This is a genomic window from Actinoplanes sp. 13 (assembly GCF_056134165.1).
Map to the genome: position 1 here is coordinate 1 of NZ_JBVYOQ010000016.1, position 55,393 is coordinate 55,393.

Here is a 55,393-nt window from a genome sequence, read left to right on the forward strand (position 1 = left end):
GGCGCGATACGCACCCCAACTTCACACACTGCAGTGCCCCGCTCAGCCCAACCCCGCGTGTGAACTTCCGGCGCGATACGCACCCCAACTTCACACACTGCAGTGCCCCGCTCAGCCCAACCCCGCGTGTGAACTTCCGGCGCGATACGCACCCCAACTTCACACGCTTGAACTGGTCGGGATCGGCTCGTGTGTGCTTCTAGGCGCGGTTTCGGCGCAGGCGGGCGTAGAGGGCGAGCGCGGCGGCGCACCACAGGACGGTCCAGGCGCTCAGCTGGAGCAGTGTCTCGGGGCCGGGCACGTTGCGCTGGGTCAGCGCCCGTGCGGTCGCCATCACCGGCGGCACAAGCCAGGGCGCGATCGAGCCCTGCATGCCCAGCACGATCGCCAGGACCGAGCCGGTGACCAGCACCGCCACCCCGGGCAGCACACGACGGGTGACCGGGCGGGCCGCGAGCGCACCTAGACCGAGGGCGCCCAGCAGCGCCAGCAGGTGCGCGAACACACCGAGCAGCAGGCCGGAGAGCCCGGGGCCGTGCACGGCTCGAAGCGCAATCGGAACGATCAGTGCCAGCACGCATACACCGGCTCCGAGCAAGCCGGCGGCGAGCAGCCCCGCCGCGCCCTCCCGCACCGGGCCGACGGCCAGCCGGGCGAGACCCCGCTGCACGTCAGGCTCGGTGTCCAGGACCAGCTTGGTGAGCCAGGCCAGCACCGCGAACAGCGCGACGGCCGAATAGCCGTATGCCGCGGCGGCCGGCGAGACACCGCCGCCGTGCAGGACGCCGAGGACCACCAGGAAGGCGACCAGGGGCGCGAGGGCCCGGCCGCTGCGCACGAAACCGCCGATCCGCATCCGGGTGAGGGCGATCATCGGTCCTCCTTCGCGGGTGCGGGCTTCTCGCGTACCCCCAGAACTCGGTGACCTGAGGCACGCAGCCGGACCACCTCCGCTTCGGCCTCGTGCCGCCGCACCGCGACCTCCACGATCACCTCGTCCGCGTCCGCGTCGGCCTCGGCGGAGGCCATGACCGAGCCCGCCGGGCGGGCGGGGGCGACGGAGCCCGCAGGAGCGACGAAGCCCGCGCCGGCAGGACGGGCGAAATTCGGATGGGCGGTGCCGGAAGGAGCGACGTCGGGGTGGGCAGGAGTTTCGACAGTGAGCCGGCCGGCGTCGACGGTCCAGTGCACGGCACCGGGCAGGTTGGTGATCTCGCCGCGGTGGTCACTGACCATGACCACTCCCCCGGCGGTGGTCACCTCGCCGACGATCTCCGGGATCAGGCCGCGGGAGCCGGCGTCGAGACCTTCCCAGGGCTCGTCGAGGACCAGCAGGCCGGGCGGGGCGAGCAGGGCCTGGGCCACGCCGACCTTCTGCGCGGTGCCCTTGGAGAGGTCACCGAGCGGGGTGTCCGCATGCCGGGCCAGGCCGAGACGTTCGAGCCAGTGGTCGGCGCGTGCCGGCGCGAGACCGCGGAGAGCGGCCATCGAGCGCAGGTAGCCGAACGTGGTGAACGGCTGCGCGGCCGGGAAGCGCTCCGGCACCCAGCCGACGACCGGCGGCCGGTCCCGCACCGCGCCCCGGCCCGGGCGGAGGATGCCGGCGGCCACCTGGAGCAGCGTGGACTTGCCGGCGCCGTTCGGGCCGAGAACCACGATCGTCTGCCCGGGCTCGGCGAGGGCATCGACCTCGCGCAGGGTCCAGTCGGCGCGGCGGTCGTACCGGAACCAGATCGCTTCGAAGCGCACGGCCGGTAGCCTGCCATGCGAAAGCCCCCGGGGAAATCTCCCCGGGGGCTTCATCGCTGCTGAAGTTCAGGCCGTCAGGCCTGAGCCTCCGCCTTGAAGTTCTTCACGACGTTCGGGTCGACCTGCACGCCCGGGCCCATCGTGGTGGCGATGGTGACCTTCTTCAGGTACTTGCCCTTGGCGGCGGACGGCTTGGCCCGGAGGACCTCGTCGAGAACCGCGGCGTAGTTGTCGACCAGCTGGTCCGGCGTGAAGGACGCCTTGCCGATGATCATGTGCAGGTTCGAGTGCTTGTCCACCCGGAACGTGATCTTGCCGCCCTTGATCTCGTTGACCGCCTTGGTGACGTCCATGGTCACGGTGCCGGTCTTCGGGTTGGGCATGAGGCCACGCGGGCCGAGGATCCGGGCGATCCGGCCGATCTTGGCCATCTGGTCCGGCGTCGCGATCGCGGCGTCGAAGTCCAGCCAGCCACCCTGGATCCGGGCGACGAGCTCGTCGGTGCCGACCTCGTCGGCGCCGGCCGCGACGGCCTCCTCGGCCTTCGCGCCCTGGGCGAAGACGATGACGCGGGCGGTCTTACCGGTGCCGTGCGGCAGGTTGACGGTGCCGCGGACCATCTGGTCGGCCTTCCGCGGGTCGACGCCGAGACGCATCGCGACCTCGACAGTGGCGTCGAACTTGGTCGGGCTCGTCTCCTTCGCCAGCTTCACGGCCTCGGCGGGCTCGTAGAGCTTGTTGGCGTCGATCTGCTCGGCTGCCTTGCGGTAGCCCTTGCTGCGCTGTGCCATTTCTCATTACTCCCGTGGTTGATGGCGGGGCCGTCGCTGCGGCCCCTCCCACAGATCGCCGGGATGCCGGCGATCAGATCTTGGTGACCTGGTTGAAGTTCAGCTCGACCGGCGTCTCGCGGCCGAAGATGGAGACCAGGACCTTGAGCTTCTGCTGGTCAGCGTTGATCTCGCTGATCGAGGCGGGCAGCGAGGCGAACGCGCCGTCGGTGACCGTGACCGAGTCGCCCACCTCGAAGTCGAGGACCTTGACCTCGGGCTTCGCCTTCTTCTCCTCGGCCTGCACGGCCGGGGCCAGCCACTTCAGCACCTCGTCGAGCGAGAGCGGCGCCGGCCGGTCGACCCGGTCGGTGGCGCCCACGAAGCCGGTCACACCAGGCGTGTTGCGCACGCAGGAGTAGGACTCCGGGGTCAGGTCCATCCGGACCAGGATGTAACCCGGGAAGACCTTGGCCTGCACCTGGTTGCGCTTGCCGTTCTTGACCTCGACCTCTTCGCGGGTCGGCACCTCGACCTGGAAGATGTAGTCCTCCATGTCGAGGCTCGTGATCCGGGTCTCGAGGTTGGTCTTGACCTTGTTCTCGTAACCCGCGTAGGAGTGCACCACGTACCAGTCGCCGGGCGCGTACCGCAACTTCTGACGCAGCTCCTTGACGGGGTCGTAGTCCTCGTCAACCTCCGGCGCCTGGGTCACGGCCGGCTCGCCGACCGTCTCCTCCGACTCGTCGATCTCCGGCGTCGCCTGCTCGTCGGCAGGCTGCGCGGTCTCGTCGTCGTACTCAGGCACGCTCGCTCACTTCCAGAAAAAGTCTCTTCGGTTCGGGGCCGAGGTTATGACTAGCCCAGCGCCCAGAGGATCGCCTTGCCCAGACCGTAGTCCAGGCCGGCCACGATGGACGTCATGATGACCACGAAGACGATCACGACCCCGGTGTAGGTCAGCAGCTCCCGCCGGGTCGGCCAGATGACCTTGCGCAGCTCGCTGATGACCTCGCGGAAGAAGCCCCCGAGCCGACCGACCGGACCGCCGCGCCGCCCCGACTTCTTCTTGGGGCTCTCCTCGTCCGCGGTGCGCTCGGCCACGGCGGTGCCACCGCCGCGGGTCGCCGCGTCCTCGAGGTCGTCGTCCGGAACGTCATCGCCGGCGACGGAGTCGGCGCGCAGCTCGTCGTCGCCCGGGAGGTCATCGCCGGGGCGGTCCTTCTCGGCCACTTCGCCCTACTTCCGTCGTCGGTGCTGTTGAGGTTCCCGTCAGCGCTCGACCGGACGCGGAAGTTGTGCGGACCGCGCACCGGGCGGGCACGTCGAGGAGGATTGCGCAGGGGTGACAGGACTTGAACCTGCAGCCTGCGGTTTTGGAGACCGCTGCTCTGCCAATTGAGCTACACCCCTTCGCGGAGCCTTTGTCCCTTAAGACTCAAGTCCTATAAGACTCAGTGCCCCACGGCGCACCAGTGTACGGGTACGCCCGACATTCTCCCAACCCGGGCCTACCGCTTTCTGATGAGCGCCTGCGCCATGGACAGTACCTTGTCGCCGTTGCACGTGGCAGTGAGGCTCAACCGGGTGTGCCCGTCCTCGGTGATCTCCTTCACCGTGCCGGCGACGACCACCTCGGTGCCCTCGTCGGTGTCCGGCACCGGGACCGGGCGGCTGAACCGCACGCTGAACTCGACGACCGCGTCCGCCGCGCCGGCCCAGGTGGTGACCGCCCGGCCGACCAGCGCCATCGTGAACATGCCGTGCGCGATGACGCCCGGCAGCCCGACACCCGTGGCGGTCCGGTCGCTCCAGTGGATCGGGTTGAAGTCGCCCGAGGCACCCGCGTAACGGATCAGGTCCGCCCGGGTCACCCGGAAGGTCTGCGGCTCCAGGACGTCGCCCATCAGTGCCCCTCTCCGCGCTGCACCAGCTTGGACCAGACCGTCACGACCGGCTCCCCGGTCTCCGTGCGCACCTCGGTCCGGGTGGTGATGAACTCGTGGCCGCCCCGGCTGGTGATCTCGTCGACGCTGTTGACGCAGATCAGGGTGTCGCCGGCGACGACCGGCCGGGAGTACGCGAACCTCTGGTCGCCGTGCACCACCCGGCTGTAGTCGATGCCGAGCCCCGGATCGTTGATCACCTGACGGCTCGCGGCCATCGTGATCGCCACGGGGAAGGTGGGCGGCGCCACCACGTCCGGGTAACCGAGGGCCCGAGCCGCTTCCGGATCGTGGTACTCCGCGTCGGTGGCGCCGATCGCCCGGGCGAACTCCCGGATCTTCTCGCGGCCGACGACGTAGGGCTCGGTGGGCGGCCAGCTGCGGCCGACGAAGGACTGGTCCATGGGCATGTCCACAAACTACTCGGCCGGACATGACACTGCGCCGCCCGGACAGATCCGGACGGCGCAGGTAAGAGGGTGTGCGGTGCGAGCGCTCAGCGGGTCTCGCGGTGCAGGGTGTGCTTCCCGTCGCGCGGGCAGAACTTCTTCAGCTCGATCCGGTCGGGGTCGTTACGCCGGTTCTTCTTGGTGATGTAGTTCCGGTCCTTGCACTCCGTACACGCCAGGGTGATCTTCGGACGGACGTCGGTCGCCTTGGCCACGGCGGGGTGCCTTCCTGCTAACGGGGTTTCACTTGACGACGCACCAGCGTAGACGCTGGAGTCGTCATTCTGCAAAGTGGGTCCCCGGGTGGGGCCCACGGAAAAGTAGCGGTGGCCGGACTTGAACCGGCGACACAACGATTATGAGCCGTTTGCTCTGCCATCTGAGCTACACCGCCGCGCCAGGCTCTAGTCCATCGCCAGGCAGGGCGGGAACGAACCCGGTAGAGCCCCCTTACGGAATCGAACCGTAGACCTTCTCCTTACCATGGAGACGCTCTGCCGACTGAGCTAAGGGGGCTTGCGCTTGCGATCTCTCGCTCGCTGCAGAAGTAAGACTACACGGCCCCCGGGCGGGCGTGAAATCAGTACCCCCATTCACCCGCGACCCCAGGTCAGATAACTGCTCGGAGCCTTCTGACCTCGCCGGTGGGGGTCGACTCCGGCTCGGTCTGCGCGCTCAGCCAGGCCTCCAGCCGCTCGTGCGGCAGCGGGCGGCTGAACAGGTAGCCCTGACCGATCTCGCAGCCCATCTCCTCCAGCAGCTCGAGGGTGAGCTCGCTCTCCACCCCCTCGGCCACCACGGTGAGCCCGAACTCACGAGAGAGCCCGATCACGGCCCGGACGATCGCGTGGTCGCCGGAGTCGGTCGCCATCCCCTGGACGAAGCTGTCGTCGATCTTCACCTCGTGGACCGGCCACTGCCGCAGGTAGGCCAAGGAGGAGGCGCCGGTGCCGAAGTCGTCGACGCTGAGCCGGACGCCGAGGTCCCGCAACCGGTAGAGCGAGGGCAGGACGCGTTCGATGTCGTTGAGCATGCCCGGCTCGGAGATCTCGAAGGTGAGATGCCCCGGCGCGACCCGGTGTTCGGCCAGCAACTCCTCCACCAGGTCCGGGAACCGGGAGTCGAGCAGGGTCCGCGCGGAGAGGTTGACCGCGATCGAGAGCGGCCGGTCCGCGGCTGTCCAGTCCCGGCAACGGCGCAGGCCGGCGGTGAGCACCACCTCGGTGAGCCGGGCGAGCTGGCCGGTGTGCTCGGCCACCGCCACGAAGTCCTCCGGGGCGACCTCGCCGTGCGCCGGGTGCACCCAGCGGGCCAGGCACTCGACGCCCACCACGTGCCGGTCGGCGAGCGTCACCTTGGGCTGGAAGTAGACCTCCAGCTGATCGTTGTCGAGGGCCCGCCGCAGGTCCGCCGCGATGCCCAGGCGGCGCACCGCCCGCGACTCCAGCGCCGGGTGGAACGGCTGGACGCCGTACGGCAGGACCTTGGCGGCGTTGGCGGCCAGCTCGGCCCGCTGGAGCAGCGTATCCGGGTCACTGCCGTGGTCGGGATAGACCGACACACCGACCGCGGTGTCCACGTCCAGGGTGAGCGAGCCGACGGCCATCGGGCCGCGCAGGCGCTCCCGCATCCGGGTGGCGATCTCGATGGTCGCCTCGATGCTCTCGGCGCGCAGCGTGACCACGAACTCGTCGCCGCCGATCCGGCCGACCAGGGCGCCCGAGTCTGCGAAGCCCCGCAGCCGCTGGGCCACCTCGACGAGCAACTTGTCGCCGGCCGCGTGGCCCATCGACTCGTTGACGTTCCGCTGGCCGTCGACGTCGAACAGCATGATCGCCACGACTTCGCTCTCGGCCCGGACCGTGACCGACTCGCCGAGCGCGTCGGTCACCCGCCGGCGGTTGGGCAAGCCGGTGAGCCGGTCGTGGTACGCGTCGTACCGCAGGCGGTCGACCAGGCGGGAGTTCTCCACCGCGACCGCGGCGTGCGCGGCGATGGTCTCCAGCACCTGGACGTCGGCCTCACGGAACGTGCGGTTGTCGCCGAAGCGGTTCGCCACCTCCAGGGTGCCGATCGTCGCCTTGCCGGACCGCAGCGGGATCAGGATCGCGTCCTTGACCTTGACCGACCTCAACTCGGTGCGGAGCGCCTCGGTCTCCGGGAAGAGGGCGCCGACCCCGAGGGTGGCCTGCCGCTCGATCGCCCGCTGACGGACCTCCTCCGGGATGGGCGAGACGTCGAGCAGGCCCCGGTGCTCGACCTGCGCGGTCAGCAGGACCTCGGGATGCCGGCCCTGCGGCGCCAGCCAGAGCGTGGCGAACTCCGACTGCATCAGCGCGCGGACCCGGCCCAGCAGCACGTCGGGCAGACCGCTCGCGGCGCCCTCCTCGCGGATCGCCTGGGTCAGCTCGTAGACGTCGGCCAGGGTGCGGTGCCGGCGGAAGAACTCCGAGTACGACCGGAGGATCAAGAACAGCGCGCCGACCAGGACCAGCAGCAGGAGGGCGGACCATCGGGTCGCTTCGAGAGCTACCAGGAAGACCAGCCCGATGACCGTGTTGATGCCGGTGATGCCGGTCGCCGAGAGCCCGCGCCGCAACGCCTCCTGGCCGGACGACAAGCCCTGCACGAGGCTGATCACGCCCGCGAAGCTGAGCACCTCGACCAGCGCGTTGATCCCGGTGGCGGCGGCCAGCACGGCCCAGACGGCGGGATCCGCCCCCTCGAGCGGGCGGAACGGGATCATCAGAAGCAGCGCCGCGCAGATCCCGGTCGCCGACTTGGAGATGTTGAACCACTGTTTGGTCGGCGACGTGCCCTGCCGGATCTGATCCAGCAGAACGGCGCCGCAGACCACCAGAATGGCCGCCACCGGCGGCAGATAGAAAAGGACCAGGACGAGCGGAACGTCGGTCATCGCGACGCTGAGTGAACTCCGCCGGATGACGATGCTGAAGCCGCTGCGGTAGGCCAGAAGGTAAACGCCGAAGAAAAGCAGGGCGAGAGCCCAGTGCTTATACCAATACGGATCGGCGACCCAGAAGCCCGCGGTGCAGAGGAGAGCGAAAAGGGCCAGCGGATAGGTGATCAACCAAGCCCGTTGCGCGCTGTTACCCTGCCCCGGCGCAGGCTTGGCCATCGCGAACCTTTCCAGTCGAGGCGACTCCGCTCGGCGCGATCAGCGTGGAACGAGAAGTCAGCTCCAGTCGTAGGTCAGCGTGGCGGCGGCTGCGGCGTGGGCGTCGCGTGGAGCCTCGGCGGCACTGGCGCTCCCGGCCCCGATGCCAAAGACCACGGTGAGCGCGACAACCAGGCCCGCGAGACCACTGAGCTTTCTCGCAAACATGTTTGCTCCCTTTGGCGGAAAGTCGGTTCGACGACGGTCTCATGATGGTGCCACACGGGTTGTGCGACAGGGAGTGTTCACCGGCGGGTCGTGGCGACGGTTGGGCAAATCCTGGCCGAACGGCTGAGTAGGCCCTCGGCGTCCGCGCTGAAGGATTGACAGCTTTCTGGGCGATTTAGGCGAAGAAGTGAGTGTCGTTCACGCGCGACCGTCAGGGCGACTTGACGTCAAGGCGACCTGACGTGACGCTGGGAGTCATGGTGACGCCCGACGAGCTGGAAAAAGCGCACACCCTCACCACCGCCACCCAGCGTTACGACGAATTGCGGCTGCGAGACGCGTACGCCACCGTCCATCCGGGGCTCGACGAACCCGCCCTGACCAAGGACGAAGCCCTCGAGATGCTGGCGCTCAGCGAAGTCCTGATACGCAAGGCAGGGTACGGCCGGCAGGCCATGGTGCGGGCGGCACGAGCCTCCGGCGCGTCCTGGACCCTGATCGGAGCCGCGCTGGGCACCACCAAGCAGGCCGCCTGGGAGGCACACCAGCGCTGGCTGGACGACCAGGCGCGGCCGTGAACGATCAGTCCCCGGTCGCCGCGGGACGGTCGGTGTGGCTGTACTGCGACCACGAACCCGCATAAAGCCGGCCGGCACCCAGGCCGGCGTGCTCCAGAGCGATCAAATTGTGGCAGGCGGTCACCCCGGAACCGCAGTAGGAGATGACGTCACCCGTCCCGTCGGCGCCCACCCCGGCGAACCGCTCCCGCAACTGCTCCACCGGCAGGAACCTGCCGTCAGCCGCCACGTTCTCCCGGCACGGCAGGTTCCGGGCGCCCGGAATGTGGCCGGCCCGCGGATCGACCGGCTCGGCGTCACCACGGAACCGTTCGCGATCACGGGCGTCCAGCACCACACCCGAGCCGTCCACCGTCTCCTCCAGGGAGGCGAGCCGGTCGCGCGGCCACGCGCGCGCGGTGAAACGAGCCTGCGGCCGGGCCGGCACCTCGGTGGTCAGCTCGCCGGTCCAGGCAGTCAGACCACCGTCCAGCAGCGCGGCGTCATGCCCGATCGACCGGAGCAGCCAGACCAGCCTGGCGGCCACCACGCCACCCGCGTCGTCGTACGCAATCACGGGGTTGTCGTCGCCGATCCCCGAAGCCCCCAGCGCAGCCGCGAAGATCTCCGGATCCGGCAGCGGATGCCGGCCCTCGGCCGGCGACGCCGGACGGGCCAGCACGGTGTCCAGATCGACGAAAACCGCGCCGGGCAGATGACCGATCTCGTACGCCGCGCGGCCCGACCGGCCGTCCAGGTACCACCGGACGTCAGCCGGCACGACGTCGCCGCCCCGCGCCCGCAGCCAGGCCTCGTCCACCACCGGGTCGATCACGTCCGCCGGCCTTACCGGTAGTTGGTGAACTGCAGCGCGACGCCGAAATCCTCCTGCTTCAGCAGGGCGATCACAGCCTGCAGGTCGTCGCGCTTCTTGCCGGTGACCCGCAGCTGGTCACCCTGGATCTGCGCCTGCACACCCTTCGGGCCCTCGTCGCGGATCTTCTTGCTGATCACCTTCGCCTTGTCGGTCTCGATGCCCTCGACAACCTTGCAATCAATCTTGTACGTCTTGCCGGACTGCCGCGGCTCGCCGGCATCCAGCGCCTTCAGCGAGATGTTCCGCTTCACCAGCTTCTCCTTGAAGACGTCGAGCGCGGCGCTGGCCCGCTCCTCGGTCTCCGAGGTGATCGTGAACGACTCCCCCGACCTGGCGAGCACCGTGCCCGTACCCCGGAAGTCGAACCGGGTCCCGAGCTCCTTCTCCGCCTGATGGAAAGCATTGTCGACCTCCTGCCGGTCGACCTTGCTGACGATGTCGAACGACGGGCTGGCTGCCATGATCAAACTCCTGCGGCTGGGCGTGTGTCGATGTCTCGCGGCGGGACTCGGAAACCCCGCGACATGCCGACCGTACCCGGTTGCGGATACGTCCCGCGGTACGGCTATTCTGATGTCCGCTGCCGCGGGAGACTGCGGTGGTTGCCCAGGCGGGTTGCCCGAGCGGCCAATGGGAGCGGACTGTAAATCCGTCGCGAAAGCTACAGAGGTTCGAATCCTCTACCCGCCACCACAGGCACAAAGAAGCCCCTCACCTGCTGAAACAGCAGAGAGGGGCTTCTTTCGTTGGTCCCACTGGGTCTCACTCGGGACTGCTCGATCTCACTGGTCGTGTCGTATACGTGTCGGCGATCAGGCGGCGTCCTGAGTGGGCCTCTCCGCCATTCCGAGGGCAGCCTCGACCCTCTGGCGGGACGCCTCGTCCTGGCCGTAGATGCACTTCGCGTACACCCGCATGAGGACGTGGACGCTGTGCCCTGCCCACTCGGCGACCTGTGTCGCAGGAACGCCTGCGTTAAGCCAGAGCGACACGGCAGCGTGCCGCAGGTCGTAGGAGCGTTTCGCCAGCGGGGACCGGAGCTGCGCGGGCGTGAGGGCGGCCTCGCGGGCGTCGCGCCACGCCTTGCCGTAGGAGTTGCCCGGGATGGGCTGGCCGAGCGTCGGCACGTAGCGACCGCCGGGGCCGCGCCGGGTGACGAACAGCCTGCCGTCGGGCGCGGGCTTGTACTCGGCGATGTGGTGGTCGAGCAGGCCGCAGAGCGGCGGCGGCGCGGGCACCGGGCGTGTCGCGCTCTTCGCCCGGTGCTTGAGTCCGCGTCGCTCGATCGTGCCGTCTTCGTCGCCCCATCCGTGTCCGACCGCGACGGTCGAGCCGGTGAGATGGAGGACGCCCCACCCGCCCTTGGCCTTGGGCCGCTCGTACTCGTCTTCCCGGAGGTTCAGCACTTCCTCGGGCCGCAGCGCGGCGTAGTACATGCACCCGAAGAAGGCGACCAGCTCAGGCGTGCGATCGCGGACGGCGGCGAGCAGCGCGCGAGCTTGCGCCGGGTTGACTACAGCCTTGCGGTCGACCTCGTCGTCATGCTTCGGGGCGATCCAACTCACCAGCGACAGCGGGTGGACCTCCAGTAGCCGCAGCTCGACCGCGTACTTGAGGGCGCCGGAGAAGATCGCGCGCTTCCGAGCGATGGTGCTCGCAGAAGCCGCGCCGCCGTCTTTCATGCGGAGCGCGATGGTGTCGAGAGCCTTCCTGATCAGGGCAGCGTCGGTCAGGGCGGACAGGTCGACCGTGTTCGTCTCCAGCCACCGGACGGCGGTCGCCAGTTCGGCCGGCGGGTCTCCGGCGTCTCGCCGGGTCTTGTTGAACGACCAGCCGTAGAGGGCGGCGCGGATGGCCTTGTCGCTCGGCACTCCCCTGCTGGTCGACAGCAGCGCCGGGGTGACGGTGGCCAGTGCCTCGGCGATGCCCTTGCGGTGCTTGGCCGAGGCACGCGGCCACTTGACGTCGACGTAGGCGATCGCGTGGTCGTACCACGAACGGGCGTTGCGGGCGCGGGCCATCGGTTCGGGGAGGCCGCACGTCTCGTCGAACGCGACACCTTCCCGTTGAGCGACGACCAGCTTCGACCGGTGGCTGTCGGCCAATGCCCTGGCCTGTGTGCCAAGTACATGGCACATAGCGTCCGAGCCATGGCAGACCGGCAGAAGCTTCCCCGACTGATGGGGCAGCAGGAGATCCGCTCTCGGCTGGGCTACTCGCGCCAGCACACTGCCATGCTGATCAACGCCAAGGGCTTTCCAGACCCGGTATACGAGTTGGGGATGGGCCGAATCTGGCTAGCCGAGGATGTCGAGGAGTGGATCCGCACTCACCGGCCCGAGCTAACCGAGGGTTCCGAAGGCAACGGTCACTGACCTGAACGGTCACGATGTCGTCGCGCCTCCGATGGAATCGGCGTGACGCTGTCTCCGGTGTCCCCGGTGTCCCCGCTGTCCCCCAACTGGTATTGACCCGCGAAAACGAGGGGGACAGCGACTGTGAGGGGGTGTCCCCGACAGCCCGGCAAAGGTCGCTAGGGCTTGCTCAAGATCCGGGCCATTACGGCTGGCCATGTGAGGTCACTCCAGGCCACTCCAGGCCACTCGATCTCTCTCTGAGCTGCCCGCTAGGGTGATCACGACCGGGCCCTCGTACGGTTCCGAGCGGACAGCTTGGGTTCGATCTAAGGCCCGGCCTCGCCCTCGCCGGCCATCTCCACGCGGCGACGGGCCGACTGTTGTTGGCGTCCCCGTCCCCTCGTACCCGCCAACCGGGTTGAGCTGCTGAAACCCCGGAAAAACTTGGCCATCACCGCGCAGGTATTCGAAGCGAGGTGCAACGACGTCCCGCATTCAGGCAGCTGATGTCCCGTCCGCCGCGACGTGGCACCTTCCGGCCCGATTGGCACCTGGCTGGCACCTTTCGAGGTGGGTGTGGCACTTGCCGAGTAACAGCCGGCATGGGGACATGCGGCTTAACGGCGCGGGTTGGCGCTCGCCAGATGGCCCTGGGCACGGCAACTCCGTGATCCGCCGCGGTATAGCCTCCGGAATGATGGAAACGGGCGCAGGGTTCGGGTACAAGATCGAGTGGCTTGCGGTGCGTTCCCAGAGTGCCGAGGCTGTAGCCGGGACGTTGGGCCTCGGTCGACTTTCAAGGGTGCCTTGGCAAGACGCGGTGACCGCCGCCTACGCCGGTCAGTGGATGTTGACACCGCCTATCGATGGGTGGACCCTCGCGGCCTCAAGGAGCATGCCGACTCCAGATGACAGCCGGTTCGGGTCGTGGCTGGCAGCCCTAAGCACGTCACTCGGACAAGTCCAATACTTCGGGACGAACCGCGTCGTGGATTACCACGCGTGGGGCCGGGCGAGCGGCGGCGTCGTCGAGCGGGCATTCGGATACCTCAGCGGCCACGACGAAGCGCTCTTCCAGATCGGTGAGCGCACACCCGAGGAACAGGCGCTGGGCGTCGGTTATATTCCGGACGAAGGATGGCCGGAGTCGGAAGATGACGAGGACACCGACCCCTGGCCGGATGAAGAAACCGTGCTCACACTCGCCGGATTCTGGAGTATCGATCCGCGAAGTCTTGAAGACGTACCCATAGCAGGCTTGCCTTGGATCACGGAGAACCACGCGGACGGGTAGAAGGCTTCATCGTCACCGCTGGAACGCACCTCAGACCGTGCCTCGCTGGCCTGACGCCCAAAGGGCATCTCCGGTACTTTGCCCGGATGCTGCATGCGGTTCCGGCCTTGAGTGTGGCGTTGACGGCAGAGTTCGAAGTGGCGTTCGTGGCCTCCGGGGGAACCGAGGTTCGCGCTTGCTTGGCCGACTCGGTTGGGGTGCGGTTTGAGCAGGTTAGGCCGGTGCGCGGGTTTCCGTCGTACAAGCGGCAGCGCAACTTCCCGGGCCTGTGGTGGTCCTCGACGGTCGGCGGCCACGTCGGCTACGAGTCGTGGCTGGAGCGCGATCACTTGATGCTGCTGGACTTTGACCCAGCCGTGGTCGGGATCGCCTCGCAGCCGTTCTCGCTGTTCTGGGACGACGAGGTCTCCGGCCGGCGGCGTTCGCATGCGCCGGACTACTTCGCGCGGCTGGTCGACGGCCGCGCCATGGTCGTGGACTGCCGCCCGGCCGATCGGATCAAGCCGCGTGACGCCGCGGCGTTCGCCCCACCGGTCGGGCCTGTGAGCTTGTCGGATGGGAGTACCGGCTGGTCGGTGCGCCTGAGCTGGTAGCGGTGCGTAACGTGCGCTGGCTGGCCGGCTATCGGCATCCGCGTTACCGGCTGCCGCGGGTAGTAGCGGCGCGGCGGGAGGCGTTCGCCGAGCCGACGCTGCTGATGGACGGCGCCGCGGCCGTGGGCGATCCCATCGCGGTGCTGCCGGTGCTCTACCGGGTTCGTTCCCGCCCTGCCTGGCGATGGACTAGAGCCTGGCGCGGCGGTGTAGCTCAGATGGCAGTGCGGGCATGACTCACTTCGGATAGATCATCGTGGCGTAGGAAACTTGATGATCTTCTGAACCGGTCATGCTCGTCTTGCCACCGCCAACCGAGGCGCTTCTACCTTGATCCACTCAAGTCGGACACCGTCATGACTTTGCCGGGGCCCTGGTCCCGGCCGCGCGATACATCAGTGCCCGATTCACTCGGTGAACGGAAACTCGACCTCGTCCGACACGGAACAGTCGTCACAAGGCGGTTTCAGCAGTTCATCGAGCGGAATGACCCTTCCCTCCTCCTTGCTTGCCGTCATGCGTTTCGCGGTCGCCTCGTCCACCTCATACACGCGGCCCGTTCGCCGATATTTGACACCGGCATCGTCCGGCAACGTGATGGAGTATCGATACTTCTCCGGTACCACCGTGAGGTCTTTGCTCGGATAGAACTCGCTATGACCGTTCACTCCGTGAATCTCAAGGACCAACCAGAAGGCGTGAGCGGGCGTCGGGTTGCGAAGTTTAGTCACGTTCACCGCCACGGCACGGCTCCCCGCCGGCTCGGCCGACAAGGCGAAAGCCACGTCGTGCGTGGTCACGACGTCCGGACTGCTGATTCCCTGCGAATGCCCGCCGGAGGAGGTGACCGCCGGGGACCTGACAGGTCCGGCCGACGGTGTCGGATCGCCAGCCTGACCTCCCCCTCCTCCTCCGCTGCGGCCCATCGCATAACCCGCGGCGCCACCCGCTGCGACGGCGACGAGAAGCGCCACCGTCCAGACGGCTGCTCGCCGCACCCGCCGGAAGGCCATCACCGCGCCGACGAAGAGACAGGTCAGGGCGAGGCAGACCGCAAACAGAATCAGCCCGTTGTCGATGAATGTGCCCAGGAACTGAGCTATCGCGGAAAGTGCTCCGAGCACGCCCGCCAGCCAGAGGAAGATTTTCTTTTCCCCGGCCGTGGGAGTTCGCCAGGACGAGGCATTCGTGTCCGGGGAATCCTCTGACTGGTCCATGCTTCCTCCCGAGAACTGAACGTCATGGTCTCAGCCGAAAAGCTCATCGAATTCGGTGTAGACCAGCGCTGTCGATCCGCCACTCATCAATAGGGAGGAAGACCCCGTGGCGAGGACGGCACAGATGACCGCCGCCCAGATCTGACAGCCGTGCAGCGTGGGCACGGCCTCGGCTCTCCGGGTTCCTGTCACATGTTGTTCTGACGGACAGCACTTCCTGCCGCCAGTCAAACGAACAATTCAACGGCCGAGGGTCCCGCATCGCCGCCCCTCGGCCGGACGGACGGCCGCTATCCGGCGGTGGGTTCCAGGACCAGGATGCCCAGGCACATCTCGTCGCTGGTGCCCTCGCCCCACACCACGTAGCAGCTAAGCCAGCTTCTTCAGAGCGACCCAGGCCCGCTGCCGGACGGAACCCCGATACGGACTAGCCACGTGCGTGCCATTGGCGTGCCATTAAGCGGTGCCGCTTGAGGACGCTCCAGGCCGCTCGACGTGGCGTCTAGGTCGCCCTAGCACAGCGGACCACGGGATCTTGTACGGTTCCCAAACTGACAGCCCCTGTCCCCGCTGTCCCACGTGTCCCTCCTGTCCCCCTGGTACGCTGAGCAGCGAAAACTAGGGGGACAGCCAGGGACGCCCCCTGTTTCAGCGCTCTGCTGGTCACCCGAATGGCAGCCGCGTGCAGGGGGCCTGTTGTCGCATCCGTGTCGCCGCACCGTCCCTTAGGCCTGTTTCACCTGGTCATAGGCAAGATGATCGACGGACTGTAAATCCCGTCGCGAAAGCTACAGAGGTTCGAATCCTCTACCCGCCACAGGCAGACAGAACGGCCCCGAGGCCAGCGGAAACACGGCTCGGGGCCGTTCTCGTCGCATTCCAGGAACCTCGTCCTGCGTACCGGTGGAAGCGACCCGGGAGAGGGAGTCAGTAAGTAGGTAGAGCGCGGCATGACGGCGGGTTCCGCTTACGCCGTGTGGCATTCGGTTGGCATGGCCGACGCCTCGGCCAGGCATTGGCGGAACCATCGTCCGGGTGGCGCCATCCGAGCAATCGCGAGTCGATGCGGGCACGGCGGGCCACGGTGAGACCGCGCCCAGCCGGTAGGGCTGATCTGCCGCTCTGCATGGACGCCATGCCGCCTGAGGTGTCGTACCGTGAGCGGGGAGGGCATGTCTCTTGGGAGCCGTTGGGGGTGACGTCGTCGATGAGCGCGGGAGTGGTTGACCATGTCGGCCCATGGACCGAGGACGAGTATTTCGCGCTCGGCGAGACGACGGACCGGATCGAGCTGATCGATGGGAGCCTGGTGGTGAGCCCCGCCGTCTGGCGAACGCGCTGGAGGAAGGCGCCGCGCCGGCCGGGCTCTTCGTGTACGAGGCGATCAACGTTCGGTTGCACACCGACCGCATCGTGATTCCCGATCTGGTCGTGGTGGATGTGGACGAGGAGGCCGTCACGGCGGACGCTTCCCGGGTGCTTCTGATCGGTGAGATCGTTTCGCCGAGCAACGCTGCCATGGACCGTGTGCTCAAGATGCAGCTCTATGCTGCCGCCGGCATCGGGTGTTATCTGCTGGCCGAGCACGAAGCGCCGGATTCGCTGACGCTGCGGCTCAACCGCCTCGACGGCCGGCACTACGTCGAGGAAACCGTCGTGAAGACCGGCGGGAGCCTGACCTCCGAGCGTCCGTTCCGGTTCGAACTCGACACGCGGTCTCTCGTTCGTCGCTGATGGGTGCGCCGCCGGCGTGAGCAGGCGTTTCCCTGCGGTGCCGATGCCTTGAACCCGTCGACAGCGGCCGGTTGCATGCTTGGTGTAACCGCGGTTACATTGCCTGCGTGAACGAGGCCGGGTCCTGGGTGATGCTGGTGTATCGGATGCCGCGGGAGCCGTCGGGACCGCGGATCGCGGTGTGGCGCAAGCTTGAGCGGCTCGGGGTCGCCCGGCTCGGTGACGGGGTGGTGGGGCTTCCGGCCGACGCGCGGACGCGGGAGCAGTTCGACTGGATCGCCGACGATGTGCTGGCTGCCGGGGGGACCTGCACCGTGTGGCTGGCGCAGCCGGCGAGTGCCGCGCAGGAGCGGGTGATCGCTGAGGGGATGCGGGCTGCTCGGGCGGCCGAGTATCAGGCGGTCATCGAGGAGGCCGGGTCTGTGGCGCCGGGGGAACGTGCCCGGGTGCTGCGCCGGCTTCGTGGGGAGCTGCGGCGGATCGGGCGGCGGGACTTCTTTCCGCCGCCGGAGCGGGACGCCGCGCGGATCGCGGTCGAGTCACTGGCCGGCGACGGCGGCGACGCGGGCAACGCGGGCGACACGGGCATCCGCGAAACTGTGCCGGGACCGCACGGCATGAGGCCTGGGTTGCGCATCGATGGGGAGACAGCATGAGGTGGGTTACCCGGCCGGGGGTGCATATCGACCGGGCCGCGTGCGCCTGGCTGATCCGGCGGCACGTGGACGCTGAGGCGGAGTTCGTCTTCGCCGGGGATCCGGCGTCGGCGCCGGATGCGACGCCGTTCGACATGCGCGGGGTCGATCTCGGGCATCACGGGGGTGACTGCACGTTCGAGACCATTCTGCGGCGGTACGACCTGGCCGACCCGGTCCTGTGGCGCATCGCCGAGATCGTGCACGAGGCGGACATCGAGGACGAGCGGTACGACGCTCCGGAGGCCCCCGGTCTTGATGTGCTGCTCCGCGGGCTGTCGCTGATCTGCGACGACGACCGGGTGCTGGAGTTGACCGCGCCGCTCTTCGACGGCCTGTACGAGTACCACCGCCGGGCCCTGCTGCTCGATCGGCCGCCGGCATGACCGAGGTGACGCCGCAGCGCGACGTGGTGCCGTTCCGGCAGGCGGTCAAGGCCTGGTTCCTGATCTCGTTGCAGACGTTCGGCGGGCCGGCCGGGCAGATCGCGGTCATGCAACGCCATCTGGTCGACGAGCGGCGGTGGATCGGGCAGCAACGGTTCCTGCACGCGCTCAACTACTGCATGCTGCTGCCCGGCCCGGAGGCGCAGCAGCTGGCGATCTATGTCGGCTGGCTGCTCAACGGCCTGCGCGGAGGCCTGGTCGCCGGAACGCTGTTCGTCCTGCCGGGTGTGGTGGCGCTGCTGGCGCTCTCGGCCGTCTACGTCGGATTCGGTGACACGACCGTGGTGACCGGCCTGTTCGCCGGTCTGGCGCCGGCGGTCGTCGCCGTCGTCGTGCAGGCCGTGTGGCGGGTGGGCAGCCGGGCGCTGACCAATCCGGTCCTGATCGGGTTCGCCGCGGTCGCGTTCGTCGCGCTGGCGGTCTTCGCTGTTCCGTTCCCGATCGTCATCGCCGCGGCGGCGGTGGCGGGCTGGGCGTTGCACCGGTGGCGGCCGGCGCTGATCGAGACCGCCGGCGGGCACGGCGGGGCGAAGGACGGCCCGGCACCCCTGATCTCCGACGACGCTCTGCACCACGACCAGCCGTCGATGCCCCGGGCGGTGAAGATCCTCGTCATCGGTCTGGTGGTGTGGTTCGCGCCGATCGCGATCGTGGTGGCGCTGACCGGCGTCGGCAGTGTCCTCAGCCAGCAGGGTCTGTTCTTCTCCGGGACGGCGGTGGTGACCTTCGGCGGTGCCTACGCCGTGCTGGCCTTCGTCGCGCAGCGAGCCGTCGAGCATTACGGCTGGCTGTCGGCCGGCGACATGGTCCGTGGTCTGGCCCTCGCCGAGTCCACCCCCGGGCCGCTGATCATGGTGGTGCAGTTCGTCGCGTTCCTCGGCGCCTATCACCAGCCGGGCAGCCTGGACCCGTGGGTCGCCGGCCTGGTCGCGTCGCTGCTGACCACCTGGGTCACCTTCGTGCCGTGCTTCCTGTTCATCCTGCTCGGCGCGCCGTACGTCGAGGGGCTGCGCGGCAACCGGGCGCTGTCGGCGGCGTTGACCGGCATCACGGCGTCCGTGGTCGGCGTCATCGCCAACCTGGGTCTCTACTTCGCCGTGCACACCCTCTTCGCCACCCAGCGCACGATCACCACCGGCCCGTTGCATCTCGAGATCCCGGTTCTCGGTTCGGTGCGGCCGGTGCCGATGGCGATCGCGGTGATCGCCGCTGTGCTGATCTTCCGGTTGCGGTGGTCGGTGCTCCGCGTCCTCGGCGTCTGCGCGGCGCTCGGTCTGGCCGCCGCCCTGGCCGGCCTGACCAGCTGACGGACAAGGCATCGGAGGGGCGAGCACCCGGAGAGATACAACCCCGCGGCGCGACCTGCCGTCTACCTACAGACGATCGGACGGGAGCGGGGATGGATGACAGCTCGGACGAGCAATACCTGGCATATGTCAACGGCCGGGTGAAGGCGCTTCGGCGGTTCGCCTATCTGCTGAGCGGCGACGTGCATCAGGCGGACGACCTGGTGCAGGAGACGATCACCAAGCTGTACGCGCGCTGGACGCGGATCGAGCGGGTGGACAACCTGGACGCCTACGTGCACACGATGATCGTCCGGGCGTTCCTGGACGAGAAGCGCCGCGGCTGGTGGCGGGTGGGATTGTTCGCCTCGGCACCGGAACGGCCCGCGCCGGAGAGCACCGGCTTCGAGGACCGCACGGTGGTGCGGGCGGCGCTGCGCAAGGTGCCGCCACGGCAGCAGGCGGTGCTGGTGCTGCGATTCCTCTGCGACAAGTCGGTCGCCGAGGTGGCCGACATCCTCGGCTGTTCCGAAGGCACCGTGAAGAGCCAGACCTCGCACGGGCTCAACGCGCTCCGCCGGCTTCTCGGCGATCGGATTCCCAGTGGTAGCGAAGGGGGCACCCGATGAACGACGAGGAACTCGGCCCGCTGCTGCTGCGGCCGCTGGACACCGAGCCCGAGGGGCCGATCCGGATCGACGTCGCCAAGGCCATGCGGGACGGGCGGCGGGGCCGCCGGTGGCGCATGTGGACGGCAGGTGCCGGTGTGGGTGCGGTGATCGCGGCCGCCACCGCCGGCGGGGTGCTCAGTTTCGCCGACCCGGATCAGAAGGCGTTGCCGACGCTGCCTCCGGACCCGGTGGTGCCGTCCTCATGCGTGGTCTCCACGCTGCCGATGGGCGGCGAGAGGTCGGCCGAGGTCCGCGGCGGTGACCGGACCGGCACCTGGCTGGTGGGCATGGGCGATCCGATGTTCCAGGGACGCAACACCGTCATGGTGTGGCGGGACGGGAAGCTGGTGGCCAACCTCGCGCCGGCCGACAAGCCGCCGGTGATGTGGGACATCAACGGTGCGGGCGTCGCGGTGGGCGGCACCGACGGGTACCCCGCCCTCCCGTACTTCTACCGGGACAAGAAGGTCAGCCGGATGAAGGGCGACGGACTCGCCGTCGCGATCAACGACGCCGGGAACGTGGCCGGGAACCACGAGAAGGGCGGCCGGGCCGTGCCTCAGCGGTGGTCGTCACCGGAAGCCGAGCCGGAGCTGATGACGTTGCCTGAGGACGCGTCCGCCGGGCGGGTCTGGGACATCGCCCCGGACGGCACCGTCCTGCTCTCGCTCGCCACTGCGAGGTCCTATGAGGAGCCGCATCTCTGGCACCCGGACGGCACCGTGGAGCCGATCACCGCGCCGCAGGCCGAGCCCGGTCGGGACCAGAGATTCGAGCCGAGTGGCTTCCATCACGGCTGGGTCTACGGCGTGCTGCACGTCAACTCCGCCTCCCCGCCGGTCAGGTCAGAGGGTGGACCGGTTCTCTATCGGTACGACCCACGCAGCGACGTCTGGCAGATGGTCAGCGACGAGGGACACGGGATGGCGCAGCTCCCCGGCTGGAACGGGGCCGGCGCCGGTCACATGGACCGGCAGGCCCGGATCTTCGTCGGCAAGGAGGTGTTGAACCTGCCGACGAAGCCGCGCAACGACGACGACGGGTTCCTGGTGTCCGTGGTCAGCTCGGACGCGCGGATCGTGGCCGGCAGCAACCTGAGCATGTCGGCGACGGTCGAGCGGGCCGTGCTGCCGACCCTATGGCGATGCCGGTGAGAGGCGCTTCGAGATCTCCTCGTGCATGCCGCCGGGCAGGGCGTCGGCGACCAGCAGGCGGGACAGTCGCGCCGGGTCGTGCATGTAGATCCCGAACGCCTCGTTGATGCTCAGCCCGTGGGCGGGACGGCCGGTCACCCTGATCCGGTCGCCCGCCCGCACCTCGCCCGGCGTCACCACGCGCAGATAGGCGCCGCTGCGGTTGGCCTCGGCGAACCGCTTGATCCAGCGCCGCTCCCCCATCCGGTGCTGGAACGTGGAGCACGGGATCCGGCCGAACGTCGGCTGCAGAACCAGCTCGTCGCCGACGTGCCAGAGCTCGCCGATGACCGCGCCGCCCACGTCGACGCCCTCGGTGGTGAGGTTCTCGCCGAACAGGCCGGGCACCAGGTCGTCGCGGCCCAGCTCGGTGGCCCACCAGGCGTAGTCCTCGGTCGCGTAGGCGTACACCGCCTGGTCGTCGCCACCGTGGTGCGCGACGTCGCCGATGAAGTCGCCGACCAGCCCGCTGTGCAGTCCGGTGGTCTTCGGGCCGGGCGCGCGCACCGCCACCGCGTGGGTGACCGGTCGTTTGCCGATGCCCGTGGACGGCGCCCGCTTGGCCGGGTTGTCCTCGGCCGCGCCGACGTTCAGGGACAGGACGACTCCGTCAGTCATCGAACTCCACCGTTGCTCGGTCTTCGATCGGCCGGTAGCCCAGCCGCTCGTACAGCGCGTTGCTGGTCGGGTTGTCGAGGTCGGTGAAGAGGACCACGTCGGTCGCGCCGTCGTCCAGGGCGGCCCGGGTGACCGCCGTGGTGGCGCCGGCCGCATAGCCGCGCCGCCGCAGCTCGGGCGGGGTGTAAACGGTCTGCACGCGGACCATCCCAGCCTCGGGACGGGATCGGGCCGCCATCGCGACCGGGACTCCGCCGTCCTCCCAGAGGGTTATCCCGCCGGCCCGGAGATGGTCGTCGACCTTGGACCCGAGGTCCGGTGGCTGCTCGCCGATCAGGTCGTGGAAGGCCCGGAACCAGTCGAGCAGCAGGGGGCGGTCATGCACGGTGGCGGGCCGGGCGCGACCGGGCGGCGCGGGCACCGGCGGGACCAGCCGGTCCAGCCGGAAGAGCCGGGTGCGCATCCGGATTCGGGCGGTGCCGCCGGTCCGGTCCCGCCGGCGGCCGGTGAAGCCGTCGACGTCACCGGCGAGCAGGTTGACGGTGGTCACCGACCGGTCGGCGAGAGCCTCGACGGCGGCCGGGACGGCCTCGGATGGCATCGCGGAGAACATCACCGGGTAGGGCGCGCTCTGCACGAGCACCCCGCCGACCTGGCCGGCGGGGGTGGTCCACCAGCCGAAGAACGGGACGTCCGGCCCGTACGCCGCAGATCCTCGCCGCCGTAAGGTGCCGATCACCGTGAGGAAGACGGTGTGCCGGACCGGCTCGGATCGCAGGAATTCCTCCGTGGCCGCCGCGAAGCGCTCCAGGTCGGTGGTCAGCTGCCAGGACGTCGGAACCACCCGATCACAACCCCCAGGCCTTGGCGATCCGGGCCAGGCTGTCGAGGCGGGTGGCCGGGTCGTAGACCGCTCCGGCCAGGATCAGTTCGTCGGCGCCGGTCCGCTCGACCAGTTCGTCCAGGCCGGCGACGACCTCCTCGGCGGTGCCCGCGTATTGGGTGCCGGGCAGCGAGCCGAGCATCGCCCGGTCCAACTCGGACAACTCCACCTGGGCGGCCGTCTCCGGCGAGACGATCGGGCCGAGCCGGCCGGTGCGCAGGCTGAGCGCCATGATGCGGCTGGGCCCGGCGAGGTACTGCGCCTCCTCGGTGGTCTCCGCGGCGATCACCGAGGCGCTGACCATGACGTGCGGCCGCTGATGCGCCGGTGAGGGCTGGAAGCCTTCCCGGTACAGGCGCAGCGCACCGTCCACATCAGAACTCATGGCGAAGTGGTACGCGTAGCAGAACGGCAGGCCCAGGGCCGCCGCGACTTGCGCGCCGTAGGTCGACGAGCCGAGCATCCACACCTCGGGGTACGTCTCCGGCGCCGGGGTGGCCCGCAACGACGACGGGGCGTCGCTGAGCAGGCCGAGCAGGGTCTGCAGGTGCTCCGGGAACTGCTCGACGGTCAGGTACGGCGAGACGCCGCGCAGCGCGGCCGCGGTCGCCTGGTCGGTGCCCGGCGCGCGGCCGATGCCCAGGTCGATCCGCTCCGGATAGAGCGCTTCGAGCAGGGCGAACTGCTCGGCCACCACGAACGGCATGTGGTTCGGCAGCATCACACCGCCGGAGCCGACCCGGATGCGGCGCGTGTTCGCGGCGACGGCCCCGATCAGGACCGGCGGCGAGGTGGACGCGACGGCCGGCATGTTGTGGTGCTCGGCGACCCAGAATCGGGCGTATCCCAGCTCGTCGGCGGCCCGGGCGATCTCGACGGTGCCGCGGAGGGCGTCGGCGCTGCCGTGCCCCTCGCGGACCGTGGCCAGGTCCAGGACGGAGAGCGGTACGCGATTCTGAGCAGTCATAACCAGTTCCCTACGACATCCGGTACAAGTCAGCCCCGCCGTCGCCGATGCCGGATCGGCCGTGTGCGATCGTCACCATCCGGTGGCCCCGTCAGGCTACCTGGGAAGCGGCGGCGAGCCGGTCAGCCCGCGCCATCGACCCGTCCGGGACCGCTGCCACGGCGGCCGCCACCAGCAGCACCGCGGCCGCGAAGGCGAACGACCACGGCAGGCCGCCGGGCTGGTCGACGATCACGCCGGCCAGCGCGCCGCCGGCCGCGCTGCCGCCGACCGAGACGGTGACGATCCAGGTGTACGCCTCGTTCAGCATGCCGGCCGGCGCGATCCGGCCGACCAGGTTGTTCTCCACCGTCAGTGCGGGCGCGATGGTGGCGCCGCCGACGACCAGCGCGACACCGAGATAGAGCGGCTCCGGCATGAAGGCCAGCACCAGGAAGCTCATCGAGACCGCGGCCAGCAGCCAGGCGAACTGCCGGGGCAGGGCCATCGCCGGGCGCCGGGTGCCGAACCAGATGCCGCCGATCGCGCTGCCGACACCCCACACGCCGAGAAGCACCCCGCCGAGGGCCTCACCGCCGCCGTGCTGCGACGCGTACGCCGGGACGATGACCCCGGCCGCGCCGAACGCGACGCCGAGCGCGGCCACACAGACCAGCAGCGGCGGGAAGCCGCCGACCCGCAGCGGGCCCAGCCCCTTGGTGGTGTGCTCGGCGTGATGCGCGCCGCCGCGCCGCATCACCGGCAGCCGGGCGATCCACAGGGTCCCGGCCAGGGTCGCGACGGCGGCGCTGGCCAGGGCCGAGCCGGGCTCGCCGGTCAGCACCAGGAAAGCCGCCACCAGCATCGGGCCGAGCACGAACACCAGCTCGAACAGGGACGTCTCGGCGGCCATCGCAGCCTGGCGTAGATCGTGCCGGCCGCTGCCGACCGAGGTCATGTCGGTCCAGGCACGGCGGATCGCCGCGGACAGCGGAGGATAGGTGGCGCCGGCCACCGCACTGGCGGCGAACATCCAGCCCAGAGCATCCGCGCCACCCCGGCTGGCCAGCAGCAGGGCGCCCAGCGCGAGCGGGTGCAGCACCGCCGTGACGACCAGGATGGGTGCCGCGCCGATCCGGTCGGCCAGGCGCCCGGCGACCGGGCTCAGGGCCGCGCCGGCCAGGGCGTAGACGCCGCCGGCCAGGCCGGCCGCCGCGTATCGCCCGGTGGCCTGCTCGACCAGCAGCAGCAGGGCGAGCGGGGTCATCCCGATGCCGAGCCGGGCGAGGACGCCGATGACGAGGAGAACCCGGCCGCCCGGCAGTTGCCACACGCCAAGGTACTGACGCAACGCGGTCACGGGACGAACCTCCGGCGGTGGTCGGTAACGAGTGAAACGTCTCCCGAGGCTAACGCCGGAGGTCCGTTAACGCGCCTGAAATATGGCGGGGCTCACCGCCGGATCAGGGCCGCCTGCTGGTGCAGGCGCTGGATGCGCTCGGCCATCGGCGGGTGCGTGGAGAACAGTCCGGCGAGACCGCCGCCCCGGAGCGGGTTGGCGATCATCAGGTGCGCGGTGCTCGCCAGCCGGCCCTCGGCGGGCAGCGGCGCGCGCTGCGTACCGTAATGGATTTTCTCCAGGGCACTTGCCAGCGCAAGCGGGTCACGGGTCAGCGCGGCGCCGGAAGCGTCCGCCTCGAACTCCCGGTTGCGGCTGATCGCCAGCTGGATGATCGACGCGGCCAGCGGGCCGAGGACGAGCATGAGCAGCAGCCCGGCAGGGTTGGGGCTGTCCTCGTCGTCCGAGCCGCCGAGGAACGGCAGGAAGAAGGCCAGCTGGGCGAGCATCGTGACCATGCCGGCCAGACCGGCCGCCACGCTGGAGATGAGGATGTCCCGGTTGTAGACGTGGGACAGCTCGTGGCCGATCACACCGCGCAGCTCACGCAGGGTGAGGATGCGGGTGATGCCCACGGTCACCGCGACCGCGGCGTGCTCAGGGTCACGACCCGTCGCGAACGCGTTGGGCTGCATCGCCGGCGAGACGTACAGGCGCGGCATGGGCTGGCCGGCGTCGGCCGCCAGCTCCCGGACCATCTGATAGAGCTCCGGGAACTCCGGCTCGCTGACCGGCCGGGCGCCCATCGCCCGCAGAGCGATCCGGTCGGAGAAGAAGTAGCTGACAGCGTTCGTTCCCAGGGCGAACAACGCTGCGATGATCAGGCCGCCGCTGCCTCCGAGCCAGTAACCCACGGCCAGGATGAGGCCGGTGAGCAGACCCAGCAGGGCGGCCGTCTTGAGGCCGTTGTGGTGGCGGTGCACGATCACTCCCTTTGACTGACGGGGCTTGTGGCCCGCAGTCAAGAGAACGCCGGACACCTATGTGGTCATCCGGGAGCGCGCTGTGAGTTCACTGAACGTAGGCGGCCAGGTGCTTCCCGGTGAGGGTCGACTTCGCCGCCACCAGATCGGCCGGGGTGCCCTCGAAGACGATCCGGCCGCCGTCGTGCCCGGCACCGGGACCGAGGTCGATGATCCAGTCGGCGTGCGCCATCACGGCCTGGTGGTGCTCGACGACGATCACCGACTTGCCGGCGTCGACGAGCCGGTCCAGCAGGGCGAGCAGCTGTTCGACGTCGGCCAGGTGCAGGCCGGTGGTCGGCTCGTCGAGAACGTAGACCCCGCCCTTGTCGGTCATGTGCGTGGCCAGCTTGAGGCGCTGCCGCTCACCGCCGGAAAGCGTGGTCAGCGGCTGGCCGATGCGCAGGTAGCCGAGCCCGACGTCCACGAGGTTCCGCAGGATCTTGTGGGCCGCCGGCAGGGAATCGGCGAAGAACTCCTCAGCCTCGGCCACTGACATGGCCAGCACCTCGCTGATGTCCTTGCCGCCGAAGTGGTAATCCAGCACCGACGCCTCGAACCGCCGGCCCTCGCACACCTCGCACGGGGTGGCGACACCGCCCATCATCGCCAGATCCGTGTAGATCACGCCGTTGCCGTTGCAGTTCGGGCAGGCGCCCTCGGAGTTGGCGCTGAACAGCGCCGGTTTCACACCGTTGGCCTTCGCGAACGCCTTGCGGATCGGCTCGAGCAAACCGGTGTACGTCGCCGGGTTGCTGCGCCGCGAGCCACGGATCGCGGCCTGATCGATCGAGACCACCCCCGCGCCGGCCGGAATGGAACCGTGCACCAGCGAACTCTTGCCCGAGCCGGCCACCCCGGTGACCACGACCAGCACGCCGAGCGGAACCGTCACGTCGACGTTCCGCAGGTTGTTCTCGTTCGCGCCGCGGATCTCCAGCTTGCCGCTGGGGGTGCGGACCGTCTCCTTGATCGAGGCGCGGTCGTCCAGGTGCCGGCCGGTCAGGGTGCCGCTGGACCGCAGACCCTCCAGGGTGCCCTCGTAACAGATCGTGCCGCCCTCGGTGCCGGCGCCGGGACCGAGATCGACCACCCGGTCCGCGATCGCGATGGCCTCCGGCTTGTGCTCCACCACGAGCACCGTGTTCCCCTTGTCGCGCAGACGCTGGAGCAGCTCGTTCATCCGCTGGATGTCGTGCGGGTGCAGGCCGATGGTGGGCTCGTCGAAGACGTACGTCACGTCGGTCAGCGCGGAGCCGAGATGCCGGATCATCTTGGTGCGCTGCGCCTCGCCGCCGGAGAGCGTGCCGGCCGGGCGGTCCAGCGAGAGATAACCCAGGCCGATCTCGACGAACGAGTCCAAGGTGTGACGCAGTTTCGCCAGCAACGGGGCCACCGACGGCTCGTCCAGATCGCGCGCCCAGGCCGCCAGGTCACTGATCTGCATGGCACAGGCGTCGGCGATGCTGATGCCCTTGATCTTGGAGGACCGGGCCGCCTCGGTGAGCCGTGTGCCGTCGCACTCGGGGCACACCGTGAACGTCACCACCCGCTCCACGAACGCGCGGATGTGCGGCTGCATGGCGTCGACGTCCTTGGCGAGCATCGACTTCTGGATCGACGGGATCAGACCGGAATAGGTCAGGTTGATGCCGTCGACCTTGATCTTCGTCGGCTCTTTGTGGAGCAGGTCGTGCAGCTCCTTCTTGGTGAACTTCGCGATCGGCTTGTCCGGGTCGAAATACCCGCAGCCCCGGAAGATCCGGCCGAACCAGCCGTCCATGCTGTAGCCGGGGATGGTGAGCGCGCCCTCGTTCAGCGACTTGCTGTCGTCGTACAACGCCGTCAGATCGAAGTCGTTGACCTTGCCGCGGCCCTCGCACCGCGGGCACATGCCGCCGGTGATGCTGAAGCTGCGCCGCTCCTTCGTCGTGGTGCCACCCTTGTTGAGGGTGACCGCACCGGCGCCGGAGATCGAGGCGACGTTGAACGAGAACGCCTGCGGCGACCCGATGTGCGGCTGCCCGAGCCGGCTGAACAGGATCCGCAGCATGGCGTGGGCATCGGTGGCGGTGCCGACCGTGGAACGCGGGTCCGACCCCATCCGCTCCTGATCGACGATGATCGCGGTGGTCAGGCCCTCCAGCACATCCACGTCGGGCCGCGCCGTCGACGGCATGAAACCCTGCAGGAAGGCGCTGTAGGTCTCGTTGATCAACCGCTGCGACTCGGCGGCGATCGTGCCGAACACCAGCGAGCTCTTGCCCGAGCCGGACACACCGGTGAAGACCGTGAGCTGATGCTTCGGTATCTCGACGCTGACGTCCTTCAGGTTGTTCACCCGGGCGCCGTGCACGCGGATCACGTCCGTCTTGCTCATCAGGCGGTCTCCATCCGGATCACGAGGGCGGCGGCATAAGAGTAGGCCGGTCGGGCCTCCGGAATCAGCCCGTGAACGTTTCCGTCGGCATGCCGACCACGCTAGGCGGGAGGGTCGCCGCCGGCTTCTTGATTCGTGACAACCTCGGGGGGTACGCGCCAGGGGTCGCCAGACGCACCGGCGCGTGCCGTGGCATCCACGCGGCGGGCATGCGGCGCAAGGCCGCAGCGCGACCGCCGGGCTGAAGCTTTCGGTCACCCTCACCCACCGGCTCTGTCTTAGGTGGGTGAGGGCAGCTCGGGGAACCGGGTCTTGGTTCGCGGCTTGGTCGCAGGGCTGTGCTGGGCGTCCGGGCAGCTTCTGGCCCTGGTGAGTTGGCTGGCTGGGGGTCGCCTGCGGCGGGCTTATGCCCCGCTACAACGACCCCGTGAAACCGCCGGCCCCGGGAGCCGGCTGGGTATTCAGGACAGGGCGTCGAAGAGGGCCTGAGGGGCGAAGCCGAGAACCACGGCCACCGCCATGCCGGTGACCAGGGCGGCCGCGACCGGCCAGGGCACCGGGGCCTTCGCCGGGCCGGGCCCGTTGTAGAGCACCGCACCCACCCGGACGTAGTACGCCAGGGCGATCACCGCGTTGATCAGCACGACCCCGGCCAGCCAGGTCCAGTCGGCGTCGACCAGGGCGTCGACCACGGAGACCTTGGCGAACAGGCCCGCCAGCCCCGGCGGCAGGCCGGCCAGCCCGGCGAGGGCGAGCACGAGCGCGGCACCCGGCAGACGGGCGGTACGGCCCGCGCCACGGTAGTCCTCGACCTCGCCGCCGTCGGCGCCCGGCGGCCGCAGCGCCACCACGGCGCCGAACGCCACGAACTCCAGGACGACGAAGAAGGCCGCGTACGCCAGGGCGGCCGTCACGCCGGCCTCGCCGAGCGCCAGCGCGGCCAGGATGTAGCCGGCCTGGGCGACCGACGACCAGGCGAGCAGGCGCACCATCCGGGTCTGGCGGAGCGCCACCAGGTTGCCGACGGTCATCGTCAGCACGGCCAGGACCACGACCACCCCGCGCGCCTCCAGGCGGGAGACCACCGCGGCGAGGGCGAGGACGCCGCCCAGCTTGGAGGCGGTGGAGAGGTACGCGGCCACCGGCACCGGCGCCCCGTCGTAGGTGGCCGGTGCCCAGGCGTGCAACGGCACCGCGGCGACCTTGAAGGCCAGGCCGATCACCAGCAGCGCCACGCCCACCCCGGCCAGCTGCTGGAACGGGCCGGCGCCGGCGGTCAGCAGCTCCAGGTGGATGCCGCCGGTCGCGGCGTAGTTGAGCGCGATCCCGAGCAGCGCGATCGCCGTGGAGATCACGCTGATCAGGAAGAACGTCACGGAGGCCGAAGCCGCGGCGGAAGCGGCGGCGAAGTCAGAAGCGGAGACCGATGTGGAGGGGGAAGCGAGGGCGGCGCTGGTGGCGGTGGCCCTCGTGGTGGTGCCGCTCGTGGCGGTGGCGCTCGTGGAGGTGGGGGTGGCGCTGACGGCGGCGGGAGCCGGTGCGGACCGGCGCAGGCCCACCAGCACGTACAGCGGCAGCGTGAGCGTCTCCAGCCCGACGATCAGAGTGATCAGGTCGCCGGCATAGCCGACCACCACACCACCGGTCATCGAGCAGGCCAGCAGGAAGCAGAACTCACCGGCCGGGGCCACCCCGAGCCGCAGCGCCGGGACCGAGAATGCGAGCACCCCGGCGGTCAGCCCGGCGAAGAGCACCGCGGCGACCGCGGCGGGCCAGGCCGGCAGCCAGGAGCAGGCGCCCTCCGGGGTGCAGAAGGTGCCCGCCGCGTCGCCCACCACCAGGGCGGCGACAGCGGTGGCGACGGTGCCGAGCAGCGTCGCGCCGAGCACCGCCGCGCGCTTGCCCACGAACAGGTCGGCGAGCAGGGCGAGGATCGCGGTGCCGGCGGCGGCGTAGAGCGGGAGCAGCGCGAAGTGGCTGATCTGCTGACTGCTCACGGCGCACCTGCCAGGAGTCCGGTGATCGGTTCGGCCGTGCTCGCCAGCACGAGCGCCGGGAACAGGCCGACGGCGACCGTGAGCACGACGAGCGGCGCCCAGGCGAACCATTCGGTGAGGCTGACGGCCGGGCGCATGGCCCGGACGGCGGGGGTGGCCGGGCCGTGCGTGACCTGCCGGAGCAGGCGCAGGAAGTAGGCCGCGGTGAGGGCTCCGCCGGCCGCCGCCAGCGCGGCGAGGGTCAGCCAGTAGGGCCCGCCGGCCTGGACCGCGGCGACGACCGCGAACGCCTCGCCCCAGAATCCGGCCAGGCCGGGCAGGCCGAGCGACGCGATCGCGGCGAACCCGAACAGGCCGGCCAGCCGGGGCGCGCTCTCCCGCAGGCCGCTGAGCTGGTGGATCGAGCCGGTGCCGGTGCGATCCTTGATCGTCCCGGCCAGGAAGAACAGCAGGCCGGTGATGAGGCCGTGCGCGATGTTGCCGATCAGCGCGGCCTGGATGCCGGTCGCCGTGCCGGTGGCGATGCCGAGCAGCACGAAGCCCATGTGCCCGACGCTGGAGTAGGCGATCAGGCGTTTCAGCTCGCGCTGGCGCAGGCAGATCAGGGCACCGAAGATGATCGCGAGCACCGCGAACAGGCCGAGGACCGGCCCGGCCGCGACGGCGGCGTCCGGCGCGACGCCGAAGCCGACCCGGATCAGGCCGTAGGTGCCCATCTTCAGCAGCACCCCGGCCAGGATCACCGACCCGACCGTGGGCGCCTCGGTGTGCGCGTCCGGCAGCCAGCTGTGCAGCGGCCACAGCGGGGCCTTCACCGCGAAGGCGAGCGCCAGCAGCGTGAAGGCGAGGAACTGGACGTTCCGCGGCAGCGGCGTGGCGCCGGCCAGCTCGACCAGGTTGCCGGTGCCCGCCCGGGCCACGACGGTGACCACGCCGAGCAGCAGCAGGACCGAGCCGGCCAGGGTGTAGAGCACGAACTTGCGGGCCGCCGCACGCCGCTGCGGGCCGCCCCAGCCGGCGATCACCGCGTACATCGGCAGCAGGACGACCTCGAAGAAGACGAAGAACAGGATCAGGTCCAGGGCCAGGAACGTGCCGAGGACACCGACCTCGAGAACCAGCAGCAGCGCGGCCAGGGCGCGGCCGGAGCCGCCGTCCGGGACCTTCTTGACGGTGTACGCGCAGCAGAGCACCGTGAGCAGCCCGGTGAGCACCACCAACGGGTACGAGATGCCGTCCACGCCCAGGTGGAAGTCGAGTCCGAGCGACGGCACCCACTCGACGTGGACGTGCTGCCACGGGACGATCACCGGCGGACCGGAGGAGTACGAGGTCCACCCGTACTCCGACGGAGGGGTCAGCCCCAGCGTCAGCAGGAACGTGAGCGCGGCGAACCCGGTCGCGACGATCCGGGCGAGCCGGTCCCGTCCCCGCGGCATCAGGGCGACCACCGCGGCGCCGAGAGCGGGCGTCACCAGCACCGCCACCAACCAGAAACCGGTCACGCGAGAGCCCCCAACCACGCCACGACGCCCAGCAACAGCGCGCCGGCACAGACCGCGACCGCGGCGACCGGCAGCGCCACCCGGTGCGCCGCCGCGAACAGCCCGCCGAGACTCCGCGTCCCGGCGCCGGCGCCCATCACGGCGGCGTCCACCACGCGCTCGTCGGCGGCGGTCACCAGCCGGGCGAGCGCCCGGGCCGGCACCACGACGAGCCGGTGCTGCACCTCGTCGAGGCGGAACCCGGACGCCAGGAACGGCCCGGCCCGGCCGAGCGCGGCCGCGGGATCCACCCCGGGCACCGCCCGCCAGAGCCACCACGCGGCGCCGGCCCCGGTCGCGAGCAGCAGCATCGGCAGCGCGACGGCCACGCCGAGATGCGGATCGTCGAGTTCCAGGGCGGTGCGGAAACCGGGGGCGAAGGCGGCCAGGCCGAGCAGCGCGGACGGGATCGCCAACAGCACCAGCGGCAGGCCCATGACGGCCGGCGGGTCGTGCGGGGCGGCCGGCCGCCGGAACCGGGCGTCGTCGAAGCCGACCTCCCACGCCGGGCCGTCCGGGCCGTGCGCCCGGGAAGCCCCGAAGAACGCGCGCAGGAGCAGCCGGGCCGAGTACCACGCGGTGATGCCCACCGCGAGCAGCGCGGCCAGCCAGACCAGCCACCCGGCCCAGACCGGCACCGCCTCGCCGCCCTCGGTGGCGTGCGCGGCCGCGGTCAACACGTTCTCCTTCGACCAGAAACCGGCGAGCGGCGGCACGCCGGCCAGCGCACCGAGACCGACCACGAACGACCAGAAGGTCAGCGGCATGTGCTCGCGCAGGCCACCCATCCGGGACAGCAGGTTGGTGCCGACCGCGTGGATCACCGCGCCGGCCGCCAGGAACAGCAGCGCCTTGAAGGCGGCGTGGGTGAGCAGGTGGAACAGCGCGGCGGCGGGCGAGCCGACCGCGAGCGCGCCCACCATGTAGCCGATCTGGGAGACCGTCGACCAGGCGAGCACGCGTTTCAGGTCGTCCTGTGCGGTGGCGGAGAGCGCCCCGAGCAGGATGGTGATCGAGGCCAGCACCGCGAGGACGGCGAGTGCCGCCGGCGACTGCTGGAACAGCGGGAAGGTGCGGAAGACCACCCAGACGCCGGCCGCGACCATCGTGGCGGCGTGGATCAGCGCCGAGATCGGGGTGGGGCCGGCCATCGCGTCGGGCAGCCAGGTGTGCAGCGGGAACTGCGCGCTCTTGCCGGCCACCCCGGCGGTGAGCAGCAGCAACGCGGCGGTCAACGTGGCCGGGTCGTAGGCGTGGCCGAGCACGTCGTCGAGCCGGGCACTGCCCGCCTCGGTGATCAGCAGGGCGATGCCGAGCAGGAACCCGACGTCACCCACCCGGGTCACCAGGAACGCCTTCACCGCGGCGGCGGGCGCCTCCGGCAGCCGGCGGTCATGGCCGATCAGCAGGTAGGAGCAGGCGCCCATCACCTCCCAGCCGACCAGCAGGACGATCAGATCGTTCGCGGTCACCACCAGCAGCATCGCGCCGGTGAAAAGGCTGATCTGGGCGGCGTACGGCGCGTACCGCGGATCGTCGTGCAGGTAGGCGATCGAGTAGATCTGCACCAGCAGCGCGACCAGGCTCACCGCGACCGTCACATAGACGACCGCCGGGTTGATCGCCACCCCGAAGGTGACCGCGAGATCACCGAAGCGGACCAGCTCCACCCCGGTCTGGAACGGCTCGCCGTCCACCAGCAGCAGGCGCAGCGAGATCAGCAGAGCCAGCCCGGCGCCGGCGACGCCGACACCGGCGGAGATCCTTCGGCGGGGCCCGGCACCGTCGCCCGGCGGCAGCAGGAGACCGAGCAGACCGGCCAGCAGCGGTACGACCGGAAGCAGCGGCCCGAGGACGTCGACGCTCACCCGGCCACCCGTTCCCGTCCGGCGCCCAGCTCTCCCGGCCCGGCGCCCAGCTCTCCCGGCCCGGCGTCCAGCTTTTCCGGCCCGGCGTCCAGCCGCACCTCGTCGGTCAGCACCGCCCGCCGCATCCGGTAGTACTGCAGCACGATCGCGAGGCCGACGCCCACCTCCGCCGCGGCCAGCACGATCACGAAGAGCGCGAAGACCCCGCCGGTGTGCGCCCGCAACGACACGTCCGCGGTGATCAGAATCAGGTTCACCGCGTTGAGCATCAGCTCGACAGCCATCAGCACCAGGATCGCGTTGCGCCGGCGCAGCACGCCGTAGACGCCCAGGCCGAACAGCACCGACCCGATCACGTACGGGATGACGACGTGCATCAGGCGTCCTCCTTGCGCGCCCCGATGTCCGGCCGGGAGAGGACGATGGCCCCGACCAGCGCGGCGAGCAGCAGGATGGAGAGCACCTCGAACGGCAGCACCCAGGCGCCGAAGATCTGCTCGCCGAACCGCTCGGCGGTGCCCGGCTCCGGATCGGGAAGCTCCACCCAGCGGAAGGCGTCGACGAACAGCGCGGTCAGGCCCACCCCGACACCGCCGCCGATCAGGGCCGCGGGCAGCGCCGGGCGGTTCAAGCCGGCGGACGGGCCGATCGGGGCGCGGGTCAGCATCACCGCGAAGAGCAGCAGCACCACCACGGCGCCGACATAGACCAGCACCTGCACCCAGGCGACCAACTCGGCGCCGAGGACCAGGTAGAGGCCGGCGATCGCGCCCAGGCTGACGACCAGATAGAGGCCGGAGCGCACCAGGTGGGTGCTGGTCACGACCAGGGCTCCGGAGCCCACCGCCACCGCGCCCAGCGCCAGCAGCAGCACGTCCGCGACAGTCACTGCTCGGGCTCCGGTGCGGTGGGCTTGGGCTCAGCGGGCTCGGGTGCGGTGGATTCCGGCGCGGTGGGCTCGGAGGCGGTGGGCTTAGGTCGTACCACAGCGGGTCTTGCGGTCTTGGCGGCAGTGGCCGCACCCGGGCCCGCCGCCTTGCGCGCCGCCGTGGCCTCCTCCTTCGACGGCTCGCCGAGCACGTCGTGAGCCGGCGGCGGAGGCACCGTGCGCATCCACTCCCCCAGCCGGTCCTTGTCGTGCAGCAACGACAGGACGTCGGTCTCCGCGTACTCGAACTCGGGCGTCCAGTGCAGCGCGTCGAACGGGCAGACCTCGATGCAGATCCCGCAATACATGCAGAGGGAGAAGTCGATGTCGAAACGGTCCAGGACGTTGCGCTGCCGGGGCCGCGCCGCGCCGGGGACGACGACCTCCTCCTTGTGCGAGTCGATGTAGATGCACCAGTCCGGGCACTCGCGGGCGCAGAGCATGCAGACCGTGCAGTTCTCCTCGAGCAGCGCGATCACACCGCGGGACCGTGGTGGCAGATCGGGCTCGACGTCGGGGTACTGCTGGGTGGTGGACCGCCGCGTCATGGTCTTGAACGTGACGGCGAGCCCGTCGAGCAGGCCCTTGCCTGGCGCGATGCGATCGCCGTTCTCACTCACAAGGGGATATCCTGCCCGCTCGCGCGCCCCGATGCGACCTCGCCCCACCGGATGATTCGGGCTCGGCACCCTTGTCATCTAGTCGCTGAGCAAGTAACAACAGACCATGCGTCTGGACCGGTACCCCCCGAGCGGGGAGTGGACCGTCTCCGACATCGAGAGGTTTCCCGAAGACAATCGGCGGCGCGAGATCCTCCAGGGCGCACTGATCCTGCGGCCAGCACCGACGATCGACCACAACTCACTGGTCATGTGCCTCTTCGCGATCCTGCACCGCACATGCCCGGACCCCTATGACGTGGCGCCCGGCGTGCAGTTCAGAGTCGCCGAGAACACCGCTCTGGTGCCCGACCTCGTCGCTGTCCGGGCCGGCTGCAAGTCCGGCGCGACCACCTTCTACAACCCTGAGGACGTCGTTCTCGTCGTCGAGGTCGTCGACGAGAGCTCGCACCATCTCGATCGCGCCCTCAAACCCGCGGTCTACGCCTCCGCGGGGATTCCGCACTCCTGGCTGGCCGACTCGGCCGGGGTGCGGGTGCACCGGCTCGCACCGGATGGGCTCGGCTATCGGACGGTGCGCATGTCGGCAGGAAGACTCCGGGTGCGGGAGCCGTGGGTCATCGACGTGCCGATCTCCTAGAGCGCGATCTTCACCGCGGCGGTCAGGACCAGCTGGGCCAGGGCGACCGGAACCAGGACCAGCCAGCAGAGACGCTGGAGCTGGTCCTCGCGCAGGCGCGGAAAGCTCACCCGCAGCCAGATGATCACGAAGGACAGCGCGAAGATCTTCAGCAGGGTCCAGAGCCAGCCGAGTTGGTCCTCGACGGGTCCGTGCCAGCCACCGAGGAACAACACCGTGGTCAGGGCGGCGATCACCACGATGCCCACGTACTCGGCGAGCAGGAAGAACGCGAAACGCAGGCCGGTGTACTCGGTCATGTAACCGAAGACCAGCTCGGAGTCGGCGATCGGCATGTCGAACGGCGGGCGGCGGATCTCGGCAAGCCCGGCGATGAAGAAGACCAGCGCGGCCGGCGCCTGCCAGATCAGCCACCACGGCTGCCAGGCCTCGACGATGCCGGGCAGGCTCAGCGTCCCGGCCGCCATCGCGACGCTGGCGGCGGCGAGCACCAGCGGCAGCTCGTAACCGAGCAGCTGGGCGGCGCCGCGGACACCGCCGAGCAGGCTGTACTTGTTGGCCGAGGCCCACGCGGACATCAGCACGGCGACGACGCCGATGCCGAGCACGGCGAGGACCAGGAAGAGACCGATGTCCAAGCTCTGGGCGACGAGGCCGCCGGGTCCGAGGGGGATGGTCAACAGCACCACGAGGTACGGGAAGAGCGCCACGATCGGGGCCAGGCGGAAGACGGTGCGATCCGCGTCGCGCGGGGTCACGTCCTCCTTCTGCACGAACTTGACCCCGTCGGCGACGAGTTGCGCCCAGCCGTGGAAGGCGCCGGCGTACATCGGGCCGACCCGGCCCTGCATGTGGGCCATCACCTTGTGCTCGGCCTGGCCGACGACCAGCGGCAGGACGAGGAAGGCGGCCATCACCGCGACGACCCGGACGAGCAGATCCAGCCAGAGGGGCATCAGTCGGTCTCCCCGTCGGTCCGCGGCTGCTCGGCCTTGGGGTCACCCGGTGTGCCAGGCGTGGCGCGCGGCGCGCGAACCGGCCGGGCGGGGCGTTCGCCGGCCGGGCGGGCCGGGCGTTCGCGGCGGGCCGGTGTTTCCGGGGGTGGCACCTTGCCCTTGAGCGGGCCCCACTCGTTCGGGTCCGGGACGCCGGGCGGGCGCATCGGGGCCCGTTTCGCCGCGCCGCCCTCCGACTCGCCCGGCTCCTTCGCGCCCGGCCACGGTTTCGCCACCCGGGACGCCAGCACGAACTCCTTGCGCAACGGGTGACCCTCGAACTCCGGCGGCAGCAGCAGTGGCCGCAGTCCGGGGTGGCGGGCGAACGTGATGCCGAACATCTCGTGCGTCTCCCGCTCGTGCCAGTCCGCACCGGGATAGAGGTCCACCAGCGACTCCACCACCGGTTCCGCACGGGACACCCGGGTCCGCAGCAGCAACCCGTGCCGCCGCCGGATCGACCACAGGTGCGCGATCACCGAGAAGCCGCCGTCCAGCTCGTCCACGGCGGAGAGCCAGTCGAAGAAGTCGCAGCCCAGCGCGCCGGCGTCGCGGGCGGCCTCGGCGGCGAACCACCACCGGGCGACCGGCACGTCCACCACGGCGCGGGCGTGGCCGGGACCGCCGCCGGACACCTCCGCGGTGATGGGCCCGGAATCCTCCGTCGCCAGCAGCGCGACCAGCCGGTCACCGACCTCTTCGGGCGTCATGCTGGTCATCCTATGACCGGCGCCACCCGGCACCGGCCCCCGTCCCGCCCGCACGTGTGTGAAGGTGCGGGCCGATACGAACCCGCGGAGGTCGCTGACGAGTGTGTGAAGTTGGGGCTCGATACGAGCCGCAACTTCACACACGCAGGGGTGGGTGCAGCATCGTGGGCGGCTCGCGCGTGTAGTCCGTGTGACCGCCACAGCCGAACCGGAGGCAGCCATCACGGCTCCTGAGCGTCCGCCCACCTTCGACGAGGTGTACGCCGCGAGTTACACCGACCTCGCGGTGCAGCTCTACGCCTACTTCGGCGATCGGCAGGAGGCACAGGACGTCGCCCAGGAGGCGTTCTGCCGGGCCCTGACACGCTGGGACAGCATCGCCCGCTACGAGGACCCAGTCGCCTGGATCCGCCGGGTCGCCTGGAACCTGGCGGTCAGCCGGTGGCGCCGGGCGCGGACCGCGCTCACCTTCCTGCGCCGGCAGCGGACCGACGAGCCGAGCACCGAGGGACCGGGCCCGGAACGAGTCGCCCTGCTCGCGGCGCTTACCAAGCTGCCGTCCGGGCAGCGCCGGGCGGTGGTGCTGCGCTATCTGGCCGACCTGACCGTGGCCGAGATCGCGGAACGGGAGCGGGTTCCCGAGGGCACGGTCCGCTCGTGGCTGTCCCGGGCCCGCACCACTCTCGCCGCCGAACTGAACGGGGGTCCGCTGTGACCGACGCCCTGGACGACCTCTTCGCCGGGTTGCGCGCGGAGGCCGTACACCAGATTCAGCCGCCCGGGGCTGCGGCGGCCCGGCGGACCGTTCGCCGGCGCCGGGTCACCACCGCTGTGGCCTCGGCCGGCGCCGTGGTCCTCGCGATCGCCGGCGGCGTCGCCCTGGTGGGCGGACCGGCCGGACGGCAGGGACCACCCGTGGCCGCCACCTCCGCGCCCAGCCTGCCCACCGACCCCGCCGGCCGGGCCCGGCTCGCCCAGCGCAAGCTCACCGAAAGCGCCACCTCGGCGCCGGTGATCGACGTCGCCGCACCGGTGACCGGCGACTACCGCCGCGATCAGAAGGAGCAGTACCTGGGAAATCTGACCCTGCGGCTGGCCTGCGCCGGCGAGGGCCGGATCAGGCTGCTCGTGGAGGGCAGGCGGAACCCGACCACCGGGTGGGTGGAGGCCGCGCGGGTGAGCGTGGACTGCGCCGCCGACCCGGTCCCGGCCCAGGTGCTGTTCGCCATGACCGGCGCGAACGAGGCATACCGGTTCCGGCTGGCCGACGCGGCACAGGCAGCCGGGCGGTCCGGTTTCGCCTATCAGGTCATCACCGACACCGGCCGCCCGATCGACGCCCGGGACTGGAACGGGAACACCATGGACCCGGCCCGCACCCTCGACCTCGAGGGCCGGACGGTGCGGGCCGCGTCCTCGATGCGCACCGGAGTGATCGAGCCGTCGTTCGTGGAGGCGCCGGGCGTCGCCGCCGGCCGGTACCGGATCGCGATGGCCTGCATCGGCACGGGCACCTTCGTCCTGGAGATCCATCACCGCGGGCGTACCGTCGCCTCCGCCACGCTGCCGTGCCGGTGGCAGGCCAGCAGCAAGGAGTTCGAGGTGGGGCGGGTGGACGAGCGGGTCACCACCTTCATGGGGTACCGCTCCGGCAAGCCCGCCGACGCTCTGGTGTCCTGGGCCTGGATCCGGGAGAAGTGAGAAATCGGCGGCCGGGCCGCAACCGGCCGCCGGACGCCGGCGTGTAGTCGCTGTGACAGCGATGACCAGGCTCGGGACGGAGACGCGGATCGAGATGCGCCACGACCCGCCCGCGTTCGACGACGTCTATGCCGCGCACTACGCCGACCTGACCGTGCAGCTCTACGCGTATTTCGGGGACCGCCAGGAAGCGCACGACGTGGTCCAGGAGGCGTTCTACCGCGCGCTGGTGCGGTGGAACCGGGTGGCCGGGTACGACGATCCGGTCGCCTGGATCCGGCGGGTGGCGTGGAATCTCGCGGTCAGCCGGTGGCGGCGGGCACGAACGGCGCTGAGTTTCCTGCGCCGGCAGCGGGTCGCCGAGCCGCGGTCCGACGGGCCCGGCCCGGAGCGGGTCGCGTTGATCGCCGCGCTCGGCGACCTGCCGGACGCGCACCGCCGGGCCCTGGTGCTGCATTACCTGGCCGACATGAGCGTCGGCGAGATCGCCCAGCGTGAGGGCGTCGCCGCCGGCACCGTCAAATCCTGGCTGCATCGCGGGCGGACCGCGCTCGCCGCCCAGCTCAGCCCCACCGACAGCGCCGGAGGTGCGGAATGACCGACCAGTTGGAGAAGCTCTTCGCGGACCTGCGGGCCGAGACGCTGCCCACCGTCCGCCCGGCCGGCACGGCACCACTGCGGAAAGCTGCCCGGCGCCGGCAGGCCGTTCTCTCGGCTGCGGCCGCGGTCGCGGTGCTGGCGGTGGCGGGCCTGGTCGCCGTGGTGCGCCCGAGTGGCGGATCGGTGCCCGCGGCGGCGCCCCCGGCGATGGGTTGGTACCCGGAGACTGTGCTCGCCGAGGAGGTCACCAAGGGTCTAGGGGCCGAGAGCACGGAAGTGAGCCCGATCTTCACGGACCTGTCCCGTTCCTGGCAGCGGCAGCACGAACTGCTCGGCGGCACCTACGAGCTGCGCCTGAACTGTTTCGGGGCCGGCCAGATGTATGTCACGGCGGCGACCAGTGTCGTGCCCGGGCAGAGTCCCTGGGTTGTCGAATCCACGATCGCCTGCGAGGCCGGGTCCCGGCCGTACCTGCCGCTCGAGGTGGTGGTCCCTGAGCCGGGCGGCCGGCTGACCCTGACGATCGAGCCGGAGGTGTCCGGAGCGGACCGGGCAGTCGTCGGGTACGCGCTGGTGCTGAGCCAGAAGGACAGATCCCGATGGCAGCAGGCCGCCACGGACGCTCTCGGTCCGAAGAGGAGCACCCACCTGGGCGGCGGCTCCCAGTTCCTCGTCGAGAGCGGCACCGGTTACGAGGACCGCGCCATCGAACCGGGCCGGTACCGGGTCCGGGTGGTCTGCCTGGGCTTCGGCGCCGTCACCCTCGTCGCCGGTTCCGGCCGGGACGGGGACAGCAAGACATTCGACGAGGTCACGGCGCGGTGCTCGCCGGAGGAACCACAGGAGGCATCGGTGACCTACGCCGCCACGCACGGCCTCTTTTACGACATCGTCCCGGACCCCCAGGCGGGAGACGGCAGCGCGGTGGCGACGGTCCTCGAGCGTTACTGACTCACAGGCCGGGGAGGCGGCCGTTGCGGAACACGTCGACGAAGTCCTGGTGGTCGTCGCGGGCCTGGTCACCGTACCGATGCGCGAACTCCACCAGATGCCGGACGAAACCGGCCTCGTCCTGGTCGACCACCGCGACGATCGCCTCCTCGGTGGAGAAGTCGACCAGGTCGTGACTGGACTCGTCGTCGGCGACCGAATGCATCCGGGCCACCGCCCGGCCCAGGTCGGCGATCACACCGGCCAGCTCGGCCGGCTCGTTCACGTCCGACCAGTCCAGATCGGCGGCGTACGGCGAGACCTCGGCGACCAGCTGACCGACCCCGTCCAGCTCGGTGAAGCCCAGCCAGGGGTCGGCGTTCGCCTGCAGGGCCCGCTGCGACTCGGCGGTGCGGTGCCCCTGGTGCCGGAAATAGCCGCGGACCCGCTCGTCGTCGATCCACCGGGCCACCGCCGGCACCTGGGCCTGCTTCATGTAGATGACGACGTCGTTCTCCAGGGCCTCGGTGTGCCCCTCGAGCAGCAGGTTGTACGACGGGAGGCCGGCCGACCCGATGCCCACGCCCTTGCGCAGCTTGATGTCCTTGATGTGGTGCGACACCGGGCGGGTGGTCTCCGGCAGCGTGCCCAGGTATTGCCGGAAGGCCTCCCGCACCTTCGCGGCAGCCGCGTCGTCGACCTCGTAGACGCCCTCGCCGAGAGAGAACCGCCGCTCGTAGTCGTCGATCGTGGTCTGCGTGGCCAGCAGGTCCACCCGGGTGTTGAGCCGCGCCTCCTGCAGCACCCGGCGCAGCACGCCGTCCGCGTTCGCCAGGGTGATCGAGCCGATCGCGTCGTCCCCACCGTGCGCGATCGCCCGCAACTCGGTGAGGTAGGAGCCGGCGAACTTCGTGACCAGGGCGGTGATGTCGTCGTCGGAGAGCGCCTTGGCGTACCCGATCAGCGCGACGCTCGCCGCGAACCTCTTCAGATCCCAGGAGAACGGCCCGACGTACGCCTCGTCGAAGTCGTTGACGTTGAAGACCAGATGGCCCGACGAGTTCATGTAGGTGCCGAAGTTCTCGGCGTGCAGGTCGCCGTGGATCCACACCCGGCTGGTGCGCTCGTCGAGGTAACTGTCGTCACGGTGATCCGCGGTCAGGTCCGCGTAGAAGAGCGCGGCGCTGCCCCGGTAGAAGGCGAAGGGCGACGCCGCCATCTTCCGGAACTTGCGGCGGAACGCGGCCGGGTCCAGCGCCATCAGGTCGCCGAACTCACGGGTCAGGACGTCGATGATGAAGTCGGCACGCGACGGTGAGCCCATGCGGGTGAGGTTACTCATCGATCATCGGGCAGGGGATACGCTTCCCGCTATGTCCGCTTCCCGTTTGCTCAGGATCGGGACCCGTTCCTCACCGATGGCGCTCGCTCAGGTCGAGCGGGTCCGCCGCATGCTCGCCACCCGCCGGCCGGAGTTGACCGTCGAGGTCGTCCCGCTGACCACCAGCGGCGACCGGTGGCAGGGCTCGCTGGCCGACCTCGGTGGCAAGGGCGCCTTCACCAAGGAGGTCGACCAGGCGCTGCTCGACGGCCGGGCCGACCTGGCCGTGCACTGCGTCAAGGACGTGCCCGGTGACCGGCCCGCGCCGGCCGGCACGATCTTCGCGGGTTACCTGGAACGCGACGACGTGCGCGACTGCCTGGTGCATCCGGCCGGCACCCGGATCGACGATCTTCCCCCGGGCTCACGGATCGGCACCTCGGCAGTACGCCGCATCGCCCAGCTCGCGTTGCACTGGCCGCACCTGGTCCCCGTGCCGATCCGCGGGAACGCCAACTCCCGCCTGGCCAAGCTGGACGCCGGGGAGTACGACGCGCTGCTGCTGGCCGTCTCCGGGCTGCACCGGATCGAGCAGGCGGGGCGGATCACGCAGGCCATCGACATCGACACGTTCGTGCCGGCGGTCGGCTCGGGCACGCTGGTGCTCCAGTGCCGGCAGAACGACGACGAGGCACTGGAGATCGCGACAGCGCTGAGTGACCCGCGGACCGCGCGGGAGACCGAGGCCGAGCGCACGATGCTGCACATCCTGCAGGGGAACTGCCAGTCGCCGATCGCCGGTTACGCACGGACCGAGCCGGACGGGCGGATCAGCCTGCGGGCGCGGGTGATCAGCCTCGACGGCAAGACGGTGCTGGACGTGCACGAGTGGGCGTCCGATCCGGTGGTGCTGGGTACCTCGGTGGCGGCGGCCCTGCTCCGCCAGGGCGCACGCGACATCCTCACCGCCTGAGCGCCCACAACACCAGCGTGTGAAGTCAGGGCTCGAATCGAGCCGCAAGGTCACACACTCAGGGGTGGCTCGGCGAGCGGGAAGTTCACACGCTTGGGGTGGGGGGCTTCACCAGCGGGGCGGTGAGGGCGAGCGGGTCGGGGCGGTGCACGCCGCCCGGGCCGGACTGCTCGGCGGCGATCTTCTCCTGCAGGCGCAGGATGCCGTGCAGCAGCGCTTCCGGCCGCGGCGGGCAGCCCGGCACGTAGACGTCGACCGGGATGATCTGGTCGACGCCCTTGGTCACCGAGTAGGAGTCCCAGTACGGCCCGCCGCAGTTCGAGCAGGAGCCGAACGAGATCACGTATTTCGGCTCGGGCATCTGGTCGTAGAGCCGCTTGATGGCCGGCGCCATCTTGTCGGTCACGGTGCCGGAGACGACCATGAGGTCGGCCTGGCGGGGACCGTGCGCGAACGGGATCACGCCGAGGCGCATGAAGTCGTGCCGGCTCATGCTCGACGCGATGAACTCGATGGCGCAGCACGCCAGCCCGAAGTTGAACACCCACAGCGAATAGCGGCGCCCCCAGTTCAGCACGAACCGGATGGGTTCACCGAGCACTCCGGGTAGGGCCATCCGGTCAACCTAACGCATCCGGATAGGGCTGGGTCAGGGTCATCGGCGTGCGCGCCACCTCGAGCACCTGTTCGGGAAAGCGCGGGCCCTCGACGTAGTAGCGGGCCCGGGTGCGACCGACCGGCTCGAGCAGACCGGCGGCGGCGAGGTCACGCAGATCCCGCTGCGCCTGCTGCACGGTCAGCCCTTCGGCCTGCTCGTACCGGGCCCGGCGGATCCGGCCGACGACCGCGACGTCGTGCAGGGCGGCGACGACTCGCGCGTCGATGCTGTTGGCACTCGCGAAGGAGCCGAGCAGCTCCCACACCGCACCGGATCGGTTCATCCGGCCCCGCACCGTCTGCGCCTGCTGGTGGTACGCCGTGAGGTTGAACCGGATCCAGCTGGAGACGTCCTGGTCCGGCAGGTACGTGGCACCGCGGCGCTGGAGTTCGCGATAGTAGTCCCAGGTGTTGCCGGGTCGTCCCCGCCATGCCTCGACCGACGAGAACTCCGGGGCGAGGACGCCTTCCCGGGCGATCAACAGGGTCTGCAGGGACCGGGACATCCGGCCGTTGCCGTCGGCCCAGGGAAGGATGGACACGAGGTGCAGATGCGCCATGGCGGCCCGGACGAGCGGGTGGCTGCCGTCGTCGGTGTCGAGCCACGTCACCAGTTCGTCCATCAGCCCGGGGACCAGCTTCGCGTCGGGTGCGGTGTACGCGGCGACGCTCGGGTCGCGGGGGTCCGTCACGTAGACGGGACTGCCACGCCATTGCCCGGCCGGCCCAGTCTAGTGGCAATGACGCAATGATTGCGTCATTGCGTCGTGGGGCGCTGCAGGAGGCTGAGGAAGCCGGTCAGCAGCGCCTCCCGCAGGGCCGGCGGGGCGGCGTTCAGCAGCGTGTTCACGGCGGCCATCCGGGAGAAGTCGCCGGCGCCGAGCCCCAGGCCCTCGGCCAGGCCGCGGATCAGGTCAGGGGTGATCATTTCCGGGGTGAGCGGCGGCAACGGCGGCAGCTCGACCGGGCCGCGGGCCGAGGCGGCCGTGGTCGCCGCGGCGAGGTCGGCGGCGAACGAGCCGGCGGTGGCGCGGACCGAGGCGGTCACCGTCAGGTGGATGGTCGGCGGCAGGCCGGCGTACGCCATCTGTGGCTGGGTGTGCCAGCCGCGCGCCGCCAGTTCGTCGGCCAGCACGAACAGGTCGGCCCCGTCGGAGGCCAGGCAGACGACGCTGGTCTCGGCGGGCGCGTAGAGCCGGACACCGTCGGTAGCGGTGACCGCGGCGGCCAGGATCTCCACCGCCTCGCGGGTCTGCTCGGCCAGCGCGAGGTAACCGGCGTCGCCGATGGAGCGCAGGGTGGCGAAGGCGGCGGCGATCGGCCCACCGGACCGGGTGGACGAGATCACCGGGTTGATCATCGTGTAGCCGGGCCAGTCCGCGTACGCGAAATACTGCGGGAGCCGCAGCTCCTCGGTGCGGTGCAGCAGCACCGACACACCCTTCGGCGCGTAGGCGTATTTGTGCAGGTCGACCGAGATGCTGGTGACGCCGGGCACGGAGAGGTCGAAAGCCGGCAGGCCGGCGCCGAGGCGGCGCAGATAGGGCAGGATCCAGCCACCGAAGCAGGCGTCGACGTGGCATCGGATGCCGCGCCCGGCGGCGATCGCGGCGATCTCCGGGACGGGATCGACGACGCCGTGCGCATAGCTGGGTGCGGAGGCCGCGATCAACACGGTGTCCGGGCCGACTGCGGCGGCCATCGCCTGCGGGTCCGCCCGCAGATCCCGCACGGGTACGACGTCCGCACTCACCCGCAGATAATGGGCTGCCTTGGCGAATGCCGCGTGTGCGGTGGACGGGATGACGATCCGCGGTTCGGCGATCTCCGGATGGGCGTCCCGGGCCGCTTTCACGGCGAGGATCAGGGACTCCGTGCCACCGCTGGTGACGCTCCCGACCGTGTCCTGATCGCCGCCGAGCAGCCGGGCGGCCGCGCCGACGAGCGCGTTCTCCATCGCGAGCAGCGACGGGAAGGCGGTCGGGTCCAGGCCGTTGACCTGGGAGCTGATCGCGTGCGCGGCGCGGGCCAGCTCGTCCAGCCCGTCGACGGCCGGGTCGTAGACGTACGCGAACAGGCGCCCGCCGTGGGTGGGCAGGTCAGCCCCACGCATCTCGCGCAGTTCGGCGAGGATCTGCTCGCCCGGTACGCCCTTGTCCGGCAACGCGTCGATCATGCCCGAGACGTTATCCGTTCGTCGTACCCGCGCAGAAGGACCACCGCGACTCCGACCAACAGCGCCGGGACGACCGTGAAGCCGAGCAGGACCCCGAGGCGGGCGGTGCCGGTCTGGCCGGCCGCCTCGCCGGTGGCCGAGGACGCGTACCCGAAAATTTGCAGCAGCAGCGCGTAGATGCCCGGGCCGAGCGCCAGGCCGAGGGTCTCGCCGGCGGTCCACACGCCGGTGAAGACGCCGGCCTGGCGGCGGCCGGTGCGCTCGGTGTCGTAGGCGATGCAGTCCGGCAGCATGGCCAGCGCGAAGACCTGCTGCCCGGCGTAGCCGACGCCGATCAGGGCCACGAGCAGGTAGACGGCGACGGCGGGCAGCGCCGGGGCGGCCAGCAGGATCAGCGCTCCGCCGGCGAACAGCAGCGACGCGGCGATCAGGGAGCGCAGCTTGCCGTGCCGGTGGCCGACCCTGGTCCACAGTGGCATGACCAGCAGAGCCGGGCCGACGAACGCGGCGAACAGGAAGGTCGCGCCGGAAGGCTGGTTCAGGATGTGGTCGGCGAAGTACTTGACGCCGGCCAGCATGGTGCCGATCCCGGCGGCCTGCACCACCCAGCAGATCAGCAGGGCGCGGAACGGCGCGTTGCCGGCTGCCACACGCAGTTGCGCCCGCAGGCTCGGCTCCGACTCGCCGGCTGTGCGGGACTGTGCTTTGCGCGTACCGAAGAAGGTGGCAAGAGTGCCGGCGACGATGAGCGCGCCGACGAAGGCGCCGGACCACCGATGTCCCTCGCGTCCGCCGCCGGTCAGCTCGACCACCAGCGGCGCGAGCGCGCCGGAGATCAGGATGGCCAGCGCGAGGACCGCGACCCGCCAGGTCATCAGGCGGGTCCGCTCCGCGTAGCCGTCGGTCAGCTCGGCCGGCATCGCGACGTAGGGCACCTGGAAGAACGCGAACGCGGTGGCCGCGGCGAGGAACGCGACCGCGACGTAGGCGCCGGAGGCCGCGCTGCCGGGGAACGGCGCCAGGAAGATGGCCGCGAACAGCACGCCCAGGGCGAGGCCCGCGGCCAGCAGGAACGGCCGCCGTGAGCCGCTGCGGTCAGAGATGCGGCCGGCCACCGGGTTGACCAGGACGTCCCACGCCTTCGGGGCGAGCACGAGCAGGCCCGCCACGCCGGCCGCCACGCCGAGCGTGTCGGTCAGATAAGGCAGAAGGAGCAAACCCGGCACGGTACCGAAGGCGCCCGTCACCAGCGAACCAAGTGCATATCCAGCCAAAACGCCGCGCGGCAGCACACCCTTCGGAGGTACCACGGGAGAGGGACCGGCCGTCGTCATGGACCGGCATCGTAACCATGATCGCCCCGCGCCGCCTACGCTCGCCGCATGAAAAGCGTCGCGGCCGGCGTCGCCGCAAGTCACCCGGCGACCGCACGCACCGGGATCAGAATTCTGCAGGCCGGCGGATCGGCGGCGGACGCGGCGGTGGGAGCCGTCCTGGCCTGCTGCGTCGCCGAGACAATCTACACCGGGCTGGGCGGTGGCGGATTCGCCACCTTCTTCGAGGCGAGCACCGGAAAGGTCACCTGCCTCGACTTCTTCGTCGCCGTGCCAGGCCTCGACGACGATCGCAAGGCCGAGCCGATGGTCGCGGTCGACGTCTTCTTCGGCGGGCTGCCACAGGTCTATTCGATCGGCGGCGCCAGCGTTGCCGTGCCCGGTGTGCCGGCCGGCCTCGGCGAGGTGCACAAGCGCTGGGGGCGCCTGCCCTGGGCCGAGGTGGTCGCCCCGGCCGCCGGGCTGGCCCGGACCGGTGTGCTGCTTCCGGCCGCGCACGCGCGGACGCTGGAGTCGTGCGCGCCGGCCCTGGCGTACGGCGACGGCGCGGCGCTGTACGCCCCCGGCGGCCGGCTCCTGCAGGGCGACGAGCTCCTCTTCCACCCCGGGCTGGCGGACGCGCTGGAGACGATGGCAGCGGAGGGCCCGGACGTCTTCTACACCGGCGCCTACGGGTCGTTGCTGGTCGAGACGGTACGCGCGGCCGGCGGCACGATCGGACCGGCGGACCTGGCGGCGTACCGGGTCGAGGAGACCCCGGTCGACACCGCGACGCTCGCCGGCCATCGGGTGCACGCCCGGCCCGACCTGAACCGGACCGTGGACACCATCGGCGCACTGCCGGCGGACCTGTCCCGGCCGTCGCGAGCCGCCGGCGTCGCGGCCGCGCTGCGCAACCGGGGCGCGCAGCGACTGGGTGACACCACCAACGTGTCGGTGGTCGACCCGGACGGCAACGCCTGTGTGATCACCACGACGCTCGGCCTGGGCGCCGGGGTCTGGCTGCCCGGCCTCGGCATCAACCTGAACTCGATGCTGGGCGAGGGCGAGCTGCTGACCGGGGATCTCTCGCCCGGGCGGCGGATGTCGTCGTACATGTGCCCGCTCGTGGTGATCGGCCCGGACGGCGCCCTGGCCGTGGCCGCGGGCTCGGCCGGCGCCTCCCGGATCCGCACCGCGCTGGTGGACACCCTGCTCGGAGTCCTGGTGGACCGGCTGAGCGTGCCCGAGGCGATCGCCCGGCCCCGCTTCCACGTGGTCGAGGACACCGTGCACGCCGAAGCCGGTTGTCCGCCCGCGGAACTGGCCGCGCTGTCGGAAGCCGGCTGGCAGGTGGTCGAGTGGCCGGAGGTCAACCACTACTTCGGCGGGGTGACCGCGGTCGGGCTCGCCGGGGCCGCGGGCGATCCCCGGCGGGGCGGGGTCGGCCTGCTGCTGTGATCACATCTTCCGGGCGGCGACGCTCTGCTCGTCGGCGGCCGTCTCCCGCAGCGCCACCTCGAGGTCCGTCGCGGTCAGGCCGAAGGTGCGCTCGGTGAGCGAGCTGTCCAGCACGAACGGGAAGTAGAACTGGTAGTCCATCTCGGCCAGCTCGCGCGCCATCGGGACGGCCAGACCGGCGGTCCGCATCACGAAGCGCGGCAGCTTGCGGATCTTCAGCGGCGGCCGGCCGGTCATCTCGGCATAGCGCCCGGCCAGCTCCCGGATGGTGATCGGGACCGGTGACGGCACGTGCCATGCCTTTCCGTACGCCCGGTCGTCGCGGGCCAGCTCGACCAGGGTGCGGGCCATGTCGCCGGTGTAGGTGAAGGTGTGCGGCAGGTCGACGTCGGCCGGCGCCCAGGCGGTGCGCCCCGCGTTCATGGCGGGCAGGAGCACCGCGGAGAACACTCCGGCCGCTCCGGCGCCCAGGTAGTCCGACGCCCGGGCCTCGAAGGTGCGCACGCCGCTGTCGAGCGCGTCCTGCCACATCCGGTTGCGGATCCGTCCCTTGCGGCCGGTCGCGGCGAGCGGGGAGCTCTCGGTCATCCGGCCGCCGGGCTGCTGCCCGTAGCCGTAGAGGTTGCCGGTGATCGCGTAGACCGCGCCGGTGGCCCGGGCCGCGGCGATCATCGCGTTGTTCATCGGGAACCACTTGTCGGCCCACTCGGTGTACTTCGGGTTCGCGCAGTTGTAGAGCACCTCGGCGCCCTTGGCGATCTCGGTGAGCCGGCGGGCGTCGGCGGCGTCGGCGGCGACCCGCTCGATCAGCTGGTGCACCGGGCCACCGCCGCTGCGGGTGACGATCCGGACGGTCTCGCCACGGTCGGCGAGCTGACGGGCGACGGTGGAGCCGATCGGACCGGCACCGATGACGACATGCATGACGTTCCCCTTGCTCTGCTTTGTGAGCACCGCTCTCTTACAAGAACAAGGGTTGCATAAGTTGTCTCCGGACGCAAGAGCGGTGCTCTCCTTATGGCACACTGGTCGCATGAGCGCCGCGAACCTACGGGCCCGGGTGCGGGCCGAGATGACCGAAGAGATCAAGACGGTGGCCCGGCGCCACCTCGCCACCGAGGGGCCCAACCTGTCGCTACGGGCGGTCGCCCGCGACCTCGGCATGGCCTCGTCGGCCGTCTACCGGTATTTCGCCAGCCGGGACGAGCTGCTCACAGCCTTGATCATCGACGCGTACGGCGCGGTCGGCGCGGCGGCAGAACAGGCGGTCGCGGGCCTCGAGAAGCCGCTGGACAAGTGGCTGGCGGCGGCGCACGCGACCCGCGAATGGGCGCTGGCCAACCCGCACGAGTGGGCGCTCATCTACGGCAGCCCGGTGCCGGGCTATCAGGCGCCGCGGGACACCGTCGAACCCGGGACCCGGGTGCTCCTGCTGCTCGGCTCGATCATCGCCGACGCGTACCGCAGCGGGCAGGTCGCCGAGCAGGCGGCGCCCACCGGACGGTACGCCGAAGAACTGGCAGCGGTCACGGCGGTCTATTACCCCGACCTGCCGGCCCGCGCGGTCGCCGACACGATCAGCGGGTTCTTCCAGCTCTGCGGCGCGATCAGCGCGGAGCTCTTCGGCCAGCTGAACAACAGTGTCGAGGAAGACCGGCGAGGCTTCTTCGAATATCAGATGCGCGCCGCCGCGACCCTGGCCGGGCTGATCGCCTAGGGCCTAGGGCATCCAGCAGGCCTCGGCGATCAGCACCCGGTCACCGCGCATCGGCACGCCCTCGGCGAGCAGCCGGGCCCGCGCCTCCCGCTCGTGGCCGGGTGGCAACCGGCCCGCGCCGTTGCAGACCCGGTGCCACGGGACGCCGCCGCCGTGCAGCGACATGATCCGGCCGACCTGCCGCGGCGAGTTGCGGCCGGACCGCTCGGCCAGCGCGTCGGCGATCGCCCCGTACGACATGACCCGGCCCTCGGGAATGCTCTCCACCAGCGCGAGAACCTCTTCGACGTACTCCTGGGGTGTCATCAACCGCCACGATATGGGATCTGGCAACGATCGACAGCGGCCGGCCGAGCACAATGGGCCTGGTGCGGGAAGTGGTTACCGGTGCGCGCCGGATCGTGGTCAAGGTGGGGTCGTCCTCGCTGACCACCGCGGCGGGCGGCATCGACGAGCAACGCGTCGACGCGCTCGTCGACGTCTTGGGCAGGCTGGCCACCGAGGGGCGCGAGGTGGTCCTCGTCTCCAGCGGCGCGATCGCCGCCGGGCTCGCCCCGTTGCAGCTGCGCCGCCGGCCGCGCGACCTGGCCACCCAGCAGGCCGCCGCCTCGGTCGGCCAGGGCCTGCTGATCGGGCGGTACATCGCCGGGTTCGCCAAGCACGGGCTGACCGTCGGCCAGGTGCTGCTCACCGTCGACGACGTCACCCGCCGGGTGCACTACCGCAACGCGTACCGGACGTTGCGCAAGCTGCTCGACCTGGGCGCGCTGCCGATCGTCAACGAGAACGACACGGTCGCCACCGAGGAGATCCGGTTCGGCGACAACGACCGGCTGGCCGCGCTGGTCGCCGCGCTCGCGCACGCCGACCTGCTGGTGCTGCTCTCCGATGTGGACGCGCTCTACACCGGCAGTCCGTCCGACCCGGCGTCCCGCCGGATCCCCCTGGTCCGTGACGACGCCGACCTGGCGGGCATCCAGATCGGCTCGGCCGGCAAATCCGGTGTCGGCACCGGCGGCATGATCACCAAGGTGGAGGCGGCCCGGATCGCCACCGGGTTCGGTATCCCGGTGGTGCTCACCGCCGCGCCGATGGCCGGTGCCGCGCTCGCCGGCGAGGAGGTCGGCACCCTCTTCGAGGCCGCCGCCCAGCGACCCGCCGCCCGGCTGTTCTGGCTGGCCCACGCCACCGCCCCGCGCGGCCGGCTGCACCTGGACGCGGGCGCGGTCGCGGCCGTGGTGGCCCGGCGCAAATCGTTGCTGCCGGCCGGGATCACCGCGGTGGACGGCTCGTTCGCGGCGGGTGACCCGGTCGACCTGGTGGACGCCGGCTCCGGGACACCGGTGGCCCGCGGCCTGGTCAACTACGACGCTGTCGAACTGCCCGCGCTGCTCGGCCGGTCCACCCCCGAGTTGGCCGCCGAGCTGGGTCCGGGCTATGAACGAGAGGTCGTCCACCGGGACGATCTCGTACTCCTCTAGGTCTTCCTCTATTGAAGGGTTTGCCATGAGCGTGCTGGAGCAGGCGGCCGCCGCACGGATCGCCGCGATCGACCTGGCCGGAGCCACCCGGGCGGAGAAGGACCGGGCCCTTCTGCTGATGGCGGACCGGCTGGTGGAGCGCACCGACGACATCGTCGCGGCCAACGCGGTGGACATCCGCAACGGCCGGGAGAACGGCCTCTCCGACGCCATGATCGACCGGCTCACGCTGACCCCGGAACGGGTCGCCGCGATGGCCGACGGCCTGCGCCAGCTCGCCTCCCTGCCGGACCCGATCGGCGACGTGGTCCGCGGCTCCACGCTGGCCAACGGGCTGGAACTGCGGCAGATCCGGGTGCCGTTCGGCGTGGTCGGCATGATCTACGAAGGCCGCCCGAACGTGACGGCCGACGCGGCCGGCATCTGCCTCAAGTCCGGCAACGCGGCGCTGCTGCGCGGCTCCGGCTCGGCGTTCTCCTCGAACGCGGCGATCGTCTCGGTGCTGCGCAAGGCGGTCGCCGACGCGGGTCTGCCGGCCAACACCGTTCAGCTGCTCGACGCCACCACCCGCGACTCGGTGAAGGAGCTGATGCGCGCCCGCGGCCTGGTCGACGTCCTCATCCCGCGCGGCGGCGCCTCGCTGATCAAGACGGTGGTCGAGCAGTCCACGGTGCCGGTGATCGAGACGGGCGTGGGCAACTGTCACGTCTATGTGGACGCGTCGGCCGATCTGGAGAAGGCCCTCGCCGTCACCATCAACTCCAAGACGCAGCGGCTCTCGACCTGCAACACCGCTGAGTCGCTGCTGGTGCACGCCGAGATCGCCGACTCGTTCCTGCCGCTCGTGCTGGAGGAGCTCGAGGTCAAGGGCGTCACCGTGCACGGTGACGCCCGGGTGGCCGGCTACAGCGACGCGGTGGTCGCGGCCACCGAGGAGGACTGGGGTACGGAATACCTGTCCGCCGACATCGCGGTGGCGGTCGTGGACTCCCTGGAGGACGCGCTGGACCACATCCGGCACTACGGGACCGGGCACACCGAGGCCATCGTGAGCGAGTCGACGACCGCGGTCCGGCGCTTCACGGCCGGCGTGGACGCGGCGGCCGTGATGGTGAACGCCTCGACCCGGTTCACCGACGGCGGCGAGTTCGGTTTCGGCGCCGAGATCGGCATCAGCACGCAGAAGCTGCACGCCCGCGGCCCGATGGGCCTGCCGGAACTGACCTCGACGAAATACGTGGTGACCGGCAACGGCCACACCCGCTGACCGCCTACCTCCAGGGCGTGCGGCTCTCCTCCCGCCGGGGTGTCGCCGCCGTGGACGGCACCCGCTCGGGTAACCGGATCCGCTGCGTCCGCACGTGTGCGACCGCGCCGGCGGCCTGCGGCCGTGCCAGCTGGATCACCGCGGTCTGGCCCGGCTCCGGTCGCGGGGTGAGCGCGTGCGCCACTTCGGGGTGCGTCCGCCCGAGATCCTTCTCGGCATGCCGGTTGCGCCTCGTCGGGCTGGTCAGATCCTCGACCCGGCCGAACACGAGGCAGGCGAGGATCACACCGGACCACACCAGGGCCATCTTCAGCGCCCACGAGGCTGCCGGCCCGTGCTCGAAGACGCCGGAGGCCGCCAGCACCGGCGCCGTCGAAATGATCGCCAGCTGGTGCCAGAGGTAGATCGTGACGGCCCGGCTGTTCATCGTCGAGATCAGCCGGTCCAGCGGCCGTACCGCGCGCAGCCACTCCAGTTTCGGCTCGAAACGAAGCAGCAGCAGGATGAATGCCGCCGACCAGAGGGCCTGTCCGACCGGGCTCTCCTGCAGTGAGCCGAGCTCCGGCGGGTAGATCCGGGTCCACGTCCAGGAGACGCCGAGGCAGACCACCGCCAGGCCGAGGATCCGCCCGAACGGTGCCGACTTCAGGCGCCCGGTGGCGTGCCAGAACCCCAGCACCCAGCAGGGCGTATATGTGCCGAGCGAGGTGAGGATGTCGGAGCCCCACGCCGACACCGGTGCCACCAGCGGCGCCACCGCGATCAACCCGAGCGGCAGCACGGTGGTCGCCACCGGCCAGCGCCGGAACGACGCCCACAGCGCCGGTGACAACAGCACCAGCCAGAGATATGTGCGGATGTACCACAGCACACCGGTCATCGGGGCGGCCCAGTCGTTGCCGGGCGGGTCGGACAGCGGGAAGATCCACGCGATGACGGCGGCCTCGTTGAACGGGCGGGCGTCGTCGCCGTCCCAGCCCATGATCAACATGACCGGGACGAGGATCGCACCGAGCAGCCACACCGCCGGGAGGAGCCGGCGCACCCGGGACCAGACCGCCAGCTCGGCACGGTCCCCGGCCTTCGTCAGCGACCGGGCCATCAACGAGCCGGCCAGGCCGAACATGATGCCCATGCTGGGGAAGAGGTAGGACAGCCAGCCCCAGCCGGTGGCGTGGAAGGTGACCACGCGAACGATCGCCACCGACCGCAGCAGATCCATCCACCGGGACCGGCCACCGGCTGTCCGGGCCTTCACGGCCTCCTTGGCGTTGCGCGTCTGCCACGACGGATGCCGCAGGTTGACCAGCGCCACCAGCATCGCCGGCCCGATCAGGGCGACCTGCAGGAAGTACAGGACCGGGGTGTACGCCAGCCACGCCCACAGCCGATGCCGGAGCGCCACCCCACGCCGTTCCAGCACATAGGTGAACGTCTGGGTGTAGAGGAAGAACACCCAGAGGGCCACACCCGCGACCGGCACCCGCCACTGCGCGAACGGGAACACCATCAGCGCGGTGAGCGCCAGGAGCGGGGCCAGGCACATCAGCGCGAAGTCGGCGCCGCGCATCCACAGCGACCAGCCCTGCAGAAAGCGCAGATCCATGACGATCATGCGGTAGTAGTCGCGGGCCCACCGGATGCGCTGACGGAACAGGTCGGCGGCGTTGTCGGGCACGTGGGTGTAGACGTACGCGTCCGGAACGGCGGCGGTCAGACCGCTGCGCTGGCAGATGTGTGCCAGGTGCCGGTCGTCGGCATTGCCCCGGTCGAGGTACTCGTCCAGGTTGTCCAGCCAGACCTGGGCGCGGTACACCGCCAGCGCACCGGAAGTGGTGAACACGTCACCCTTGGCGGACAGGCCCTGCCGCACGATCAGGCACGAGTGCACGTAGTGCAGGTCGGTCACCTTGGTGATGACACTCCGGGCCCGGTTGATCGCGTAGACGACCCCGGTCGCACCGTTGATCCGCGCATCCGACATGCGGCGCAGCAGCCGCTCCACCGCGTAACGGTCGACGACCGAGTCGTCGTCGACGGTCACCACGAAGTCGAACGAAACCCCGGCCTCCAACTCGGCACGCAACGCCCGGGCCTGCGCGTGGTGCTTGCCCGCGTTCGCCTGC

57 protein-coding genes and 5 tRNA genes (1 of these 62 cut by a window edge) are annotated in these 55,393 nt (G+C 70.5%); 23 read left to right on the forward strand and 39 right to left on the reverse strand.

The window, feature by feature from the left end; translation table 11 throughout:
• Window positions 1-199 precede the first annotated feature (199 nt).
• From AC0NH5_RS26905 to AC0NH5_RS26965, 13 genes are all read right to left on the reverse strand, one after another.
• Window positions 200-874: a hypothetical protein gene (locus AC0NH5_RS26905; RefSeq protein WP_474408957.1), complete on the reverse strand. Its 675-nt coding sequence runs from the start codon at window positions 872-874 to the stop codon at window positions 200-202.
• On the reverse strand, window positions 871-1,749 hold the full coding sequence (locus AC0NH5_RS26910) for an ABC transporter ATP-binding protein (RefSeq protein WP_474408959.1): 879 nt from the start codon (window positions 1,747-1,749) through the stop codon (window positions 871-873). The genes AC0NH5_RS26905 and AC0NH5_RS26910 overlap by 4 nt, the downstream gene beginning before the upstream one ends.
• A gap of 74 nt (window positions 1,750-1,823) precedes the next feature.
• On the reverse strand, window positions 1,824-2,540 hold the full coding sequence (gene rplA / locus AC0NH5_RS26915; protein WP_474408961.1) for a 50S ribosomal protein L1: 717 nt from the start codon (window positions 2,538-2,540) through the stop codon (window positions 1,824-1,826).
• A gap of 73 nt (window positions 2,541-2,613) precedes the next feature.
• Window positions 2,614-3,327, reverse strand: coding sequence for a transcription termination/antitermination protein NusG (nusG, locus tag AC0NH5_RS26920; protein WP_474408963.1), 714 nt, complete (start codon window positions 3,325-3,327; stop codon window positions 2,614-2,616).
• A 50-nt stretch (window positions 3,328-3,377) separates the two neighbouring features.
• Window positions 3,378-3,752: a preprotein translocase subunit SecE gene (secE, locus tag AC0NH5_RS26925; protein ID WP_474408965.1), complete on the reverse strand. Its 375-nt coding sequence runs from the start codon at window positions 3,750-3,752 to the stop codon at window positions 3,378-3,380.
• A 107-nt stretch (window positions 3,753-3,859) separates the two neighbouring features.
• A tRNA-Trp gene (locus AC0NH5_RS26930) sits at window positions 3,860-3,932 on the reverse strand.
• Window positions 3,933-4,030: 98 nt separating this feature from the next.
• On the reverse strand, window positions 4,031-4,426 hold the full coding sequence (locus AC0NH5_RS26935) for a MaoC family dehydratase (RefSeq protein WP_474408968.1): 396 nt from the start codon (window positions 4,424-4,426) through the stop codon (window positions 4,031-4,033).
• Window positions 4,426-4,875, reverse strand: a complete 450-nt coding sequence (locus tag AC0NH5_RS26940) for an FAS1-like dehydratase domain-containing protein (RefSeq protein WP_474408971.1) — start codon at window positions 4,873-4,875, stop codon at window positions 4,426-4,428. The genes AC0NH5_RS26935 and AC0NH5_RS26940 overlap by 1 nt, the downstream gene beginning before the upstream one ends.
• 86 nt (window positions 4,876-4,961) lie before the next feature.
• Entirely contained in the window at window positions 4,962-5,129 is a 168-nt protein-coding gene (gene rpmG / locus AC0NH5_RS26945) for a 50S ribosomal protein L33 (protein WP_014440704.1), read from the reverse strand.
• A gap of 106 nt (window positions 5,130-5,235) precedes the next feature.
• A tRNA-Met gene (locus AC0NH5_RS26950) sits at window positions 5,236-5,308 on the reverse strand.
• A gap of 49 nt (window positions 5,309-5,357) precedes the next feature.
• A tRNA-Thr gene (locus AC0NH5_RS26955) sits at window positions 5,358-5,430 on the reverse strand.
• 94 nt (window positions 5,431-5,524) lie between these two features.
• Entirely contained in the window at window positions 5,525-8,053 is a 2,529-nt protein-coding gene (locus AC0NH5_RS26960) for a putative bifunctional diguanylate cyclase/phosphodiesterase (RefSeq protein WP_474408975.1), read from the reverse strand.
• Between the two features lie 57 nt (window positions 8,054-8,110).
• The gene (locus AC0NH5_RS26965; RefSeq protein ID WP_474408977.1) at window positions 8,111-8,260 is read right to left on the reverse strand and encodes a hypothetical protein; all 150 of its coding nucleotides are present in this window, start codon (window positions 8,258-8,260) and stop codon (window positions 8,111-8,113) included.
• 242 nt (window positions 8,261-8,502) lie between these two features.
• Between AC0NH5_RS26965 and AC0NH5_RS26970 the strand changes: the two genes are divergently transcribed.
• Window positions 8,503-8,838, forward strand: coding sequence for a hypothetical protein (locus AC0NH5_RS26970; RefSeq protein WP_474408980.1), 336 nt, complete (start codon window positions 8,503-8,505; stop codon window positions 8,836-8,838).
• Between the two features lie 4 nt (window positions 8,839-8,842).
• Here AC0NH5_RS26970 and AC0NH5_RS26975 read toward each other — a convergent pair whose 3' ends face one another.
• Both AC0NH5_RS26975 and AC0NH5_RS26980 read right to left on the reverse strand, forming a co-directional pair.
• Window positions 8,843-9,652: a sulfurtransferase gene (locus AC0NH5_RS26975; protein ID WP_474408983.1), complete on the reverse strand. Its 810-nt coding sequence runs from the start codon at window positions 9,650-9,652 to the stop codon at window positions 8,843-8,845.
• Between the two features lie 11 nt (window positions 9,653-9,663).
• The gene (locus AC0NH5_RS26980; protein WP_474408986.1) at window positions 9,664-10,155 is read right to left on the reverse strand and encodes a YajQ family cyclic di-GMP-binding protein; all 492 of its coding nucleotides are present in this window, start codon (window positions 10,153-10,155) and stop codon (window positions 9,664-9,666) included.
• A 148-nt stretch (window positions 10,156-10,303) separates the two neighbouring features.
• Here AC0NH5_RS26980 and AC0NH5_RS26985 point away from each other — a divergent pair.
• Window positions 10,304-10,387 (forward strand) — tRNA-Tyr (locus AC0NH5_RS26985).
• A 119-nt stretch (window positions 10,388-10,506) separates the two neighbouring features.
• On the opposite strand, the gene AC0NH5_RS26990 is transcribed toward AC0NH5_RS26985, so the two are convergent.
• Entirely contained in the window at window positions 10,507-11,799 is a 1,293-nt protein-coding gene (locus AC0NH5_RS26990; protein WP_474408988.1) for a tyrosine-type recombinase/integrase, read from the reverse strand.
• 45 nt (window positions 11,800-11,844) lie between these two features.
• On the opposite strand from AC0NH5_RS26990, the gene AC0NH5_RS26995 reads away from it, so the two are divergent.
• The 4 genes from AC0NH5_RS26995 (at window position 11,845) to AC0NH5_RS27010 (ending at window position 14,174) form a co-directional block, all read left to right on the forward strand.
• A complete protein-coding gene (locus AC0NH5_RS26995) occupies window positions 11,845-12,069 on the forward strand; it encodes a helix-turn-helix transcriptional regulator (protein WP_474408990.1) in 225 nt (74 codons plus the stop codon).
• 649 nt (window positions 12,070-12,718) lie between these two features.
• Complete coding sequence (locus tag AC0NH5_RS27000) at window positions 12,719-13,345, forward strand: hypothetical protein (RefSeq protein WP_474408992.1); 627 nt, start codon at window positions 12,719-12,721, stop codon at window positions 13,343-13,345.
• A gap of 86 nt (window positions 13,346-13,431) precedes the next feature.
• Complete coding sequence (locus AC0NH5_RS27005) at window positions 13,432-13,938, forward strand: TnsA-like heteromeric transposase endonuclease subunit (RefSeq protein WP_474408994.1); 507 nt, start codon at window positions 13,432-13,434, stop codon at window positions 13,936-13,938.
• 2 nt (window positions 13,939-13,940) lie between these two features.
• Window positions 13,941-14,174 carry a hypothetical protein gene (locus AC0NH5_RS27010; protein WP_474408997.1) on the forward strand — a complete coding sequence of 78 codons (234 nt, stop codon included), beginning with the start codon at window positions 13,941-13,943 and terminating at the stop codon, window positions 14,172-14,174.
• A 171-nt stretch (window positions 14,175-14,345) separates the two neighbouring features.
• On the opposite strand, the gene AC0NH5_RS27015 is transcribed toward AC0NH5_RS27010, so the two are convergent.
• Entirely contained in the window at window positions 14,346-15,155 is an 810-nt protein-coding gene (locus AC0NH5_RS27015; protein WP_474408999.1) for a hypothetical protein, read from the reverse strand.
• A gap of 728 nt (window positions 15,156-15,883) precedes the next feature.
• Between AC0NH5_RS27015 and AC0NH5_RS27020 the strand changes: the two genes are divergently transcribed.
• From AC0NH5_RS27020 to AC0NH5_RS27050, 7 genes are all read left to right on the forward strand, one after another.
• Window positions 15,884-15,972: transfer RNA gene (locus tag AC0NH5_RS27020), tRNA-Tyr, on the forward strand.
• Between the two features lie 422 nt (window positions 15,973-16,394).
• Window positions 16,395-16,889 (forward strand): Uma2 family endonuclease, encoded by a 495-nt coding sequence (locus AC0NH5_RS27025; protein WP_474409001.1) that lies wholly within the window; start codon window positions 16,395-16,397, stop codon window positions 16,887-16,889.
• 107 nt (window positions 16,890-16,996) lie between these two features.
• Entirely contained in the window at window positions 16,997-17,545 is a 549-nt protein-coding gene (locus tag AC0NH5_RS27030; RefSeq protein WP_474409004.1) for a Chromate resistance protein ChrB, read from the forward strand.
• Complete coding sequence (locus AC0NH5_RS27035) at window positions 17,542-17,970, forward strand: chromate resistance protein ChrB domain-containing protein (protein WP_474409007.1); 429 nt, start codon at window positions 17,542-17,544, stop codon at window positions 17,968-17,970. The genes AC0NH5_RS27030 and AC0NH5_RS27035 overlap by 4 nt, the downstream gene beginning before the upstream one ends.
• Entirely contained in the window at window positions 17,967-19,337 is a 1,371-nt protein-coding gene (chrA, locus tag AC0NH5_RS27040; RefSeq protein WP_474409010.1) for a chromate efflux transporter, read from the forward strand. Before AC0NH5_RS27035 ends, chrA begins: the two co-directional genes overlap by 4 nt.
• Before the next feature lie 92 nt (window positions 19,338-19,429).
• On the forward strand, window positions 19,430-19,945 hold the full coding sequence (locus AC0NH5_RS27045) for a SigE family RNA polymerase sigma factor (protein ID WP_474409012.1): 516 nt from the start codon (window positions 19,430-19,432) through the stop codon (window positions 19,943-19,945).
• Window positions 19,942-21,141 (forward strand): hypothetical protein, encoded by a 1,200-nt coding sequence (locus AC0NH5_RS27050; RefSeq protein WP_474409015.1) that lies wholly within the window; start codon window positions 19,942-19,944, stop codon window positions 21,139-21,141. Before AC0NH5_RS27045 ends, AC0NH5_RS27050 begins: the two co-directional genes overlap by 4 nt.
• Here AC0NH5_RS27050 and AC0NH5_RS27055 read toward each other — a convergent pair.
• The 12 genes from AC0NH5_RS27055 to AC0NH5_RS27110 form a co-directional block, all read right to left on the reverse strand.
• Window positions 21,124-21,798 (reverse strand): MOSC domain-containing protein, encoded by a 675-nt coding sequence (locus AC0NH5_RS27055; protein ID WP_474409017.1) that lies wholly within the window; start codon window positions 21,796-21,798, stop codon window positions 21,124-21,126. The genes AC0NH5_RS27050 and AC0NH5_RS27055 overlap by 18 nt on opposite strands.
• Window positions 21,791-22,642: a GNAT family N-acetyltransferase gene (locus AC0NH5_RS27060; RefSeq protein WP_474409020.1), complete on the reverse strand. Its 852-nt coding sequence runs from the start codon at window positions 22,640-22,642 to the stop codon at window positions 21,791-21,793. Before AC0NH5_RS27060 ends, AC0NH5_RS27055 begins: the two co-directional genes overlap by 8 nt.
• A 4-nt stretch (window positions 22,643-22,646) precedes the next feature.
• Complete coding sequence (locus tag AC0NH5_RS27065) at window positions 22,647-23,648, reverse strand: LLM class flavin-dependent oxidoreductase (RefSeq protein ID WP_474409023.1); 1,002 nt, start codon at window positions 23,646-23,648, stop codon at window positions 22,647-22,649.
• A 91-nt stretch (window positions 23,649-23,739) separates the two neighbouring features.
• Entirely contained in the window at window positions 23,740-24,987 is a 1,248-nt protein-coding gene (locus AC0NH5_RS27070) for an MFS transporter (protein ID WP_474409026.1), read from the reverse strand.
• Window positions 24,988-25,079: 92 nt separating this feature from the next.
• Window positions 25,080-25,949, reverse strand: coding sequence for a zinc metalloprotease HtpX (htpX, locus tag AC0NH5_RS27075; protein ID WP_474409028.1), 870 nt, complete (start codon window positions 25,947-25,949; stop codon window positions 25,080-25,082).
• Between the two features lie 88 nt (window positions 25,950-26,037).
• Window positions 26,038-28,368, reverse strand: a complete 2,331-nt coding sequence (locus AC0NH5_RS27080; RefSeq protein WP_474409031.1) for an ATP-binding cassette domain-containing protein — start codon at window positions 28,366-28,368, stop codon at window positions 26,038-26,040.
• A 461-nt stretch (window positions 28,369-28,829) separates the two neighbouring features.
• A complete protein-coding gene (locus AC0NH5_RS27085; RefSeq protein WP_474409034.1) occupies window positions 28,830-30,365 on the reverse strand; it encodes an NADH-quinone oxidoreductase subunit N in 1,536 nt (511 codons plus the stop codon).
• Window positions 30,362-31,804 carry a complex I subunit 4 family protein gene (locus AC0NH5_RS27090; protein WP_474409349.1) on the reverse strand — a complete coding sequence of 481 codons (1,443 nt, stop codon included), beginning with the start codon at window positions 31,802-31,804 and terminating at the stop codon, window positions 30,362-30,364. Before AC0NH5_RS27090 ends, AC0NH5_RS27085 begins: the two co-directional genes overlap by 4 nt.
• 62 nt (window positions 31,805-31,866) lie before the next feature.
• Complete coding sequence (locus AC0NH5_RS27095; protein WP_474409037.1) at window positions 31,867-33,777, reverse strand: NADH-quinone oxidoreductase subunit 5 family protein; 1,911 nt, start codon at window positions 33,775-33,777, stop codon at window positions 31,867-31,869.
• On the reverse strand, window positions 33,774-34,154 hold the full coding sequence (gene nuoK / locus AC0NH5_RS27100; protein WP_474409041.1) for an NADH-quinone oxidoreductase subunit NuoK: 381 nt from the start codon (window positions 34,152-34,154) through the stop codon (window positions 33,774-33,776). The genes AC0NH5_RS27095 and nuoK overlap by 4 nt, the downstream gene beginning before the upstream one ends.
• Window positions 34,154-34,666, reverse strand: a complete 513-nt coding sequence (locus AC0NH5_RS27105) for an NADH-quinone oxidoreductase subunit J family protein (RefSeq protein ID WP_474409044.1) — start codon at window positions 34,664-34,666, stop codon at window positions 34,154-34,156. The genes nuoK and AC0NH5_RS27105 overlap by 1 nt, the downstream gene beginning before the upstream one ends.
• Window positions 34,663-35,325 carry a NuoI/complex I 23 kDa subunit family protein gene (locus AC0NH5_RS27110; protein ID WP_474409046.1) on the reverse strand — a complete coding sequence of 221 codons (663 nt, stop codon included), beginning with the start codon at window positions 35,323-35,325 and terminating at the stop codon, window positions 34,663-34,665. The genes AC0NH5_RS27105 and AC0NH5_RS27110 overlap by 4 nt, the downstream gene beginning before the upstream one ends.
• A 106-nt stretch (window positions 35,326-35,431) precedes the next feature.
• On the opposite strand from AC0NH5_RS27110, the gene AC0NH5_RS27115 reads away from it, so the two are divergent.
• Window positions 35,432-35,965 carry a Uma2 family endonuclease gene (locus AC0NH5_RS27115; RefSeq protein WP_474409048.1) on the forward strand — a complete coding sequence of 178 codons (534 nt, stop codon included), beginning with the start codon at window positions 35,432-35,434 and terminating at the stop codon, window positions 35,963-35,965.
• Here the strand turns inward: AC0NH5_RS27115 and nuoH are convergent.
• Together nuoH and AC0NH5_RS27125 are read right to left on the reverse strand one after the other, a co-directional pair.
• Window positions 35,962-36,921, reverse strand: a complete 960-nt coding sequence (gene nuoH, locus AC0NH5_RS27120) for an NADH-quinone oxidoreductase subunit NuoH (RefSeq protein ID WP_474409051.1) — start codon at window positions 36,919-36,921, stop codon at window positions 35,962-35,964. The genes AC0NH5_RS27115 and nuoH overlap by 4 nt on opposite strands.
• Window positions 36,921-37,670, reverse strand: coding sequence for an NADH-quinone oxidoreductase subunit C (locus AC0NH5_RS27125; protein ID WP_474409054.1), 750 nt, complete (start codon window positions 37,668-37,670; stop codon window positions 36,921-36,923). The genes nuoH and AC0NH5_RS27125 overlap by 1 nt, the downstream gene beginning before the upstream one ends.
• Before the next feature lie 190 nt (window positions 37,671-37,860).
• Between AC0NH5_RS27125 and AC0NH5_RS27130 the strand changes: the two genes are divergently transcribed.
• The 4 genes from AC0NH5_RS27130 (at window position 37,861) to AC0NH5_RS27145 (ending at window position 40,922) form a co-directional block, all read left to right on the forward strand.
• Window positions 37,861-38,385 carry an RNA polymerase sigma factor gene (locus tag AC0NH5_RS27130; protein ID WP_474409056.1) on the forward strand — a complete coding sequence of 175 codons (525 nt, stop codon included), beginning with the start codon at window positions 37,861-37,863 and terminating at the stop codon, window positions 38,383-38,385.
• Window positions 38,382-39,371, forward strand: a complete 990-nt coding sequence (locus tag AC0NH5_RS27135; RefSeq protein WP_474409059.1) for a hypothetical protein — start codon at window positions 38,382-38,384, stop codon at window positions 39,369-39,371. Before AC0NH5_RS27130 ends, AC0NH5_RS27135 begins: the two co-directional genes overlap by 4 nt.
• A 61-nt stretch (window positions 39,372-39,432) precedes the next feature.
• Window positions 39,433-39,969 (forward strand): RNA polymerase sigma factor, encoded by a 537-nt coding sequence (locus tag AC0NH5_RS27140; RefSeq protein WP_474409062.1) that lies wholly within the window; start codon window positions 39,433-39,435, stop codon window positions 39,967-39,969.
• Window positions 39,966-40,922, forward strand: a complete 957-nt coding sequence (locus AC0NH5_RS27145; protein ID WP_474409064.1) for a hypothetical protein — start codon at window positions 39,966-39,968, stop codon at window positions 40,920-40,922. Before AC0NH5_RS27140 ends, AC0NH5_RS27145 begins: the two co-directional genes overlap by 4 nt.
• Window position 40,923: 1 nt before the next feature.
• Here the strand turns inward: AC0NH5_RS27145 and AC0NH5_RS27150 are convergent, their stop codons facing one another.
• Complete coding sequence (locus tag AC0NH5_RS27150) at window positions 40,924-42,225, reverse strand: DUF2252 domain-containing protein (RefSeq protein ID WP_474409066.1); 1,302 nt, start codon at window positions 42,223-42,225, stop codon at window positions 40,924-40,926.
• Window positions 42,226-42,274: 49 nt separating this feature from the next.
• Here AC0NH5_RS27150 and hemC point away from each other — a divergent pair, with 49 nt between their 5' ends.
• Window positions 42,275-43,195, forward strand: a complete 921-nt coding sequence (hemC, locus tag AC0NH5_RS27155) for a hydroxymethylbilane synthase (RefSeq protein WP_474409069.1) — start codon at window positions 42,275-42,277, stop codon at window positions 43,193-43,195.
• Between the two features lie 85 nt (window positions 43,196-43,280).
• On the opposite strand, the gene AC0NH5_RS27160 is transcribed toward hemC, so the two are convergent.
• The 4 genes from AC0NH5_RS27160 to AC0NH5_RS27175 all read right to left on the reverse strand — a co-directional run bounded on the left by AC0NH5_RS27160 (window position 43,281) and on the right by AC0NH5_RS27175 (window position 47,362).
• Entirely contained in the window at window positions 43,281-43,811 is a 531-nt protein-coding gene (locus AC0NH5_RS27160) for an NADH-quinone oxidoreductase subunit B (protein WP_474409071.1), read from the reverse strand.
• A 4-nt stretch (window positions 43,812-43,815) separates the two neighbouring features.
• The gene (locus AC0NH5_RS27165; protein ID WP_474409074.1) at window positions 43,816-44,544 is read right to left on the reverse strand and encodes a Fic family protein; all 729 of its coding nucleotides are present in this window, start codon (window positions 44,542-44,544) and stop codon (window positions 43,816-43,818) included.
• Between the two features lie 65 nt (window positions 44,545-44,609).
• Window positions 44,610-46,028 (reverse strand): pyridoxal phosphate-dependent decarboxylase family protein, encoded by a 1,419-nt coding sequence (locus tag AC0NH5_RS27170; RefSeq protein ID WP_474409077.1) that lies wholly within the window; start codon window positions 46,026-46,028, stop codon window positions 44,610-44,612.
• Window positions 46,025-47,362, reverse strand: a complete 1,338-nt coding sequence (locus AC0NH5_RS27175) for an MFS transporter (protein WP_474409079.1) — start codon at window positions 47,360-47,362, stop codon at window positions 46,025-46,027. Before AC0NH5_RS27175 ends, AC0NH5_RS27170 begins: the two co-directional genes overlap by 4 nt.
• A 48-nt stretch (window positions 47,363-47,410) precedes the next feature.
• Between AC0NH5_RS27175 and AC0NH5_RS27180 the strand changes: the two genes are divergently transcribed.
• Complete coding sequence (locus tag AC0NH5_RS27180; protein WP_474409081.1) at window positions 47,411-48,802, forward strand: gamma-glutamyltransferase; 1,392 nt, start codon at window positions 47,411-47,413, stop codon at window positions 48,800-48,802.
• On the opposite strand, the gene AC0NH5_RS27185 is transcribed toward AC0NH5_RS27180, so the two are convergent.
• Window positions 48,803-49,726, reverse strand: coding sequence for an NAD-dependent epimerase/dehydratase family protein (locus tag AC0NH5_RS27185; RefSeq protein WP_474409084.1), 924 nt, complete (start codon window positions 49,724-49,726; stop codon window positions 48,803-48,805).
• A gap of 109 nt (window positions 49,727-49,835) precedes the next feature.
• Here AC0NH5_RS27185 and AC0NH5_RS27190 point away from each other — a divergent pair, with 109 nt between their 5' ends.
• On the forward strand, window positions 49,836-50,519 hold the full coding sequence (locus AC0NH5_RS27190; RefSeq protein WP_474409087.1) for a TetR/AcrR family transcriptional regulator: 684 nt from the start codon (window positions 49,836-49,838) through the stop codon (window positions 50,517-50,519).
• Between the two features lie 3 nt (window positions 50,520-50,522).
• On the opposite strand, the gene AC0NH5_RS27195 is transcribed toward AC0NH5_RS27190, so the two are convergent.
• The gene (locus AC0NH5_RS27195; RefSeq protein WP_474409090.1) at window positions 50,523-50,825 is read right to left on the reverse strand and encodes an MGMT family protein; all 303 of its coding nucleotides are present in this window, start codon (window positions 50,823-50,825) and stop codon (window positions 50,523-50,525) included.
• A 62-nt stretch (window positions 50,826-50,887) separates the two neighbouring features.
• On the opposite strand from AC0NH5_RS27195, the gene proB reads away from it, so the two are divergent.
• Together proB and AC0NH5_RS27205 are read left to right on the forward strand one after the other, a co-directional pair.
• Window positions 50,888-52,000 carry a glutamate 5-kinase gene (gene proB / locus AC0NH5_RS27200; RefSeq protein WP_474409092.1) on the forward strand — a complete coding sequence of 371 codons (1,113 nt, stop codon included), beginning with the start codon at window positions 50,888-50,890 and terminating at the stop codon, window positions 51,998-52,000.
• Window positions 52,001-52,025: 25 nt separating this feature from the next.
• Window positions 52,026-53,267, forward strand: coding sequence for a glutamate-5-semialdehyde dehydrogenase (locus AC0NH5_RS27205; RefSeq protein ID WP_474409095.1), 1,242 nt, complete (start codon window positions 52,026-52,028; stop codon window positions 53,265-53,267).
• 4 nt (window positions 53,268-53,271) lie between these two features.
• Here the strand turns inward: AC0NH5_RS27205 and AC0NH5_RS27210 are convergent, their stop codons facing one another.
• Window positions 53,272-55,393: the 3' portion of an acyltransferase family protein gene (locus tag AC0NH5_RS27210; protein ID WP_474409098.1), read on the reverse strand. The gene runs 356 nt beyond the window's last position; only the last 2,122 of its 2,478 coding nucleotides appear in the window; its start codon lies beyond the right edge, outside the window — the gene reads right to left on this strand; the stop codon is at window positions 53,272-53,274.

Bases quoted from the DNA above. Each gene is read 5' to 3' on its own strand.
- AC0NH5_RS27125 (WP_474409054.1), bottom strand. From the start codon at position 37,670: ATGACGCCCGAAGAGGTCGGTGACCGGCTGGTCGCGCTGCTGGCGACG.
- AC0NH5_RS27080 (WP_474409031.1), bottom strand. From the start codon at position 28,368: ATGAGCAAGACGGACGTGATCCGCGTGCACGGCGCCCGGGTGAACAAC.
- AC0NH5_RS27175 (WP_474409079.1), bottom strand. From the start codon at position 47,362: ATGACGACGGCCGGTCCCTCTCCCGTGGTACCTCCGAAGGGTGTGCTG.
- AC0NH5_RS27205 (WP_474409095.1), top strand. From the start codon at position 52,026: ATGAGCGTGCTGGAGCAGGCGGCCGCCGCACGGATCGCCGCGATCGAC.
- AC0NH5_RS27045 (WP_474409012.1), top strand. From the start codon at position 19,430: ATGGATGACAGCTCGGACGAGCAATACCTGGCATATGTCAACGGCCGG.
- AC0NH5_RS27195 (WP_474409090.1), bottom strand. From the start codon at position 50,825: ATGACACCCCAGGAGTACGTCGAAGAGGTTCTCGCGCTGGTGGAGAGC.
- AC0NH5_RS27050 (WP_474409015.1), top strand. From the start codon at position 19,942: ATGAACGACGAGGAACTCGGCCCGCTGCTGCTGCGGCCGCTGGACACC.
- AC0NH5_RS27090 (WP_474409349.1), bottom strand. From the start codon at position 31,804: ATGCCGCGGGGACGGGACCGGCTCGCCCGGATCGTCGCGACCGGGTTC.
- hemC (WP_474409069.1), top strand. From the start codon at position 42,275: ATGTCCGCTTCCCGTTTGCTCAGGATCGGGACCCGTTCCTCACCGATG.
- AC0NH5_RS26905 (WP_474408957.1), bottom strand. From the start codon at position 874: ATGATCGCCCTCACCCGGATGCGGATCGGCGGTTTCGTGCGCAGCGGC.
- AC0NH5_RS27005 (WP_474408994.1), top strand. From the start codon at position 13,432: ATGCTGCATGCGGTTCCGGCCTTGAGTGTGGCGTTGACGGCAGAGTTC.
- AC0NH5_RS26940 (WP_474408971.1), bottom strand. From the start codon at position 4,875: ATGCCCATGGACCAGTCCTTCGTCGGCCGCAGCTGGCCGCCCACCGAG.
- AC0NH5_RS27145 (WP_474409064.1), top strand. From the start codon at position 39,966: ATGACCGACCAGTTGGAGAAGCTCTTCGCGGACCTGCGGGCCGAGACG.
- AC0NH5_RS27185 (WP_474409084.1), bottom strand. From the start codon at position 49,726: ATGCATGTCGTCATCGGTGCCGGTCCGATCGGCTCCACCGTCGCCCGT.
- AC0NH5_RS26960 (WP_474408975.1), bottom strand. From the start codon at position 8,053: ATGGCCAAGCCTGCGCCGGGGCAGGGTAACAGCGCGCAACGGGCTTGG.
- AC0NH5_RS27170 (WP_474409077.1), bottom strand. From the start codon at position 46,028: ATGATCGACGCGTTGCCGGACAAGGGCGTACCGGGCGAGCAGATCCTC.
- AC0NH5_RS27065 (WP_474409023.1), bottom strand. From the start codon at position 23,648: ATGACTGCTCAGAATCGCGTACCGCTCTCCGTCCTGGACCTGGCCACG.
- AC0NH5_RS27015 (WP_474408999.1), bottom strand. From the start codon at position 15,155: ATGGACCAGTCAGAGGATTCCCCGGACACGAATGCCTCGTCCTGGCGA.
- AC0NH5_RS27140 (WP_474409062.1), top strand. From the start codon at position 39,433: ATGACCAGGCTCGGGACGGAGACGCGGATCGAGATGCGCCACGACCCG.
- AC0NH5_RS26980 (WP_474408986.1), bottom strand. From the start codon at position 10,155: ATGGCAGCCAGCCCGTCGTTCGACATCGTCAGCAAGGTCGACCGGCAG.
- AC0NH5_RS26995 (WP_474408990.1), top strand. From the start codon at position 11,845: ATGGCAGACCGGCAGAAGCTTCCCCGACTGATGGGGCAGCAGGAGATC.
- AC0NH5_RS27150 (WP_474409066.1), bottom strand. From the start codon at position 42,225: ATGGGCTCACCGTCGCGTGCCGACTTCATCATCGACGTCCTGACCCGT.
- AC0NH5_RS27025 (WP_474409001.1), top strand. From the start codon at position 16,395: ATGGACCGAGGACGAGTATTTCGCGCTCGGCGAGACGACGGACCGGAT.
- rplA (WP_474408961.1), bottom strand. From the start codon at position 2,540: ATGGCACAGCGCAGCAAGGGCTACCGCAAGGCAGCCGAGCAGATCGAC.
- nuoH (WP_474409051.1), bottom strand. From the start codon at position 36,921: ATGCCCCTCTGGCTGGATCTGCTCGTCCGGGTCGTCGCGGTGATGGCC.
- AC0NH5_RS27115 (WP_474409048.1), top strand. From the start codon at position 35,432: ATGCGTCTGGACCGGTACCCCCCGAGCGGGGAGTGGACCGTCTCCGAC.
- AC0NH5_RS27180 (WP_474409081.1), top strand. From the start codon at position 47,411: ATGAAAAGCGTCGCGGCCGGCGTCGCCGCAAGTCACCCGGCGACCGCA.
- AC0NH5_RS26965 (WP_474408977.1), bottom strand. From the start codon at position 8,260: ATGTTTGCGAGAAAGCTCAGTGGTCTCGCGGGCCTGGTTGTCGCGCTC.
- AC0NH5_RS26935 (WP_474408968.1), bottom strand. From the start codon at position 4,426: ATGGGCGACGTCCTGGAGCCGCAGACCTTCCGGGTGACCCGGGCGGAC.
- nuoK (WP_474409041.1), bottom strand. From the start codon at position 34,154: ATGCACGTCGTCATCCCGTACGTGATCGGGTCGGTGCTGTTCGGCCTG.
- AC0NH5_RS27035 (WP_474409007.1), top strand. From the start codon at position 17,542: ATGAGGTGGGTTACCCGGCCGGGGGTGCATATCGACCGGGCCGCGTGC.
- AC0NH5_RS27160 (WP_474409071.1), bottom strand. From the start codon at position 43,811: ATGGCCCTACCCGGAGTGCTCGGTGAACCCATCCGGTTCGTGCTGAAC.
- AC0NH5_RS27190 (WP_474409087.1), top strand. From the start codon at position 49,836: ATGAGCGCCGCGAACCTACGGGCCCGGGTGCGGGCCGAGATGACCGAA.
- chrA (WP_474409010.1), top strand. From the start codon at position 17,967: ATGACCGAGGTGACGCCGCAGCGCGACGTGGTGCCGTTCCGGCAGGCG.
- AC0NH5_RS27055 (WP_474409017.1), bottom strand. From the start codon at position 21,798: ATGACTGACGGAGTCGTCCTGTCCCTGAACGTCGGCGCGGCCGAGGAC.